The sequence below is a fragment of the Sphingopyxis sp. P1IMeth2 genome, from assembly GCF_900185685.1.
Lineage (GTDB): Bacteria > Pseudomonadota > Alphaproteobacteria > Sphingomonadales > Sphingomonadaceae > Sphingopyxis > Sphingopyxis terrae_A.
In genome coordinates, this window is the sequence record NZ_FYAT01000001.1 from 171,182 (window position 1) to 227,300 (window position 56,119).

General features: G+C 65.9%; 56 protein-coding genes (2 of these 56 cut by a window edge). 24 read left to right on the forward strand and 32 right to left on the reverse strand.

Annotated elements, in window-relative coordinates; translation table 11 throughout:
• The 3 genes in view from P1IM2_RS00760 to P1IM2_RS00770 are tightly spaced (at most 41 nt apart) and all read right to left on the reverse strand, a layout consistent with a single transcriptional unit that may run on beyond the window.
• A protein-coding gene (locus P1IM2_RS00760) for a GNAT family N-acetyltransferase (protein ID WP_186401126.1) crosses the window boundary here: on the reverse strand, positions 1-306 show its 5' portion. Its footprint begins 237 nt before the window's first position; only the first 306 of its 543 coding nucleotides appear in the window; the start codon lies at positions 304-306; its stop codon lies beyond the left edge, outside the window.
• The gene (locus P1IM2_RS00765) at positions 299-913 is read right to left on the reverse strand and encodes a thymidine kinase (RefSeq protein ID WP_186401127.1); all 615 of its coding nucleotides are present in this window, start codon (positions 911-913) and stop codon (positions 299-301) included. Before P1IM2_RS00765 ends, P1IM2_RS00760 begins: the two co-directional genes overlap by 8 nt.
• Positions 914-954: 41 nt before the next feature.
• A complete protein-coding gene (locus P1IM2_RS00770; protein WP_186401128.1) occupies positions 955-1,386 on the reverse strand; it encodes an RrF2 family transcriptional regulator in 432 nt (143 codons plus the stop codon).
• 80 nt (positions 1,387-1,466) lie between these two features.
• On the opposite strand from P1IM2_RS00770, the gene P1IM2_RS00775 reads away from it, so the two are divergent.
• Both P1IM2_RS00775 and P1IM2_RS00780 read left to right on the forward strand, forming a co-directional pair.
• Positions 1,467-1,943 carry a group III truncated hemoglobin gene (locus P1IM2_RS00775; protein WP_186401129.1) on the forward strand — a complete coding sequence of 159 codons (477 nt, stop codon included), beginning with the start codon at positions 1,467-1,469 and terminating at the stop codon, positions 1,941-1,943.
• Positions 1,944-2,047: 104 nt separating this feature from the next.
• The gene (locus tag P1IM2_RS00780; protein ID WP_186401130.1) at positions 2,048-3,475 is read left to right on the forward strand and encodes a WS/DGAT/MGAT family O-acyltransferase; all 1,428 of its coding nucleotides are present in this window, start codon (positions 2,048-2,050) and stop codon (positions 3,473-3,475) included.
• Positions 3,476-3,509: 34 nt separating this feature from the next.
• Here the strand turns inward: P1IM2_RS00780 and rbfA are convergent, their stop codons facing one another.
• Genes rbfA through rimP form a run of 5 tightly spaced genes read right to left on the reverse strand, consistent with a single transcriptional unit; the run spans position 3,510 to position 9,462 of the window.
• On the reverse strand, positions 3,510-3,920 hold the full coding sequence (gene rbfA / locus P1IM2_RS00785; protein WP_186401131.1) for a 30S ribosome-binding factor RbfA: 411 nt from the start codon (positions 3,918-3,920) through the stop codon (positions 3,510-3,512).
• 53 nt (positions 3,921-3,973) lie between these two features.
• A complete protein-coding gene (gene infB / locus P1IM2_RS00790) occupies positions 3,974-6,514 on the reverse strand; it encodes a translation initiation factor IF-2 (RefSeq protein ID WP_062900991.1) in 2,541 nt (846 codons plus the stop codon).
• 17 nt (positions 6,515-6,531) lie between these two features.
• Positions 6,532-7,302 (reverse strand): DUF448 domain-containing protein, encoded by a 771-nt coding sequence (locus tag P1IM2_RS00795; RefSeq protein ID WP_186401132.1) that lies wholly within the window; start codon positions 7,300-7,302, stop codon positions 6,532-6,534.
• On the reverse strand, positions 7,283-8,917 hold the full coding sequence (gene nusA / locus P1IM2_RS00800; protein WP_003042722.1) for a transcription termination factor NusA: 1,635 nt from the start codon (positions 8,915-8,917) through the stop codon (positions 7,283-7,285). Before nusA ends, P1IM2_RS00795 begins: the two co-directional genes overlap by 20 nt.
• Positions 8,917-9,462: a ribosome maturation protein RimP gene (rimP, locus tag P1IM2_RS00805; protein WP_062900993.1), complete on the reverse strand. Its 546-nt coding sequence runs from the start codon at positions 9,460-9,462 to the stop codon at positions 8,917-8,919. Before rimP ends, nusA begins: the two co-directional genes overlap by 1 nt.
• A 444-nt stretch (positions 9,463-9,906) precedes the next feature.
• Between rimP and P1IM2_RS00810 the strand changes: the two genes are divergently transcribed.
• The 4 genes from P1IM2_RS00810 to P1IM2_RS00825 all read left to right on the forward strand — a co-directional run bounded on the left by P1IM2_RS00810 (position 9,907) and on the right by P1IM2_RS00825 (position 12,908).
• Positions 9,907-10,275 (forward strand): hypothetical protein, encoded by a 369-nt coding sequence (locus P1IM2_RS00810; protein WP_062900994.1) that lies wholly within the window; start codon positions 9,907-9,909, stop codon positions 10,273-10,275.
• Between the two features lie 104 nt (positions 10,276-10,379).
• The gene (locus tag P1IM2_RS00815; RefSeq protein ID WP_062900995.1) at positions 10,380-11,174 is read left to right on the forward strand and encodes an ABC transporter ATP-binding protein; all 795 of its coding nucleotides are present in this window, start codon (positions 10,380-10,382) and stop codon (positions 11,172-11,174) included.
• A gap of 144 nt (positions 11,175-11,318) precedes the next feature.
• On the forward strand, positions 11,319-12,470 hold the full coding sequence (locus tag P1IM2_RS00820; RefSeq protein ID WP_062900996.1) for a cell wall hydrolase: 1,152 nt from the start codon (positions 11,319-11,321) through the stop codon (positions 12,468-12,470).
• Positions 12,471-12,518: 48 nt separating this feature from the next.
• Positions 12,519-12,908: a VOC family protein gene (locus P1IM2_RS00825; RefSeq protein WP_062900997.1), complete on the forward strand. Its 390-nt coding sequence runs from the start codon at positions 12,519-12,521 to the stop codon at positions 12,906-12,908.
• A 36-nt stretch (positions 12,909-12,944) separates the two neighbouring features.
• On the opposite strand, the gene P1IM2_RS00830 is transcribed toward P1IM2_RS00825, so the two are convergent.
• The 3 genes from P1IM2_RS00830 to P1IM2_RS00840 all read right to left on the reverse strand — a co-directional run bounded on the left by P1IM2_RS00830 (position 12,945) and on the right by P1IM2_RS00840 (position 16,404).
• On the reverse strand, positions 12,945-14,657 hold the full coding sequence (locus P1IM2_RS00830; RefSeq protein WP_186401633.1) for an ATP-binding protein: 1,713 nt from the start codon (positions 14,655-14,657) through the stop codon (positions 12,945-12,947).
• A 71-nt stretch (positions 14,658-14,728) separates the two neighbouring features.
• The gene (locus P1IM2_RS00835; protein WP_003042747.1) at positions 14,729-15,499 is read right to left on the reverse strand and encodes a TIGR02186 family protein; all 771 of its coding nucleotides are present in this window, start codon (positions 15,497-15,499) and stop codon (positions 14,729-14,731) included.
• Complete coding sequence (locus tag P1IM2_RS00840; protein ID WP_003042748.1) at positions 15,496-16,404, reverse strand: sulfite exporter TauE/SafE family protein; 909 nt, start codon at positions 16,402-16,404, stop codon at positions 15,496-15,498. The genes P1IM2_RS00835 and P1IM2_RS00840 overlap by 4 nt, the downstream gene beginning before the upstream one ends.
• A gap of 421 nt (positions 16,405-16,825) precedes the next feature.
• On the opposite strand from P1IM2_RS00840, the gene nhaA reads away from it, so the two are divergent.
• From nhaA to P1IM2_RS00860, 4 genes are all read left to right on the forward strand, one after another.
• Positions 16,826-18,112 carry a Na+/H+ antiporter NhaA gene (gene nhaA / locus P1IM2_RS00845; RefSeq protein ID WP_186401133.1) on the forward strand — a complete coding sequence of 429 codons (1,287 nt, stop codon included), beginning with the start codon at positions 16,826-16,828 and terminating at the stop codon, positions 18,110-18,112.
• On the forward strand, positions 18,112-19,599 hold the full coding sequence (locus P1IM2_RS00850) for a hypothetical protein (RefSeq protein WP_186401134.1): 1,488 nt from the start codon (positions 18,112-18,114) through the stop codon (positions 19,597-19,599). Before nhaA ends, P1IM2_RS00850 begins: the two co-directional genes overlap by 1 nt.
• Before the next feature lie 139 nt (positions 19,600-19,738).
• Entirely contained in the window at positions 19,739-20,509 is a 771-nt protein-coding gene (locus P1IM2_RS00855; protein ID WP_186401135.1) for a tryptophan 2,3-dioxygenase family protein, read from the forward strand.
• Positions 20,506-21,633, forward strand: a complete 1,128-nt coding sequence (locus tag P1IM2_RS00860; RefSeq protein WP_186401136.1) for an aminotransferase class V-fold PLP-dependent enzyme — start codon at positions 20,506-20,508, stop codon at positions 21,631-21,633. Before P1IM2_RS00855 ends, P1IM2_RS00860 begins: the two co-directional genes overlap by 4 nt.
• 9 nt (positions 21,634-21,642) lie before the next feature.
• On the opposite strand, the gene P1IM2_RS18805 is transcribed toward P1IM2_RS00860, so the two are convergent.
• From P1IM2_RS18805 to P1IM2_RS00875, 4 genes are read right to left on the reverse strand one after another with little or no spacing between them, the layout of a single operon-like run.
• Positions 21,643-21,972 (reverse strand): amidase family protein, encoded by a 330-nt coding sequence (locus P1IM2_RS18805; protein WP_260833881.1) that lies wholly within the window; start codon positions 21,970-21,972, stop codon positions 21,643-21,645.
• 24 nt (positions 21,973-21,996) lie between these two features.
• Complete coding sequence (locus P1IM2_RS00865) at positions 21,997-23,067, reverse strand: amidase (protein WP_260833882.1); 1,071 nt, start codon at positions 23,065-23,067, stop codon at positions 21,997-21,999.
• Positions 23,068-23,086: 19 nt separating this feature from the next.
• A complete protein-coding gene (locus P1IM2_RS00870) occupies positions 23,087-24,094 on the reverse strand; it encodes a zinc-dependent alcohol dehydrogenase family protein (protein ID WP_062903012.1) in 1,008 nt (335 codons plus the stop codon).
• The gene (locus tag P1IM2_RS00875; RefSeq protein WP_186401137.1) at positions 24,094-25,842 is read right to left on the reverse strand and encodes an amidohydrolase family protein; all 1,749 of its coding nucleotides are present in this window, start codon (positions 25,840-25,842) and stop codon (positions 24,094-24,096) included. The genes P1IM2_RS00870 and P1IM2_RS00875 overlap by 1 nt, the downstream gene beginning before the upstream one ends.
• A 123-nt stretch (positions 25,843-25,965) precedes the next feature.
• Between P1IM2_RS00875 and P1IM2_RS00880 the strand changes: the two genes are divergently transcribed.
• The gene (locus tag P1IM2_RS00880) at positions 25,966-26,730 is read left to right on the forward strand and encodes a class I SAM-dependent methyltransferase (RefSeq protein ID WP_186401138.1); all 765 of its coding nucleotides are present in this window, start codon (positions 25,966-25,968) and stop codon (positions 26,728-26,730) included.
• Between the two features lie 17 nt (positions 26,731-26,747).
• Entirely contained in the window at positions 26,748-27,059 is a 312-nt protein-coding gene (locus P1IM2_RS00885) for an alkylphosphonate utilization protein (RefSeq protein WP_186401139.1), read from the forward strand.
• A 28-nt stretch (positions 27,060-27,087) separates the two neighbouring features.
• On the opposite strand, the gene P1IM2_RS00890 is transcribed toward P1IM2_RS00885, so the two are convergent.
• From P1IM2_RS00890 to P1IM2_RS00960, 15 genes are all read right to left on the reverse strand, one after another.
• On the reverse strand, positions 27,088-28,383 hold the full coding sequence (locus tag P1IM2_RS00890; RefSeq protein WP_186401140.1) for an acyl-CoA dehydrogenase family protein: 1,296 nt from the start codon (positions 28,381-28,383) through the stop codon (positions 27,088-27,090).
• A gap of 19 nt (positions 28,384-28,402) precedes the next feature.
• A complete protein-coding gene (locus P1IM2_RS00895) occupies positions 28,403-29,734 on the reverse strand; it encodes a phosphotransferase family protein (protein WP_186401141.1) in 1,332 nt (443 codons plus the stop codon).
• A 69-nt stretch (positions 29,735-29,803) separates the two neighbouring features.
• Complete coding sequence (locus P1IM2_RS00900) at positions 29,804-30,583, reverse strand: enoyl-CoA hydratase (RefSeq protein WP_186401142.1); 780 nt, start codon at positions 30,581-30,583, stop codon at positions 29,804-29,806.
• Between the two features lie 12 nt (positions 30,584-30,595).
• A complete protein-coding gene (locus P1IM2_RS00905) occupies positions 30,596-31,525 on the reverse strand; it encodes an energy transducer TonB (protein ID WP_186401143.1) in 930 nt (309 codons plus the stop codon).
• Positions 31,526-31,565: 40 nt separating this feature from the next.
• Entirely contained in the window at positions 31,566-32,558 is a 993-nt protein-coding gene (locus P1IM2_RS00910) for a cupin-like domain-containing protein (protein ID WP_186401144.1), read from the reverse strand.
• Between the two features lie 67 nt (positions 32,559-32,625).
• Complete coding sequence (locus tag P1IM2_RS00915) at positions 32,626-34,014, reverse strand: DUF389 domain-containing protein (RefSeq protein WP_186401145.1); 1,389 nt, start codon at positions 34,012-34,014, stop codon at positions 32,626-32,628.
• 13 nt (positions 34,015-34,027) lie between these two features.
• On the reverse strand, positions 34,028-34,957 hold the full coding sequence (locus P1IM2_RS00920) for an electron transfer flavoprotein subunit alpha/FixB family protein (RefSeq protein WP_186401146.1): 930 nt from the start codon (positions 34,955-34,957) through the stop codon (positions 34,028-34,030).
• Positions 34,954-35,703: an electron transfer flavoprotein subunit beta/FixA family protein gene (locus tag P1IM2_RS00925; protein ID WP_186401147.1), complete on the reverse strand. Its 750-nt coding sequence runs from the start codon at positions 35,701-35,703 to the stop codon at positions 34,954-34,956. The genes P1IM2_RS00920 and P1IM2_RS00925 overlap by 4 nt, the downstream gene beginning before the upstream one ends.
• Positions 35,704-35,813: 110 nt before the next feature.
• Positions 35,814-37,022, reverse strand: a complete 1,209-nt coding sequence (sucC, locus tag P1IM2_RS00930; protein ID WP_003042798.1) for an ADP-forming succinate--CoA ligase subunit beta — start codon at positions 37,020-37,022, stop codon at positions 35,814-35,816.
• Positions 37,023-37,149: 127 nt separating this feature from the next.
• Complete coding sequence (locus tag P1IM2_RS00935; RefSeq protein ID WP_062901011.1) at positions 37,150-37,461, reverse strand: hypothetical protein; 312 nt, start codon at positions 37,459-37,461, stop codon at positions 37,150-37,152.
• Positions 37,462-37,467: 6 nt separating this feature from the next.
• Positions 37,468-38,583: a class A beta-lactamase gene (bla, locus tag P1IM2_RS00940; protein ID WP_260833883.1), complete on the reverse strand. Its 1,116-nt coding sequence runs from the start codon at positions 38,581-38,583 to the stop codon at positions 37,468-37,470.
• A 192-nt stretch (positions 38,584-38,775) separates the two neighbouring features.
• Positions 38,776-39,441, reverse strand: a complete 666-nt coding sequence (gene msrA / locus P1IM2_RS00945) for a peptide-methionine (S)-S-oxide reductase MsrA (protein ID WP_186401148.1) — start codon at positions 39,439-39,441, stop codon at positions 38,776-38,778.
• A 292-nt stretch (positions 39,442-39,733) separates the two neighbouring features.
• Positions 39,734-40,945 carry a pyridoxal phosphate-dependent aminotransferase gene (locus tag P1IM2_RS00950; protein WP_003042809.1) on the reverse strand — a complete coding sequence of 404 codons (1,212 nt, stop codon included), beginning with the start codon at positions 40,943-40,945 and terminating at the stop codon, positions 39,734-39,736.
• A 128-nt stretch (positions 40,946-41,073) separates the two neighbouring features.
• The gene (gene pabB, locus P1IM2_RS00955) at positions 41,074-42,900 is read right to left on the reverse strand and encodes an aminodeoxychorismate synthase component I (RefSeq protein ID WP_186401149.1); all 1,827 of its coding nucleotides are present in this window, start codon (positions 42,898-42,900) and stop codon (positions 41,074-41,076) included.
• 27 nt (positions 42,901-42,927) lie between these two features.
• A complete protein-coding gene (locus P1IM2_RS00960) occupies positions 42,928-43,467 on the reverse strand; it encodes a hypothetical protein (protein WP_186401150.1) in 540 nt (179 codons plus the stop codon).
• A gap of 140 nt (positions 43,468-43,607) precedes the next feature.
• Between P1IM2_RS00960 and P1IM2_RS00965 the strand changes: the two genes are divergently transcribed.
• The 8 genes from P1IM2_RS00965 to P1IM2_RS01000 all read left to right on the forward strand — a co-directional run bounded on the left by P1IM2_RS00965 (position 43,608) and on the right by P1IM2_RS01000 (position 51,337).
• A complete protein-coding gene (locus tag P1IM2_RS00965; protein ID WP_186401151.1) occupies positions 43,608-45,275 on the forward strand; it encodes a long-chain fatty acid--CoA ligase in 1,668 nt (555 codons plus the stop codon).
• 134 nt (positions 45,276-45,409) lie between these two features.
• Complete coding sequence (locus P1IM2_RS00970; protein ID WP_082819829.1) at positions 45,410-45,841, forward strand: MerC domain-containing protein; 432 nt, start codon at positions 45,410-45,412, stop codon at positions 45,839-45,841.
• A gap of 52 nt (positions 45,842-45,893) precedes the next feature.
• Positions 45,894-46,358 carry a Fur family transcriptional regulator gene (locus P1IM2_RS00975; protein WP_003042824.1) on the forward strand — a complete coding sequence of 155 codons (465 nt, stop codon included), beginning with the start codon at positions 45,894-45,896 and terminating at the stop codon, positions 46,356-46,358.
• Between the two features lie 33 nt (positions 46,359-46,391).
• Complete coding sequence (locus tag P1IM2_RS00980) at positions 46,392-47,180, forward strand: hypothetical protein (RefSeq protein WP_260833884.1); 789 nt, start codon at positions 46,392-46,394, stop codon at positions 47,178-47,180.
• Between the two features lie 68 nt (positions 47,181-47,248).
• Complete coding sequence (locus tag P1IM2_RS00985; RefSeq protein WP_086457315.1) at positions 47,249-48,772, forward strand: fumarate hydratase; 1,524 nt, start codon at positions 47,249-47,251, stop codon at positions 48,770-48,772.
• A 1-nt stretch (position 48,773) separates the two neighbouring features.
• On the forward strand, positions 48,774-49,265 hold the full coding sequence (locus P1IM2_RS00990; protein WP_003042831.1) for a hypothetical protein: 492 nt from the start codon (positions 48,774-48,776) through the stop codon (positions 49,263-49,265).
• Positions 49,266-49,346: 81 nt separating this feature from the next.
• Entirely contained in the window at positions 49,347-50,882 is a 1,536-nt protein-coding gene (locus P1IM2_RS00995) for a M20/M25/M40 family metallo-hydrolase (RefSeq protein ID WP_186401152.1), read from the forward strand.
• Positions 50,879-51,337 carry a VOC family protein gene (locus P1IM2_RS01000; protein ID WP_186401153.1) on the forward strand — a complete coding sequence of 153 codons (459 nt, stop codon included), beginning with the start codon at positions 50,879-50,881 and terminating at the stop codon, positions 51,335-51,337. The genes P1IM2_RS00995 and P1IM2_RS01000 overlap by 4 nt, the downstream gene beginning before the upstream one ends.
• Here P1IM2_RS01000 and P1IM2_RS01005 read toward each other — a convergent pair.
• Complete coding sequence (locus P1IM2_RS01005) at positions 51,334-52,491, reverse strand: YdiY family protein (protein ID WP_186401154.1); 1,158 nt, start codon at positions 52,489-52,491, stop codon at positions 51,334-51,336. The two genes, P1IM2_RS01000 and P1IM2_RS01005, sit on opposite strands and share 4 nt — an antisense overlap.
• A 131-nt stretch (positions 52,492-52,622) precedes the next feature.
• Here P1IM2_RS01005 and P1IM2_RS01010 point away from each other — a divergent pair, with 131 nt between their 5' ends.
• From P1IM2_RS01010 to P1IM2_RS01025, 4 genes are all read left to right on the forward strand, one after another.
• Positions 52,623-52,904 (forward strand): hypothetical protein, encoded by a 282-nt coding sequence (locus P1IM2_RS01010; RefSeq protein WP_003042843.1) that lies wholly within the window; start codon positions 52,623-52,625, stop codon positions 52,902-52,904.
• A gap of 90 nt (positions 52,905-52,994) precedes the next feature.
• On the forward strand, positions 52,995-53,579 hold the full coding sequence (locus P1IM2_RS01015) for a DUF1285 domain-containing protein (protein WP_062901020.1): 585 nt from the start codon (positions 52,995-52,997) through the stop codon (positions 53,577-53,579).
• A complete protein-coding gene (locus P1IM2_RS01020) occupies positions 53,579-54,169 on the forward strand; it encodes a CoA pyrophosphatase (RefSeq protein ID WP_186401155.1) in 591 nt (196 codons plus the stop codon). The genes P1IM2_RS01015 and P1IM2_RS01020 overlap by 1 nt, the downstream gene beginning before the upstream one ends.
• 1 nt (position 54,170) lies before the next feature.
• Positions 54,171-55,376, forward strand: coding sequence for a CCA tRNA nucleotidyltransferase (locus tag P1IM2_RS01025; RefSeq protein ID WP_260833885.1), 1,206 nt, complete (start codon positions 54,171-54,173; stop codon positions 55,374-55,376).
• Here P1IM2_RS01025 and P1IM2_RS01030 read toward each other — a convergent pair.
• Positions 55,349-56,119 carry the 3' end of a putative bifunctional diguanylate cyclase/phosphodiesterase gene (locus P1IM2_RS01030; RefSeq protein WP_062901023.1) on the reverse strand. 870 nt of this gene lie beyond the right edge of the window, so 771 of the gene's 1,641 nt are visible here — the last part of the coding sequence; its start codon lies beyond the right edge, outside the window — the gene reads right to left on this strand; its stop codon occupies positions 55,349-55,351. The two genes, P1IM2_RS01025 and P1IM2_RS01030, sit on opposite strands and share 28 nt — an antisense overlap.

The window sequence follows — 56,119 nt, forward strand, 5'->3', positions numbered from 1 at the left end:
GCGCGCGGCGGGCTCGATATAGCTGTTGCCGATCTCCACCGTCTGCGCCGACACATCGGGACGCAGATAAGCGGTCATGCCGACCAGCCGATCGCCGTCGACGATCGCATAGGGCATCCGGCTCTCATGCCCGATCAGCGCGTTGAAGCTCGTGTCGAAATGATCGGAATCGAAGCTCGACGAATAGATCGGCCAGATATCGGTATCGGCGGCGCAGGCGGCGCGCAGCGCCTCGCGGTGCGGCTCGGCCAGCTTGACGAGCCGGAGGTCGCCGTCGGTCAGTTCGACATAAAGCCGGTCAAGCATCGGCGCCCGCCTCTCGCAAAGCCTCTGCCGCAGCCCGGCGCTTGGCCATGAAATGGCGGCGGCACATGGCGACATAGCGGTCGTTGCCGCCAATCTCGGTCTGCGCCCCCGCGACCACCGCACGGCCGGCGGCATCGACGCGCAGGTTCATCGTCGCCTTGCGCCCGCATTCGCACACCGCCTTGAGTTCGACCAGCGCGTCGGCGATACCGAGCAGCGCCGCCGAACCGGGAAAGAGATCGGCCGCGAAATCGGTGCGCAGCCCGTAACAGAGCACCGGAATATCCGCCTCGTCGGCGAGCCGTGCCAGCGCGAACACCTGATCTTTCGTAAGGAACTGCGCCTCGTCGACGAGCACGCAGGCCAGCGGGCGCTGACGATGCTCGTCGCTCACCGCCGCCCACAAATCGCTTTCGGGATCGAATTTATGCGCCTCGGCAAGCAGGCCGATGCGGCTGGTGATCTGCCCGGCGCCGTAACGGTCGTCGAGCGCGGCGGTCCACAGCATCGTTTCCATCCCGCGCTCGCGATAGTTGAAATCCGCCTGCAGCAGCGTCGTCGACTTGCCCGCGTTCATGCTGGCATAATAGAAATAGAGCTTGGCCATGGCTTGAGCGATACCGCCTCGGCGGCGCCGCGCAAGCCCAATCAGGCGGCGCCGAGCAGCGCGCGAAAACGCGCCGGCTGCGGCAACAGATCGGCGAGGGTATAGCCGTCGAGATGCGCGGCGAAGGCTGCCAGTGCCCCGGCGAGCGCGCCCTGCAATCCGCAGCCGCCGCGCACCGGGCAGGCTGAAGTCGCGGGGTTCATACACTCGACAAAGCCGTCCAGCCTTTCGAGCTCGCGCATCACCGCGCCGACGATCACCGTCTCGGGCGCCCTGGCGAGCGTCAGCCCGCCACCGCGTCCGCGCTGCGCCGCGACATAGCCGAGCGCCTGCAGCCGCTGCGCCACCTTGGCGAGATGGTTGCGCGACACGCCATATTGGCCGGCGATCTCGTCGACCGACATCTGGCGCCCAGTCGCCGCCAGCGCCATCAGGATGCGCAGCGCATAGTCGCTGTGAAGGCTCAATCGCATAAAATAGGTATATGAAATATTGCTTTTATGCGCAAGGTCGATAAAGCGGCAAATGAAATGCCGTTTATCGAGTCGAGGCGATGAAGAAGACCGTCCCCGCCCACCCCCATGCCATCGCTGCGCGCGAGGACCGGCGCGCCGCCGCCATCGCGATGGGGGTCGATGAAGCCTTTATCGCAACGCTCGTCGATCGCTTCTACGCCGCGATCCGGCGCGACGCCCTGCTTGGCCCGATCTTCGACGACCGCATCCACGACTGGCCCGGGCATCTCGCGCAGATGAACCGCTTCTGGCAGTCGATCCTGCTCGGCGCCGGCAATTTCACCGGCAATCCGATGGCCCGGCATCTTGCGATCCCGACCATCGGCGAGAGCCATTTCCAGCATTGGCTCGGGCTCTTCTATGCCACGCTGCGCGATGTGGCGCCGAGCGAAGGGGCGGTCGCGCTGGTCGGCGCGCGGGCGCGGATGATCGCCGAAAGTCTGCTTACCGGCATCGCGGTCCACCGCGACCGCGACCCCGACATCACGCGCAGGATGGTGCTGCCCCACGTCTGACACCCGCCGCGCGCCGGCAGCCGCCGACACCGCAGCTTGACTCGCCCGCCCCCGCTGTCATGCTGCGCACAAAAGATGCAGCATTAACAGTGGGGAGAGCTGCAATGCGATTGATGCCGGTGACCGATGCGATGTTCCTGTGGGGGGAAAGTCGCGAAATGCCGATGCACATCGGCGGCATCAACCTCTACACGCTGCCCGACGATGTCGACGAAACCGACTGGCTGAACGAACAGCTCGCACTGTTGCGCCAGTCGGAAGGGCTGCGGCGGCCGTTCAGCGAGGTGCTGAAACTCACCCCGCTCGGCCAGTACGGCCCGATCCGGCTCGAACCCGACCGCGACATCGACATGCACTATCATGTGCGCTCGGCCGCGCTGCCCAAGCCTGGGCGCTACCGCGAGATGTTCGAACTCGCCTCGCGCCTCCATTCCAGCCTGCTCGACCGCACCCGCCCCTTATGGGAGATCACGCTGATCTCAGGGCTGCCCAATCGGCAGATCGCGACGTTCAAGAAGGTGCATCATGCGCTGATGGATGGCGCGGCGAGCATCCATTTCTACAATTCGATGTTCTCGCCCGACCCCAAGGAACGGCGGACCTGCTCGCCGCTGTCGGTCGAGGCCTATGAAGCCTATAAGCGCAAATTCCCGTCGCCCAAAAAGCCGCCGCGCCCCAGCCTGACCGACATCGCCGCGATCGGCGAGTTTCTGAAGGAGCAATGGGGCAACAGCCTCGGCGTGACCAAGGCGCTCAACCAATATGTCGCGGCGATGTTCGGGATCGGCGGCGAAGGGCTGGTCACCCCCTTTGCCGGCGTGCCGCGCACCAGCTTCAACCGCAACATCACCGGCGCCCGCCGCTTCGTTGCGCAAAGCTGGTCGCTCGAACGCGTCCGCGCGGTCGGCAAGGCTTATGACGGGACGATCAACGACGCGGTGCTGGGCATGTGCGCGGGCGCGATGCGCAAATATCTGCAATCGCTCAACGAGCTGCCCGACAAGCCTTTGAAAGCCATGGCGCCGGTCTCGATCCGCCCCAAGGACGATATCGATTCGGGTAATTCGGTGGCGTCGGTGACGGCCAATCTCGCCACCCATATCGACGATCCCGCCGAACGCATGGCGGCGATCCAGTCGTCGATGAACGCCGCCAAGGCGCAGCTGCGCGCGATGACCGCGCAGCAGATCCAGCTCTATACCGCGATCACCAATTTCCCGCAGATGCTCACCGCGCTGACGCGCACCGCCGACAGATTCCCCGCCTATTCGGCGACCATCTCCAACGTCCCCGGCCCGCGCGAGCAGATGTACTGGAACGGCGCGCGGCTCGACGGCATGTATCCCGCGAGCATCCCCGTCGACGGCATGGCGATGAACATCACGCAGGTGTCGAATTTCAGGAACATCGACTTCGGCATCACCGCCTGCCGCCGCAGCGTGCCGCACGCGCAGCGGATGATCGACTATCTGGAGGAAGCGCTGGTCGAGCTGGAGGCCGCAGCAGGGATCAAGACGCCGAAGGGAAATTAGCCCCTATCCGGTCCCACCAACCCGTCATCGGGGCTCAATCTTGAATTTCGCCCTCGCCGCCGCCCAAGTCGCGCGCCACCTTGGGGTCGCGCAGCAATTGGTCGATGTGGCTCGCCTCGTCGAAGCTTTCGTCAGCGAGAAATTTGAGCTTCGCCGCATATTTCATGCGGATGCGGTGCGCAACTTCGCGCTGGAGATAGGCGGTGTTGGTGCGCAGCGCCTTCAGCACCGCCTCCTCGTCGCGGCCGAGCAGCGGCTTCACGAATATCGTGGCATGGCGTAGGTCGGGCGACATGCGCACTTCGGTCACGCTCACCGGATGCGTCGCGAGGACATCGTCATGCACGTCGCCGCGCTGAAGTATCTCGCTCAGCACATGGCGCACCTGTTCGCCCACGCGCAGGACGCGGACCGAGGGGCCTTCGGGTTTTTCGTTATGCCGCATCGCTCAATATCCTGCCGCACCCCCGCGCATGCAGGGGTGCGGCGATGGTTCGATCACAACGTCCGCGCGCGTTCCTCGACCTCGAAGACTTCGAGGTGATCGCCCGGCTTGATGTCGTTGGTATCCGCCAGCACGACGCCGCATTCCAGGCCCGCGCGCACTTCGGCGACATCGTCCTTGAAACGGCGGAGCGACGCGATGGTCGTTGCCGAGACGATGACGTCCTCGCGCGTGAGACGCGCGTGGAGCCCCTTGCGGATGATGCCTTCGAGCACCAGCAGGCCAGCGGCCTTGTCGCGTTTGCCGGCCGGGAAGACTTCCTTGACCTCGGCGCGGCCGACGACGGTTTCGACGCGTTCCGGACCCAGCTCGCCTGCCATCTCCTTCGCGACTTCCTCGGTCAGGTGATAGATGACGTCATAATACATGAAGCGCACTTTTTCGCGGTTCGCGATCTCGCGCGCCTTGGCGTTGGGGCGGACGTTGAAGCCGATGATCGGCGCATTCGTCGCCGCCGCCAGCGTCACGTCGCTTTCGGTGATCGCGCCGGCGCCCGAATGGAGCACGCGGACGCGGATTTCGTCGGTCGACAGCTTGTTGAGCGCGTTGACGATCGCTTCGACGCTGCCCTGCACGTCGGCCTTGATGACCACTGGATATTCGATGACATTGGCCTTGTCGGCGAGCGCCGAGAACATGCCTTCGAGGCTGACCGGCGCCTGCGCCGTCCGCTTCTTGAGCGCCTGTTCCTGACGATAGGCGGCGACTTCGCGCGCGCGCGCCTCATTCTCGACGACGGTCAGCGTGTCGCCCGCCATCGGGACCCCGCCGAGGCCAAGAACCTCGACCGGCATCGACGGACCGGCTTCCTTGATCTGCTGGCCCTGATCGTTGACGAGCGCGCGGACGCGGCCGCTTTCGGCGCCGCAGACGAAGATGTCGCCGACCTTCAAGGTCCCGCGGCGGACGAGGATCGTCGCAACGGGGCCGCGGCCCTTGTCGAGCTTCGCCTCGACCACCGTCCCTTCGGCCGAACGGTCGGGGTTGGCCTTGAGCTCCATGATCTCGGCCTGAAGCGCTATCGCGTCGAGCAGCTTGTCGAGCCCGGTCTTCTTGAGCGCCGAAACTTCGACATTCTGGACGTCGCCGCCCATTTCCTCGACGACGATCTCGTGCTCGAGCAGGCGCTCGCGCACGCGCTGCGGGTTCGCGCCTTCCTTGTCGACCTTGTTGATCGCCACGATGATCGGCACCCCGGCTGCCTTCGCATGGTTGATCGATTCGATCGTCTGCGGCTTCAGCCCGTCGTCGGCCGCCACCACCAGTACGGCGATATCGGTGACATTGGCACCGCGCGCGCGCATTTCGGTGAAGGCTTCGTGGCCCGGCGTATCGAGGAAGGTGACTTGGCTCCCGTCGGGGGTCTTCACCTGATAGGCGCCGATATGCTGGGTGATGCCACCGGCTTCGCCCGACTGGACGCTGGTGCCGCGCAGCGCGTCGAGCAGGCTGGTCTTGCCGTGATCGACGTGGCCCATGATGGTGACCACCGGCGCGCGGGGCTTCATCTGTTCGGGCGCATCGACGTCCTGATCGTTGCGGATATCGACATCGGCTTCGCTGACGCGTTTGATCTCGTGCCCGAATTCGGTGACGAGCAGTTCGGCGGTGTCCTGGTCGATCGTCTGGTTGACGGTGACCATCATGCCCATCTTGAACAGCGCCTTGACGAGATCGGCGCCCTTTTCGGCCATGCGGTTCGCCAGTTCCTGCACGGTGATCGTGTCGGGAACGACGACTTCGCGAACCTGCTTTTCGCGCGGCCCGCTCGGCGTCAGATGCGAGCGCTTTTCCTTTTCGCGCGCGCGCTTCAGCGCGGCGAGGCTGCGCGCACGCGCGCCTTCATCCTCGTTGAGCGCACGCGTGACGGTCAACTTGCCCGACTGGCGCCGGTGATCGCCGCGATGTTCCTTTTTCTGTTCGGCGCGCTTCGGTTCGGGACGCTTCGGCGCCTCGACCGGCGTGAAGCGACGCGGCGCGGGCGCAGCACTGCTCGTCGTGGCGGCGCGCGGCGCGGCTTCGGCCGGCTTGGCTTCGGCAGCGGGCGCGGCCGGCGCTTCGGCGGCGGGCTCGGCCGCAGCCGGAGCGGGCGCTTCCTCGGAAGCCTTGGATTTTTCTTCCCGCGCTTCGGCGGCACGCGCGCGCTCTTCTTCCAGAGCACGGGCACGTTCAGCCTCTTCGCGGCGGCGCGCTTCTTCAAGCGCGGCGAGACGCGCCTCTTCGGCTTCGCGCAGCAACTGCGTCTGGCGCTCCTGACGCGACATCAGGCTGTCGGCCTTGGGCGCGGCAGGCTTGGGCGCCGGTGCGGGTGCAGCCGGCTTCGGCGCGGGTGCGGGCGCGGCCTCGACCGCTTCAGCCTCGGGCGCGGGCGCCGCTTCGCCGGGACGGCCAAGCACGCGGCGGCGCTTCACCTCGACCACCACCGTATTGCGGCGGCCGTGGCTGAATTGCTGCTGCACCTGTCCGGCCTCTACCGTACGCTTCAGCCCCAGGGGCTTGCGGGTCAGAGTCGGCTTGTCCTGTTCGTCACTCATCGAAACGTCTTATTCCTTCAATACGCGTCCGAAACCGGAGAGTCCGTGTCGGGCTCCCTGGACGCCATCCCATTCCCCGCCGTGCGGGAATCCTGATCGGAAACGCGGTTGGCCGCGTCCCTAAACCATCCGGTGAAAAACTGCCAGCGGCTCAAATGCGCCAGCACCCGGTCAGCGGCACGGGCGTCGGTCACGCCCAGATGCACCGCATTTTCACGCCCCAATGCCATAGATAGGGTGTATCGGTCCACCGGCAAGACCGTCCCCTCACGGCCGGACCCTTCGTGATCCTCGCCGCCCCGCCACGCCTGTGCCAGTTTCTTTCGCCCGTCTTCGCCGGCATCCTGCGCATGCAGGAGCAGGCGGACCTGTCCGCGGCGTGCCGCGTCCTCGATCCGCTCGCTGCCGAGGATCAGCATTCCGCCGCGCGCCTCAAGCCCCAGCCGGTCGAGCGTCGCACGCGCGAGTTGCGCCTCGATCCGCGCGCCCAGATCGTCGGGAATCGTGAAGGCGCCTTCGTGCAGCGCCCGCGCCAGCCCACCCTTGAGCTTGCCCTTTGCCTGCGCCGCTTCGAGCGCTTCGCGGTCGACGCCGATCCACGCGCCGCGCCCCGGCGCCTTGCCGAGCACGTCGGGCGCGATCATGCCGTCGGGCCCGAGCGCGAGGCGCACGAGCCGTCCGGCCGGCGCCACGTAGCCGGTTACCACACAGCGCCTTTCGGGCGCGTGCTGTCCGCGCTTACCCGCGCGGTCGGTTTGGCTTAGCTGATCATTGCGCGGGGTCCGCATCGGCGGCCTCCCCGGTCTGGGCTTCGGCTTCGGCAGCCGGTTCGTCGTCGAACCAGTGCGCGCGCGCCGCCATGATGATCTCGTTGCCCTGTTCTTCCGACAGGCCATATTCACCGAGCACGCCGCCCTTGTCCTCGGCGCGTTCCGAACGCTCGCGCGCCGGGCCGCGGCGATTCTCGCTGCGCTTCTTCGCGATCAGTTCGTCGGTTGCGAGATCGGCAAGATCGTCGAGCGTCTTGATCCCGGCCTTGCCGAGCGTGACGAGCATCGCTTCGGTCAGGTGCGGCAGTTCGGCCAGATCATCCTCGACGCCAAGTCCGCGGCGTTCCTGACGCGCGGCTTCTTCGCGGCGTTCGAGCGCTTCGGTCGCACGGCTCTGCAGCTCTTCGGCCAGTTCGTCGTCGAAGCCTTCGATGCTCGCCAGTTCGTCGAGCGGCACATAAGCGACTTCTTCGAGTTCGCCGAAGCCTTCGGCGACGAGCAGCTGCGCGAGCGTTTCGTCGACGTCGAGTTCTTCCTGGAACATCGTCGAGCGTTCGACGAATTCGCGCTGACGCTTTTCGCTCGCGTCGGCCTCGGTCATGATGTCGATCTGCTTGCCGGTCAGCTGGCTGGCGAGACGGACGTTCTGGCCTCGGCGCCCGATGGCGAGGCTGAGCTGATCGTCGGGAACGACGACTTCGATACGGCCGTCATCTTCGTCGATGACGACGCGCTGCACCGTCGCGGGCTGAAGCGCGTTGACGACGAAGGTCGCGGTGTCTTCCGACCAGGGAATGATGTCGATCTTTTCGCCCTGCATTTCCTGGACGACCGCCTGAACGCGGCTGCCCTTCATGCCGACGCATGCGCCGACGGGGTCGATCGAGCCGTCATAGCTGATGACGCCGATCTTGGCACGGCTGCCCGGATCGCGCGCCGCGGCCTTGATCTCGATGATGCCGTCGTAGATTTCGGGGACTTCCTGCGCGAACAGCTTCTTCATGAAGTCGGGGTGCGCGCGGCTGAGGAAAATCTGCGGTCCGCGATTTTCGCGGCGCACCGACAGGATCAGCGCGCGGACGCGGTCGCCGACGCGCATCAGTTCGCGCGGGATCTGCTGATCGCGGCGGATCACGCCTTCGGCGCGGCCCAGGTTGACGACGATGTGGCCGAATTCGACCGACTTGACGACGCCGGTGATGATCTCGCCCGCGCGGTCCTTATATTCCTCGAACTGGCGCTCGCGGTCGGCTTCGCGGACCTTCTGGAAAATCACCTGCTTCGCCGACTGGGCGTCGATGCGGCCGAGGTCAACCGCGGGCAGCGGATCGACGATGAAGTCGCCGACCTTCGCATCCTTCTGCAGCTTCTGGCCGGCGGCAAGGTCGACCTGCTTGAAATAATCGTCGACCTGTTCGACCACCTCGACGACGCGCCACAGGCGCAGGTCGCCGGTCTGCGCGTCGAGCTTGGCGCGGATGTCGTTCTCGGCGCCGTAGCGGGCGCGCGCCGCGCGCTGGATCGCTTCCTCGATGGCCTCGATGACGATGCCCTTGTCGATCATCTTCTCGCTGGCGACGCTGTTGGCGATCGCGAGCAGTTCGGCCTTGTTGGCGGAAATGGCAGTGGCCATCAGTCCTGTCCTTCTTCTTCCATGTCGTCGGCACCCTCGATCGAGAGCGGGACGGTTGCGGCAATCAGTTTGTCGGTGAGGACGAGCTTGGCCGTGTCGATCGCGTCGAACGGCAGCTTGTGCTCGACCCCTTCCTTGTCGAAAATCGTGACGATGCCGGCGTCGATGCCGGCGAGTTCGCCGTTGAAGCGCAGGCGCCCGTCGCGCTTTTCCTTCAGCGCGACTTTCGCCTCATGCCCCGCCCAGTCGGTAAAGTCGGCGGGACGCGTCAACGGGCGGTCGATCCCGGGCGACGACACTTCGAGGCGATAGGCGCCTTCGATCGGGTCCTCGCCCGCTTCCTCCAGCGCGTCGAGCCGGTCCGAAATACGGCGCGACAGATCGGCGCAATCGTCGATCGTCAGCTGGCGCGTATCGGGCCGTTCGGCCATCACCTGCAGCGTAGGGTCTTCCTCGCCGCCGAAAAAGGCGACGCGCACGAGCGCGAGGCCCATCGCCTCGGCTTCGGGCGCGATGATCGCATTGAGGACGTCGAAATCGACCAAGCTACATTCCCAAATATCGCGACAGGAAAAGCCATGCGTTTACGGCCGCCGCGGCCCGCGGCCCCGACGTCCTATCTGGCTAGCCATGTCTAGGAGTGAGCGTGCATATAGGCGCGTTGCGGGGAGTCGGCAAGCGGAGATTGGGGTGGGCGGCTTTCCGGTCGGTTGGGGTCGTCTGGCCGGATCGGCATGGATGGCAGTTAAGGACCGATGCTGTTGAAAAAGTCGGCCGCGGCGATGCGCCTGTAGAATTTCAGTCAGAAGGATTCACGAAGCCTCGACTGCGCGAACGAGCGATGCGCATAGGCCCCTTGTTTGATTCCGATATTGCCCGCCAAAACCCCCTTCGGGCCTTTTTCAACAGCATCGACCGATTGCGGACTTAGGGACTCCTTAGGGCTTGGTCGTCATACAGGTAGCCAATTAACCAGAGGCCTCGATGCGATGGAACTGTTACTCGACTGGATCGAACTGGTAGTAGCATTGGCGCTAGTGCTGGCAGTCGGGGTTGCCTGGCTTGCTAGACCACTATTTGACCATATTGCGGGCCAAAGAATGCAGCAAAGCAACTTCGTCGTGTTTGAGGCATACGAAGTCCATTGGCAGTACCTAAAAAGCGACATGGAAAGAGCGGGTTGGCGGTCCACCGATATTGAACCTGCGCACGGTGAAGCGAACCTGTATCGCTTTCAACAATGCAGTCCTTTCGCAGAGAAGCTCGGCGATCTCGTAAACAAGGGAATGCCCGAAACAGCGAACCGCAAAGAAGGTGCCGACCTGCTAATCAAGGTCGCCGAACACGGAATTGCATGAGATCGAACTGAAAATAGCGTTGGCGGGGACTCCCCGCCCTCAAAGCGGCCTCTCCCTCTCCTTTCCCCTTCCCTCGCTCGCACGGTCATGCTCAACGCGCCGGCATGGTTGACGATTCTCCCCTGCTTGCGCTGTCGAACGTCCGCGTCATGGCCGACGAGGCGTGCATTCTCGATCTGCCTGCGCTGACCATTCCGGCGGGCGAGAGCGCCGCGATCCTTGGCGCCAACGGGTCGGGCAAATCGACCTTGGTCAAGCTGATCGCGCGCCAGCTCTATCCCGCCTGGGGTGCCGACGTCCGCATCTTCGGGCAGGACAGCTGGAACGTCTTCGATCTGCGCAAGCTGCTCGGCATTGTGTCGTCGACGATGCAGCTCGACTTCGACGCCGAGCCGCCGCTGGAGGTGCTTGACTGCGTCGTCTCGGGCTTTTTCGCCTCGCGCGGGCTGTGGGCGCATCAAAGCTATACGCAGGCGATGGTCGATGTGTCAGTGGCGGCGCTCGGCGATGTCGGCGCGCAGCATCTGATCGGGCGCAGCATGGCGAGCCTGTCCACGGGCGAGGCCCGCCGCGTCCTCATCGCCCGCGCGCTTGCGCACCGCCCTCGCGCGCTGCTGCTCGACGAGCCGTGCGCCGGGCTCGACCCCGCGGCGCGGCATCATTTCCTCGACATGCTGCGCGGCGTCGCGCGCAGCGGGGTCGCGTTGCTGCTGATTACCCATCATATCGAGGAGATATTGCCCGAGATCGACCGCATCGTGATGCTGCGCGGCGGCCGCCTCGACCGCGACGGCGCGAAGGCCGATCTGCTGACCGGCGACAGCCTGACGCGCCTGTTCGGGCTGCCGATGACGGTGACAGAGCGGCACGGCTGGTATCAGGCCGATATCCACCCCTGACCGCCGCCGCTTTCCTCTCCTGTCCCGCTGCGGGACAGCGCACAGACGGAGCAATCTTTTATTCGCACCTCGCGGCATAAGCAGGGATCGCAGCCGCCCGGGCGAATCGGCCGATCGGGCGGGGCACCGGATTTTGACGCGCGCATGAAACCCGAACTCAACCTCGACGCCCCTGGCTATGCCGATGCCCGCGCCGCCTGGCGCGGTGCGCCGCGCGCGGCCGCTGCGGCGGCGGGTCCGGGGCGCAACTTCTGGATCGGCCTGCTCGCCGCGGTGCTTGTCGCCAGCGTAGCGCTCGCGCTGTCGAGCGGGCAGTTCCGCCCGCGCGGCTTCGGCCCCTACAGCGTGTCAGTGCCGCTGACCTTCAAACCCTATGACCCGACGCGCTGGGCGGTGATGAATTCGGACAGCTATGCCGACGCACTCAAGATCGACCCGACGCTGCCCGATCCCAGCAGCGTCGGCTATGCGGATGCGACCGCACTGCCGCCCGCCGATCCGGCGCAGCTTCGCGACGAAGCCTTCGTCGGCCCAGCGGCTAAGTCCTATGTCTTTCGCGGCGTCACCGCGCTCGACCGCGAACGCGCGCATTATTGCCTTACCTCCGCCCTCTATTACGAGGCGGCCTCCGAAAGCGATGACGGGATGCGCGGCGTGGCGCAGACGATACTCAATCGCGTGCGCCACCCGAGCTTTCCGGGCACGGTGTGCGGCGTCGTCTTTCAGGGTTCCGAACGCGCCGGCGTGTGCCAGTTCACCTTCTCGTGCGACGGCGCGATGGCGCGCGCGCCGAGCCGCGACAACTGGCTGCGTGCGAGCCGCATTGCATCGGCGGCTCTGAACGGCGCCGTGTTTCCCGGCGTCGGGCTCGCCACCCATTATCACACCACCGCAATCTGGCCGCGCTGGGGCAAGAGCCTGGTGATGACCAACATCGTCGGCGCCCATATCTTCCACCGCTGGCGCGGCCGCTGGGGCATGCCCGACGCGTTCCGCGCGCCCTATCTGGGCCGCGAGCCGGTGCCTGGCCCCTATCTTCCGGTCGCGCAGCAGCTTGCGATCCTGAAGAAGGGGCCGATCCCGGGCGCCCCCCTGTTGCCCGCCGCCGCGGTCGATCCCTTGCCCGCGGGCGGCCCCGCACCGCTGCCCGGCACGCTGAGCGCGCCCGCACAGACCGCGGCACCGTCCCCTTCGGCGCCCGCGGCGCCCACGCCGCCGGCCTACAGCGATCCGCGGCTCAACCAGTCGGGTCAGATCCGCGAGGAATATCAGAAGAGCGGCGAGTGGATTCGCTAGGCGTGGCGCGCTAGCTTCTTCTGCTCACAAGGCGAAGGAGGCGTTTCCATGGGGCATGTCAAAGGCATCGGCGGCCTGTTCTTCCGCGCGCGCGATCCTGCCGCGCTCAGCGACTGGTATCGCGACCGTCTCGGCGTCGGCGGCGGATGCAGCGCCGACGACAGCGCGCCGGCCAATCAATGGGTGTGGACGGTGACCGGCGGACCGCTGGTCTTTTCGCCTTTCAAGGCCGACACCGACTATTTCCCGGCCGACCGCCAGTTCATGATCAACCTGCGCGTCGACGATCTCGACGCGGTGCTCGCGCCGTTCCGCGCCGCCGGCGAGGAGGTGATCACCAAGAAGGAGTGGGACGATCCGTCAGTCGGCCGCTTCGCGCGCGTCCACGACCCCGAAGGCAATCCGATCGAATTGTGGGAGCCGGCGCAAGCGGGCTAGATCGCCGTCCCGGCGAAAGCCGGGACGACGGAAGCCTTACCTGCCCTGGCTGCGCCAGCGTTTGACGACGCGCTCCAATATTTCGGGCTCGCCGCCGGTTTCGCGCCAAAGCTGCGAGAAGAGCGGATCGCTCGACGCGGGGCGCTTGTCTTCCTCAAGCGTGTCGAGGTGGACGCGAATCGGGATCGACACGCCCTCACCGCAGATGATGCATTCGCGGTTGCGCAGCGCCGGGATCGAATCGATGAAGCCGCGCGCACCCTCTGGCATCGCCGCCTTGACGAAATGCTGGTCGCGTTCGTTGTTGAGGCGCATCGAGATGATCGTGCCGCACTGTGACAGCACGCCTTCGGCAAGGTCGGACGGGCGCTGGGTGATGAGGCCCAGCGACACGCCGTATTTACGGCCTTCCTTGGCGATGCGTTCGAGGATCTTGCGCACCGCCTGCCCCTGCCCGCTATCCTTCGACGGGATGTAGCGGTGGGCTTCTTCGCAGACGAGCAGGATCGGGCGCTGCGGCTCGCCGCGCGACCAGATCGCATAGTCGAAGGTCAGGCGCGACAGCACCGCGACGACGACACCCGTGATGTCCGACGGCACCCCCGACACGTCGATGATCGAGATCGGCCGGCCGTCCGACGGCAGGCGGAAGATCTTGCCGAGGAAGTTTGCCATCGTGTCGGCGACGAGCATGCCGGAGAACATGAAATTATAGCGCGGGTCGGCGCGCATTTCCTCGATCTTGCCCTTGATGCGCATGAAGGGCGCCGACGAAGTGGCCTTGTCGAGCTTGCCCATCTCGTTCTGCAGGATGTTGAGCAGATCCGACAGCAGATAGGGGATCGGCGAATCGACCGTGATCTTGGTCATGCCCTCGGCCAGACGGTTCTTGAGCCGCGCCTGGAGCAGACATTTGGCGAGCACGTCGCAATCGCCCTGGCGGTCGCGCCCTTCGCTGGTGACGAAAACCTCGCAATGTTCCTCGAAATTCATCAGCCAATAGGGCATAGCGAGATTGTCGACGTCGAACAGCGCCCCGGTGCCCTTGAACGCCGCCGAATATTCGCCGTGCGGGTCGATCATCACGATATGGCCTTGCGGCGCCAGCTCGCAGATCTTGTGCAGGATCAGCGCGGCGCTCGTCGACTTACCCGTACCCGTCGATCCAAGCAGCGCGAAATGCTTGCCGAGCATCGCGTCGACATACAGCGAACCACGAATGTCGCGCGTCGGATAGACGGTCCCGATCTCGACATGCGCCCGCTCGTCGGCGGCGTAGATCTGCTTGAGGTCGGCGCTGGTCGCGGCATAGACTTGGCTACCCGGAATCGGATAGCGCGTCACGCCGCGGCGGAAATTGTGGATGCGGCCGGTCAGCTTTTCTTCTTCGCCTTCGCCAAGGAAATCGATCGCCGCAACGATCAGCCCCTCGCCGCGCTCGTAGAGCTGCTGGTCGCGCACGCTGGCGAGCAGCCAGACATTGCCGACGCGGACCTTGACCTGCGCGCCCACCTGGCCCGCCATCGCGACCGAAGGGTCGTTGGATGTCGACAAGCCCTGCAACGCCGAAGCATCGAGCAGGATGCGCGAGGCCGAGCCGGCAATGTCGATCACTTCGCCGATCAGAAGGTCGTCGCGGTGGTGCGCCTGCACCGCCGCAATCGGCGCCGCGGTTCCGCCGCCCGCCAGCCTGACATGCTGCGCAGCCGTCGCGTCGCCGGTACCAAAACCGCCCCCATGCATATCCATATTCAGCCCCGCCATATGTTTGTCCCGCGTCGACTATCGCAGGCGAGGGTAAACAAAGCGCTTATGATAGATCAGCGGCGGCGGAAAAGCGCCGATGCGGCATAGCCGAGCAGCAGCGACAGCGCGACCGCGGCAAGGCCGTACAGGAATCCGTGCCGCTGCGCCGCGAGCGCGACGAAGCGTTCGAAGCCCGCCTTGCGGATCTGGACGTCGCGCGAGGCGACCGCCAGCACGCGTCCCTTGCTGATCAGATAGGTTTCGGCGCGGTAGGTGCCCACGGGAACGCGCGCCGGCACGGGGATTCGCGCCCGATACAACACGCCTTCGGTAATCTCGACCGCCGAAGGGTTTTCGTAGAAGAGCCCCATGCGGCGATAAAGATCGACCAGCCCCGCCTCGAACCGCTCGAGTTTCTTCGCCTCCGAAAAGCCTGTCGGCGACATCGACAGATTTTTAAGGCCAAGCTCGAAGATCGCCGCGGTGCGTTCGTCGACCAGCTTGTCGACCGGGCGCGACGACCCGATCGCGTAGAAACCGGGTGAGGTGCGCAGCCGGATGCTGCTGGCGTTGACCCACATGCCCGCGATGCGCTGCTTTTCGCGCAGCACCACCGGCCGCACCGGGCCCTTCAGAACGACGACGATATCGGCGCGGTCGTCGGGCAGGCGCTGACCGGGATAGAGAATGGCGCCGAACAGCAGCAATTCCTCGCCGGTGAAGCTGTACTGGATTTCGATCGAGCGGCTCGACACGTCGGGCACCAGGCGCGGATCGACCGCCTGCGCCGCGGCGGGCAGCAGCAACAGCAGCAGCGCTGCGATCGAGGCGCCGATCCGCGTCACTGGACGGTGTAGATTTCGTCGGGACGGATGAAGAGGCCGACCGCCATGCGCAGTGCGACGAGCAGCACGATGATCGCCAGCGCCATGCGCAGATATTCGGGGCGGACCTTTTGCGCGAAACGCGCACCGATCTGTGCGCCCGTCACGCTGCCGAGCAGCAGCAGGCCGGCAAGGACGATATCGACCGCGCCCGTCGTCATCGCATGGACCATCGTCGTCGCGATGGTGACAAACAGGATCTGGAACAGCGAGGTGCCGACGACCACCTGCGCTCCCATGCCGAGCAGGAAGATCATTGCCGGGACCATGATGAAACCGCCGCCGACGCCGAGCAACATCGTCAATATGCCGACGAGCGCCCCGAGGATTAGCGGCGCGAGTGGCGAAATATAGAGGCCCGAGCGATAGAAGCGCCAGCGCATCGGCAGGTTCGCGACCATCGGATGGTGGCGGCGCTTGCGCGCCGGCGCCGGAAGCCCGGCCTGCAGCGCGCGCAGCGCGCCCCATGCTTCGCGCGCCATCAACCCGCCGACCGATCCCAGCAGCACAACATAGAGGATGTTGATCGTCGTATCGATCTGCCCCCATGCGGTGAGCAGTTCGAACAATCCGGCGCCGATCAGCGATCCGAGCAGCCCCCCGGCGATCAGCACCGCGCCCATCCGCAAATCGACTCCGCCGCGCTCGAAATGGGCGAGTGCGCCCGAGACGCTGGCCCCCGTCACCTGCGTCGCGGCCGAAGCCGCAGCGACCGTGGGCGGGATCCCATAGAAGATCAGCAGCGGCGTCGTCAGAAAGCCGCCGCCGACGCCGAACATGCCCGACAGAAAGCCGACCCCGCCGCCCAACAGCACGATGACCAGCGCGTTGACCGACAGATTGGCGACAGGAAGGTAAAGATCCATGGGCCCCGTATGCACGTCAGCGGCGCAAAACCAGCACCGATTCCGGCGACCCTAGAGGCTTTTCAGCGCAGGTGGAACCACCTGACTAGCGGGAGAAGCGCGCAAGGGGCGAATCCCCTATGCGGCCTGTGCTGGCGGCAGACGCCGGTCCCCGGACGCCCTGTTCCAAGGCCTGAAATGGGCAACGCCGCCGCGCCCCGGGCGGCGGTGAAGGTAGCAAAATCGTGGCCGGCGCCCTGTACCAGACAGCCCAGCCATGCGGTCACCGCTTCCACCCGCCTGCCCCGCCCCTGTTCGTGACGTCTTGGCGTCCCATATGGTAATGGCTGATCGGCACAATCGGTTTGTAAAGCGTGACGCGGCCGTTCGAGCGCGCTACGACGTCCACCAAATGGCCCCCAGACAAAAGAGGTGTAATTTCGTGACCCGCAGTTCGTCGCCACGCTCGGCTCTCCGCGACTTTCTTGAAAGCGAGAGCGCCGGCGGGATGTTGCTGATTTTCGCGGCCGCTTTGGCAATGATTATCGCCAATTCAGCGCTGGGCGCCGATTATCACCACGCAATCCATGCGGTGACGGGGCCGACGCTGACCGACAAGCTGGGTCCGATGACCGTTCACCTGTGGGTGAACGATGGGCTGATGGCGATCTTCTTCCTGCTCGTCGGGCTCGAGATCAAGCGCGAGTTCGTTGACGGACGCCTTGCGAGCTGGGACCGGCGGCGGCTGCCGATGATCGCCGCTGCAGCGGGCATGGCGGTTCCTGCGGTCATCTACATACTGCTTGCGGGGGGCACGGCGGGCCTTGCGCAAGGCTGGGCGATTCCCGCTGCGACCGACATCGCCTTTGCGATCGGCGTGCTCGCGCTGCTCGGCAAGCGCGCGCCGACGTCGCTCAAGCTGTTTCTGGTGACCGTCGCGATCGTCGATGACATGGGTGCGGTCGCGATCATCGCGCTTTTCTATACGGCCGAAATCAACATGCTGGCGCTCGGCGCTGCGGCGCTGCTGCTCGGCGTGATGTTCGCGGTCAACCGCGCCGGAGTGAAGCATCTCGCTGTCTATCTGCTGCTCTTTGCGCTGCTCTGGTACGCAATGCTGCTCTCGGGCGTTCATGCGACGATCGCCGGCGTCCTCGCGGCGATGGCGATCCCCTTCGAACGCACGCCGGGTGCGCCCGACAGCGAAACCTCGCCGCTTCACCGCCTCGAACATGGTCTGCACCCGTGGGTCGCCTTTGCGATCGTGCCGCTGTTCGGCTTCGCCAATGCCGGTGTCGACGTGCGCGGACTGGGGGTCGACCAGATTTTCGCCCCGCTGCCGCTCGGCATCGCAGCCGGGCTGTTCTTCGGCAAGCAGGTCGGCATTTTCGGCAGCGTCTGGCTGGCCGTAAAGCTGGGGATCGCGGGCAAGCTGCGCGGTGCGACCTGGCTGCAGATCTATGGCGTGTCGGTGCTGTGCGGGATCGGCTTCACGATGAGCCTGTTCATCGGCGGCCTTGCTTTCCCGGGCAACGCGCTGCTGATCGAGGAGGCCAAGATCGGTATCCTGATGGGATCGCTCGTCGCCGCGCTGACCGGTTTTGCCGTGCTGCGCTTCGCCCCGCTCCATCCCGACCATTCGGGGATCGAGACGAGTTCGGACGCGGAAATCGCCCGCGACGGCGATGTCAGCGACACCTCCGAAGTGCGGCCCGCGACGGCTGGCTGATGCCCCGCCGCAGCGCGCTTCTGACCCTTGCGGTCCTTGCAGGCATGACCCTGTCGGGATGCTATGCGCTCGACCCCGAGATGCGACGGGTGGTGGCGCAGCGCAAGGCGGCCGAACGCGCTGCAAAGGACGCGCCAACCGAACAGGCGCCCGCGGAGCCGGCAATGGCCGTCACCATCCTGCCGCAGACGGTGCTGCCGCCGCCGATGCCGGCGCCCGCCGGAGCAGACGCCGCGCTCGATCCCGCCGTGGCCGCGGTCGCTCGCCACACGCTCGACAGCGTCGCGCATGATTATGTCGGGCTGGTTCTCGAACTGGGTACGCATAACAAGAGCGATATCGACGCCTATTACGGACCGAAGGCGCTGATGGCGGCGGCCGTGACCGATCCGCGCAGCCTTGCGATGTTGGGCGAAGCCGCGCGCCAGCTCTCGGCATCGCTCGACGACGTTACGCCGCACCTGACCGCCGCCGCCGATCAACGGCGCTTGCGCGCGCTGAAGGCGATGCTGCTCGCTGCCGAGACGCGCAGCGAAATGTTGCAGGGCAAGCGGCTGGCCTTTGCCGACGAGGCCGAGCGGCTTTTCGGCGTGCGCCCGAAGCTCGAACCGCTGTCCGCTTATGACGCCGCGCTGGCCGCGATCGCGCAGCTCGTCCCCGGCGACGGCGAATTGGCCGATCGCGTCGATGCCTATTTCAACCGCTTCACCATTCCCGCCGCCCGGCTGAAGCCGACCTTCGACGCAGCGATCGCCCAGTGCCGCGCGCGCACCGCCGCGCAGGTGGCGATGCCCGAGGGCGAGAATTTCGACCTGCAGTTCGTCACTGGAAAGAGCTGGAGCGGCTATAATTTCTACATGGGCGGCTATCGCAGCATCATCCAGGTCAACACCGGCCTGCCGATCCGCCTGTCGCGCGCGCTCGATCTCGGCTGCCACGAAGGCTATCCGGGCCACCATCTGTTCAATCTGCAAATCGAAGCGAAGCTGGTCCGCGACCGCAACTGGATCGAATATAGCGTCTATCCGCTCTACAGCCCGCAAAGCTTCCTTGCCGAAGGGAGTGCCAATTACGGCATCGATCTTGCCTTTCCGGGGGACGAACGCATCGCCGTCGAGCGCGGCACGATCATGCCGCTGGCGGGCATGGAACCGCCCGCCGACGAACGCTATTGGCAGCTTCTCGATGCGATGAAAGCGCTGTCGGGCGCCCGGCTGACGATTGCCCAGCAATATCTTGACGGTGCGATCGACCGGCCGACGGCGGTGGCGCTGACCCAGAAATATGGGCTCGTGTCGCGACCGCGCGCCGAGCAGATGACCGATTTCACCGAAAAATATCGCAGTTACGTCATCAACTACGGGCTCGGCGAAGCGATGGTGCGCGACTATGTCGAACGCGGCGGGCCGTCCCGCGACATGATGTGGCGCCGCTTCCTCGGCCTTCTCGGCGAACCCACCCTACCCGCGGATCTTGCCGCGCAATGAGCCTCGCGGTCGCCCTCCTCTGGCTCGGCCAGGCGGGATCGCCGCGGCGTCCGCCCGCGGGAGTGGCTCCGCGCGATTGATCCGTCGGTGCGCCAAACCCGGCGCGCCCTTTCGGTTCCATCAATCGCAAGGATTTCCCATGCACCTCGACAAACAGGATATTCACCAGCGCATCGAAGCGCCGGTCATGAAAGATTATGGCGTCTATCTGGCGGTCGACCGTCTGCTCGATTGCCAGAAGCCGCTCGCCGAGCTTTGCACCCCCGACGAATTGCAGTTCCAGATCGTCCATCAGGTCGAGGAATTGTGGATGAAGCTGATGGCCTTCACCCTCGCCGAAATCGACGGTCATATGGCGGCGGGCGAGACGATGCGCGTCCTGTCGCTCTTCGACCGCGTCAACCGGATCATGCGGCTGATGACCGATCAGCTGGCGCTCTTGGAGACGATGAGTCCGTTCGACTATCAGGCGATCCGGCTTAAGCTCGGCAACGGGTCGGGGCAGGAAAGCCCCGGCTTCCAGCTGCTGCTCACCCTGCCGCAGCCGCTGTGGGCGCGCTACAAATCGGCCTATCTCGATCCTGCCGGGCGCAGCGTCGCCGACGTCTATGACACCGGCTACCGGCACGACGAGGCCTATATGGTTGCCGAGGCGCTAATCGAATTCGACGAGCTGTTCCAGATCTTTCGCGCCCATCACATCTATCTCATCCACCGGTCGATCGGCATGGGATCGAAGTCGCTCAAAGGGCGTCCGGTCGAACTGCTCAATGCCGGCGCACGGCATCGCTTCTTCCCCGAACTGTGGGACATTCGCGCCGCGATGACCGACCGCTGGGGCGCCGAATATGGCGTCAAGCGCGACAGCATCAGCGGCAATGCGCCGGCCGGGCACGGCAGCGGCCTGTGAGCGGCGCACTGCTGCCGGCCGCGGTGGCCGGGCGCTTTTTCCTGCCGCCCGGCGCGGTCTATCTCAAAAGCCACAGCGTCGGTTGCCAGCCGCGCAGCGCCGAGGCGCTGCTGCGCGACCGGATGCTGACGCCGTGGCGCGAGACGGGCGAAGCCTGGCCGCACTGGCTGGAGGCGATCGACGGCTGGCGCGCCGCGCTGGTGAAGCTGATCGGCGTCGAAGCGCGCGATCTGTGCCCCGCCACCAATGTCAGCGCAGCGCTGTCTCGCTACCTTTCGGCGCTGGGCACCGCGACGACGCGGCGCACCATCCTGCTCGCGCCGAGCGCCTTTCCGACGATCGGCTATGTCGCAAGCGGGCTCGCCGCCGCGGGGTGGACGACGCGCTATCTGCCTGCCGCCGCCGATGTGCGCGATCCGGCGCAGTGGGCGTCGGCGCTGGACGACGATGTCGCGCTGGTCGTTGCCATGCACGTCAGCTCGAACAGCGGCGCGCTGACCGACATCGCCGCCGTCGCCGCGGCCGCGCACGCCGTGGGCGCACGCTGCATCGCCGATTGCGCGCAATCGGTCGGCGTTGTTCCCGTCGCGCCCGCCCTATGGGGCGTCGATGCGGTGATCGGCACGAGCGTCAAATGGCTGTGCGGCGGACCGGGCGCCGCGTGGCTGTGGGTCGCGCCGCACGACCGCACCGCGCTCGATCCGATGGAGCGCGGCTGGTGGAGCCACGACAATCCGTTCGAGATGGATATCGAAAGCTTCCGCTATGCCCCCGACGCGCGCCGCTGGTGGGGAGGCACCCCCGATGTCGCCCCCTTCGTCCTGTCGACCGCGGGCATCGAAGCCATCGCCGCGATCGGCGTCGAGCGGGTCCGCGCGCATAATCGCGCGCTCCAGACGATCCTCCGCGCCGCGCTTGAACCCTCGACCCCGCAGTGGTGCTGGCCCAAAGGCGACATCGGCGGGACGCTGTGCATCGACACCGGCACCGACCAGCCGCGCGTCGCCGCGGCGCTCACCGCGAATGCAATCAGCGCCGACTTCCGCGGCACCACCGTCCGGCTGTCGTTTCACGCTTATAATGGTGCCGACGACGCCGAAGCGGCCGTTCGCGCGCTCGTCTGAGGATCGCCCCTAGAGCGCCGGTCGCCGGCCGAACCAGGGCTGTGCTTCTTCGAGCTGCGCCGCGAGCTGGAGCAGCAGCGCCTCTTCGCCGAAACGACCGACGAACTGCGTTCCCATCGGCAGTCCCTCGGGCGTCCACCACAGGGGGACGTTGATCGCGGGCTGCCCCGTCGCATTCTGGATCGCGGTGAAGGGAACATAGTCGGTCATCGCGCCAAAACCGGCGGCTACGTCTTCGCTGTCGAGCGGAAAACTGCCGTTGCGCGGCGGCGGGGCCCCGAGCGTCGGGGTCAGCCAGACGTCATGGTCGGCGTGCCACGCCGCGACCGCGCGCGCCATCTGCTGCAGCTGGAAGATCGCGCCTCACAGCTGCGGCGCGCTGATCGCCTTGCCCATCGCGTAAAGGCCGCGCGTCAGCCCCTCCAGATTGTCGGGACCGGGGGTCTGCCCGGTCATCATCGCGATGCCGTCGATCTGCATCGCCGCGCCGCTCGACCAGATCGCCATGAAGGCCGGGACCATCGCATCATTGTCGACCGGGGGCGATGCTTCCTCGACATGATGACCCAGGCTCTCGCACAATTTTGCCGCATGTTCGGCCGCGGCGACCGCCTGAGGATCGAGCGCCCGACCACCCGGAGCAGCGCGCGCAAACGCAATGCGCAGTTTGGGGCATGGCGCCTCGGCGGCCCGGCGCCAGCTCGGCGGAGCGGGCGGCGCCGCATAGGGATCGCCGGGCTCGGCGCCCGCGGTAACATCGAGCATCGCCGCGGTGTCGCGCACGCTGCGGCTGACGATATGTTCGGCGGCGAGGCCGCCCATGACGTCGCCGAGCAGCGACCCCAAGGGGTTGCGCCCGCGCGTCGGCTTCAGCCCGACCAGGCCGTTGCAGCTTGCAGGGATGCGGATCGATCCGCCGCCGTCGTTGGCGTGCGCGACGGGCACCATGCCGCTCGCCACCGCCGCGCCCGATCCGCCCGACGAGCCGCCGGTTGAATGCGCCGGGTTCCAGGGGTTGCAGGCGGGCCCGTACAGCTTGCTCTCGGTCGTCGCGACGACGCCGAATTCGGGCACATTGGTCTTGCCGATCGGGATCAGTCCGCCCGCCAGGAAGCGCTGCACCAACGTCGCGGTAAAGGGCATCGGAACGGGCGGGGAGATGCGCGATCCGTTACGCGTCGGCCACCCGGCGAGATCGCCCAATATGTCCTTGAGCAGGAAGGGAACACCCCGGAACGGCCCGTCGGGAAGCGGCGCCTTCGCGCGCGTCCGGGCGCCGTCATAATCGGTGAAGATCACCGCGTTCAGGCGGGGGTTGAGCGCCTCGATCCGTTCGATCGCGCTATCGACCAGCTCGAGCGGCGATACCGCGCCCTTTGCGACGAGGTCGGCAAGGCCGAGCGCGTCATAGCTTTCATATTCGGCAAATCCCACAGGCCGGTCCTTTTTCGTATCAGATGTCGACGACGATCTTGCCGAAATGCTTGTTCGCCGCCTGATGGCGGAACGCATCGGCAAGGCCTTCGAGGGGGAAATGATCGCTGATCACCGGCCGGATCGCATTCGCCTCGATCCCGGCGATCATGTCGAGCTGCTGCTGGCGGCTCCCCACGGTCAATCCCTGAACGCGCAGATTTTTCGCCATCAGCAGCGCGGTCTGCACCGGCCCGGCAAAGCCAGCGAGCACGCCGATCAGCGCGACATGGCCGCCGACGCGCGTCGCGATCATCGACTGGTCGAGCGTACCGGCACCCCCGATCTCGACGACGCAATCGACCCCGCGCCCGCCGGTCAGTTCCATCGCTTTTGCGCCCCAGGCGGGAACCGCCTTGTAATTGATCAGCTCGTCGGCACCGAGATCCTTGAGCCTTGCGAGCTTGTCGTCGGACGAGCTGGTCGCGATCACCCGCGCGCCTGCGGCCTTGGCGAACTGCAGCGCAAAGATCGACACCCCGCCCGATCCCTGCACCAGCACGGTCGAACCCGGCCGGATCGCGTCATCAACGAACAGTGCGCGCCAGGCGGTCAGCCCGGCGCAGGTCAGCGTAGCGGCCTCCGCTGCCGAATAGCCCGCCGGGACGCGCGTGAACCAATGATCGGGCGTCACGACGACCTCGCGCGCATAGCCGTCGATGCCGTCGCCCGGCACCCGCGTGAAAGCACTGGTCGGCGGCGCGCCGTCGATCCAGTCGGGAAAGAAGATCGAGACGACCGGATCGCCCACCGCGAACTGCGTCACCCCCTCGCCCACCGCTTCCACCACGCCGGCACCGTCGGACATCGGGATACGCCCGTCGGCAGCGGGGATCATGCCCGCCACCACCGCATAGTCGTGGAAGTTGAGCGACGACGCCGCCAGCCGCACCCGGATCTCCCCCGGCCCCGGTTGCCCGGGATCGGCGAGATCGGTGAGCGTCAGATTGTCGAGCGAAGCGGGAGCGCGAAGCCGGACGGCCCGCATCATTCCGCCGCCATCGCGAGCTCGACGCGCTGCGGACCGCGGATCACGCCGCCCGGATAAACGCCCTGCGCTTCGCCTCCCCTGAAGGTGATGACGCCCGACTTGACCGTCGCGACATAGCCGTCGGCCTTTTGCAGCAGACGCTTGCCGCCCGCGGGCAGATCGAAAGCGAGCCAAGGCTTGCCGAGCTTGATCGCTTCCATATCGATGACATTGAGATCGGCGAGATAGCCCGGCGCCACCAGTCCGCGGTCTTCGAGCCCATAGAGCAGCGCCGTGTCGCGGCACTGGCGCTTGATCGCGCGTTCCAGCGGCACGCGCCCGCCGCGCTTGCGATCGCGCACCCAATGCTGAAGCATGAAGGTGGGCGATGCGGCGTCGCAGATCGTACCGCAATGCGCGCCGCCGTCCGACAGGCTGTTCACCGTATCATCGCTGTCCTGCAGCGCCTCGAGGAAGTCGAGATTGCCGTCGGCATAGTTGAGGATCGGCAGATAGGCGAAACCGGTCGCACCGTCGCGGCACAGCAGATCATAGGCATATTCGTCCGGATCGACACCCGCCGCCGCGGCGCGCGCCGCGATGCTGGCATCGGCGCCGGGTTCATAGTCGAAATCATCGTCCATCTCGAACTGCATCGTCCAGCCGCCGGCAACGACCATCAACAGCCCCATGATGTCCTGCGGCGCTTCGCTGAAGTCATTGTCTTCGGAAAGGAGCTGCGCCTTGAACGCGGGGTCGAGCAGCTTCGCCTTTTGCTCCTCCCACGACAGGCCTTCGATGGCGCGCCATGACGGGCGGAAGCGGAAGGGATGGACGGTGCCGCGCCACGCCATGATGATGCCGTTGCCGCGCAGCGCGATCTGCGCGACGATATTGGCGCCCTTCGCATTTTCGGCGCGCATCGTTTCGATCTGTTCGTCGAGCGGCAATTCCTTGGCGATCGACTGGAGCGCCGCAAAGGTCACAGGCAGGCCGGTTTCGCGGCTCAGCTTGCCCATCCAGTCGAACTCGTTCCATTCGCGGTTGAGGTCGCTCGCCATTTCGAACACGCCGTAACCGACGCGGCCCATCGCACGGCCGATCTCGATCAGTTCCTCGGCGGTCGCGGTCGTGCCGGGGACGACTTCACCGTCGACCGATTTGTGGATGACGGTGCGGCTCGTCGAAAAGCCGAGCGCACCGGCGCGCACCCCCTCTTCGACGATGCGCGACATTTCGGCGATGTCCTCGGCCGTCGGCACCGCGCCCGGCTGTTCGCGGTCGCCCAGCACATAGGCGCGCACCGCGCCGTGCGGGACATGACAGGCGACATCGATGGTGCGCGGCAGCTTTTCGAGCGCATCCATATATTCGGGGAAGGTTTCCCACTCCCAGCTCATCCCTTCTGCGAGCGCGGTACCGGGAATATCCTCGACACCTTCCATCAGGCCGATCAGCCAGTCGTGGCGGTCGGGCCGGGCGGGCGCAAAGCCGACGCCGCAATTGCCCATGACGACGGTGGTGACGCCGTGCCAGCTCGACGGCGCCATTTCCTGGTCCCACGTCGCCTGACCGTCATAATGAGTGTGAACATCGACGAAGCCGGGTGTGACGATCTTGCCGCGCGCGTCAATTTCCTCGCGCCCTGCGCCGAGGTCGGTGCCGACCGCAACGATGCGGTCGCCATCGACCGCCACATCGGCCACCATCGACGGACCGCCCGTGCCATCGACGACGGTGCCGCCGCGAATCACCAGATCGTACATCTCGCTCTCCCGTTATTTGGTTTCAGTGCGAAACCTATCATCAATTCAGGACAGTGCAAATAAGCGCGCACGGTGTGCGGCGAACGGCTATAGCCGTGCGACAAACCAACGGGAGTCGATGCCATGATCCGTCCCTTTACCCTTGTCGCCACCGCCGCGGCGCTTGCTCTTGCCGCAGCTGCCGTTCCCGCCATCGCCGCCGACGCGCCCGCCGCCGATTATGCTGCAGCGCTTGCCGATCCGGCACGCCCGGCCGCCGACCGCGACCGCGACGCCGCCCGCAAGCCCGCCGAATTGCTCGCCTTCGCCGGCATCGAACCGGGCCAGAGCGTCGGGGATTATGTGATGGGCGGCGGCTATCTGACGCGCATCCTGTCCGGAGCCGTCGGCGCCGCGGGGCATGTCTATGCTTTTCAGCCCGCCGAGTTCATCGCCTTTCGCAAGCAATATGGCGACGACCAGAGTGCGGTCGCGGCGGCCTATGCCAATGTCGATGCGGTCGGGGGCGCCTTCGCCGCTCCGGCTTTTCCGGTGCCGCTCGACGCGATCGTGACGGTGCAGAATTTTCACGATCTCTATTTGAAGCCCTTCCCCGAAGGGACGGGCGACAAGGCCAGCGCCGCACTCTTCGCCGCGCTCAAGCCCGGCGGCACGCTGGTGGTGGTCGATCACAGCGCGGCGGACGGCAGCGGCACGACGCTGTCGGACAGCCTGCACCGCATCGACAAGGCCGCGGTCGTCGCGGCGCTGACCAAGGCGGGCTTTATGCTTGAGGCCGAGAGCGACCTTTACAAGCGCCCCGAAGACCCGCGCACCGCCAATGTCTTCGACCCTGCCATTCGCGGCAAGACCGATCAGTTCACGCTGCGCTTTCGCAAGCCGGAATAGATGGATAGAGCGCCCCGATGAGCAGCAACGACGACGACTATGTATATGACGAGGCGAGCGGCGAATGGCTGCCCGCCAGCGAAGCGCGCGAGGGGGCGGCGGCGGCCAATGCGCTTCCGCAAGCGAAGGACGCGGTCGGCAATGTGCTGAGCGACGGCGACTCGGTCGTCCTCATCAAGGATCTGCCGGTGAAGGGCGCGGGCCAGACGCTGAAGGTCGGCACCGTCATCAAGTCGATCCGGCTGACCGCCGATCCCGACGAGATCGACTGCCGCTACGAAGGGATCAGGGGCCTGGTGCTGCGAACGGAGTTCGTGCGGAAGCGGTGAAGCCCGCTCAGCCTCCCGATTGGCGACCTCAAATCTTCCCCAGCGTCTCCCTGCGCGGGCCGAGATAGCCAAACAGATAGGCCGCGACCTTGCGCATCTGAATCTCCTCGGCCCCTTCGGTGATCCGGTAGCGGCGGTGGTGGCGATAGATATGCTCGAACGGCTTGTGGCGCGAATAGCCGATGCCGCCATGCACCTGCATCGCGCGATCGGCCGCCTGACAGACGAGGCGGTTCGCCCAGTAATTGCACATGCTCACCTTGTCGGAGAGGCTGCGCTCGACCTCCTTGTGCGGCATATTGTCCATTTCCCATGCCGTCTTGCGGATGAGGAGGCGCAGCATTTCGGCCTGCGTCGCCAGCTCGACGAGCGGAAACTGGATCGCCTGATTCTTCGCCAGCGCCTCGCCAAAAGGCTTGCGCTCGCGCGCATAGCGCACGCTTTCCTCGATGCAGTAAACCGCCGCGCCGAGCGATGAGGCCGCCTGACGGATGCGGTTCTGGTGGACGAAACTCTGCGCGATCGACAGGCCGCCGTCGACCGGGCCGAGCCGCGCGCTGTCCGGCACCCATACGTCGGTAAAGCTGACACGCGGGTGATCGGTGGGCATGTTGAAGGTCCAAAGATATTCCTCGATCACGAGGCCCGGCGACGGGTTGGGGACGAGCAGGCAGGTGATCCCCCTGGCATCGCCGTCATTGCCGCTGGTGCGGCAGAAGGTCGCGCAGTGGGTCGCGACATGCATCCCCGTCGTCCACATCTTCTCGCCGTTGATCAGCCAGCCTTCAACCCCGTCGCGGGTTTCGCGCACCGCGCGCGTTTCCATATGCGTCGCGTCGCTGCCGTGATCGGGTTCGGTGAGGCCAAAGGCGGTGCGCCGCTTGCCTTCGAAGCCGCCGAGGATGAATTCCTGCTTCTGCTCGTCGCTGGTGCCAAATTGTTCGAACATCTCGACGAAGGGGAAATTGCCGACGATGCTGTGTTCGTTCTGCAGATCATTGTGGAGACCGAGACCCTTGGCGGCAAAATGCTCGCGGATCACCGCCATCCACAGGTTCGATCCGTCCTTGCCGCCATATTTCTTCGGCGCCGAAAAGCGCCAGTGGCCCGCGGCATCGGCTTTGCGGGTCGCCTGCTTCAGCAGCTGTTCCCACTCGTGGCGCGGCAATCCCTGATTGTCCCAGTCGGTGCGCGCATGTTCGCGGCGATGGTCGAAGAAGCGGATATTGTCGTCCGCATCCTCAAGCGGCTTGATCTCCGCCGCGATGAAGGCGTCGAGTTCGTCGAGATAGGCCTGCAAATCGGCCGGAACCGCAAAATCCATCGTTTCTCTCCCCTTGTCTCTATCCGTTCCAGGCGGCCCGCGCCGCGGCGAGCGCCGCATATTTAGGACTGTCGACCGCGCATTTGTCGAGCACGGCGCGGCGCAGGCGCGCGAGCAGGCCGGGTTCGGCAAGCGTCACCCGCCCGGCCAGTATGTCCCCGGCCAGCGCCTTGTCCTCGGCACGGATGCCCGCGCCAAGATCGCGCATCACGATGCCAAGCGCGTTCATCGCGACCGCGACCTGAAATTTGCCGTGCCCCTCGGCCTGGGGCTTGATCGCCTCCCCCAGCCAATCGCGCACCGCCTGCACCATTTCCTGCGTCGTCGGTTCGCCGACCGGCGCCGCCGCGGCGGCGGGCGAAGGCGGCAGCGGCGCCCCGCGCTCGGCCGCAGGCGCCCCATCTTCGAGCAGCCGGATGATGTCGAGTTCCTGTTCGGCAGTGCGCCGCCCCACGACCACGCGCTCGACCGTCGTATCGGCGCCGCTCCGCCACGCCTGCCCCATCTGCAGACAGCCGAGCGCCCACCACAGGGTGCGATAGACGAGCCAATATTTGAAGCGGTCGCGGTCGACCGGGCGCCCACCCGCGGCCTCATAGGCGGCAAAATAATCGTCGAGGCTGCCGACCCCGAACGCCGGCTTGTCGAGCATGCCGAAGCGCCACACGGTCATGCAGCCGAAGGCCAGATCCTCATGCGCGTCGCCGAGATGCGCGAGTTCCCAGTCGAGCACAGCGGCAAGACCATCCGCGTCGACCATGACATTGCCCATGCGATAGTCGCCATGGACGAGCACCGGGTCGGCGGGTTCGGGCAGATGATCCTCGCACCATTTGACCGCGAGCGCGATCGCCGGCCGGTCGCCGCCATAGGAAAGGAAGCGCGCCTTGAGCTCCGCGAGCGCTGCGGCGGTATCCATCACCGGAATTTCGGCCGGAATCGCGGCGCGAGGCAGCGCGTGGATCAACGCCAGTTCGCGCCCCAGGTCGGCGACGAGCGACGGCGGCGGCGCGGCCAATATCTTCGCCGGGCTGACTTCGGCGATGACGCGCCGCATGACATAGCCCGTCCCCATGCCGTCGGCATCGGACAGCACCCCGATCACCTCGGGCGCCTTGACCCCGCCAGCGTGCGCCGCGCGGACCAGCGCAGCCTCGACCGGATGGCCATAAGGCCGCCCTTCCATATATTCGGCCGAGGGCGCACGGCGCAGCACATAGGCGCCGCCGCCCCAGTCGAACGCCCAGCTTTCCATATTGGCGCCGCCCGAAAGGCGGGTCAGGTTCGACAGGTCGCCGGCACCGGCAACGCGCATCATGAAGGGAGGCAGCAAGGTCGACAGATCGGACATTACTTCCCCTTGCTAAGTATTTTCGGGCTCCGCAAGCCCGTAATCGTGACAGGTGGGCGCGGCGGCGCGTCAGATGTTCGCGCGCCCCCGCTGGATCACCGCCATCCGCCGCGCCTCGACCTCTTCGGCGCGAACGGCGCGGTTCGCCGCCGACGACCGCGCATGTTCAAGCGCCATCGCATCACCGAAGGGCAGCGCATAGCCATCGTCGATCAGCCGCTTGTAGCTTCGCACCATCGCCGGATCGGCGCTGGCGATATCGCGCGCGAGCGCCTGCGCCGCGGGGACCAGCTCTTCTGGGGTAACGACGCGATTGACGAGGCCCCAGTCGCGCGCCGCCTCGGCGCCCAGGAAATTGCCGGTCAGCGACAATTCCTTGGCGCGGCCGATACCGATCAGCCGCGACAATTTCTGCGACAGGCCCCAGCCGGGCATGACGCCGACGCGCGCATGTGTGTCGGCGAAGCGCGCTGCCGTCGATGCGATCAATATGTCGCAGGCGAGCGCAAGCTCGAACCCGCCGGTGATCGCGACGCCGTTGATCGCGCCGATCACCGGCTGCGGGCAGAGCTCGATCGCCTTGACCGGATTGTCGTCGGCGTCGGTGGCATTGGCCGCGCCCAGATTGCTGGTGTCGGCCCCCAGTTCCTTGAGGTCGAGCCCGGCGGTGAAGGCGCGCTCGCCCGCCCCCGTCAGCACGATCGCGCGCACGCTTTCGTCGGCGGCAAGCTGCCGCATCACCGCCGCAAGCTCGGCGCGCAGCGCCCGCGAGAGCGCATTCATCGCCTCGGGGCGGTTCAGCGTCACCGTGGCGACGGCATCCTGGCATTCGAGGCGGATCAGCGACATGAGGAAGCCCCTTTACAATCCCACATGGAAATTGACGCTGTTGAGCCAATAGGATGCCATCGGCTTGCCTTCGGCGTCGAGCGCGGGAAGGAATTCGGCACGGCGCATGATCGATTTGCAAACCGCGTCGTCGAATTCTTTGGCGCGCGTCGTTTGCTGGATGTGACATGCGGTGGGGTTTCCGGACGCATCGACATCGAGCCGGAACTGCACCAGCGCGCGCTGCCCCTGCCAAAGCATCTCCTTGGGATATTCATCCGACCGGATCCATTGGCGAGGATCGCTCTTCGGGGTGACCGGACGCGTCATCGTTGCATGCCGCGCGACGTCAACGCCCCAATGGTCGAGCAGTTCGTCGGTGCATTTGCTCAGCGCCGCAAAGGCGTTGCCCATCGAACCCGTCTCCAGGACGAAGTTCCGACCGGCTGGGACGCCCACTTCAATCCATGTGACCGCGGCTTCTTCGGCAGGCGTAACCGTCGACCAGCGGAAGCTGAAATCGCCCGCGTCGTGCGCGGCGTCATGAGCTGCGCTTTCGGCTTCGCTGCGCGGTGCAATTCTCACTTCGCTGCGCAGCACGAGGGCCGGGGTCTTGCCATCGCCCTTGCCCGGGTAGAATCCGATCGCCTGCTCCGCCTGGTTCGGGCCGAAGCGAATTTTCGCATCGCCGTCCATCCGGCTCGTACGCGCCGGTTTGCCGAAAAAGCTCATCCGCATCCCGTCGCCGGGTTCGAAGCGGTCCATGACCAGCATCACCTTGTCGTCGCCCTCGCCGAACTGGCGCGCCAGGCGGCAACTGTCGTCCGCATAATTCAGAAGCCACTTCGAACTGGGCTGAAGATGCATCGGCTCTTTCGGCTTGGCGCCTGCGTTTGGAGCCGTCAGCAGCGAAAGCATCGCGACGGCGACGACGGACGAACTGCGGTAAGTCACTCTCTCCATGGCCGGAATGTCGGCGAAGAAGCTGGCCAAGGCAAGTCTTTCAGAGCGCACCCCACGACTGATAATCGTCGACATGCGCGTTGGCACGGCGGAAGCTGGTGAAGCTTATGCTCGCCGACAGGTCGAGCGCCTCGACCTGATGCCACCAACCGACGGGCAGGAAGATCGCCTCGCCCGGCCCGATCACGCATTCGAGAACCGGCGGCGTTTCGGCGGTGCCATCGCCCGCCGGCAGCGCTTCGTTGCCCCAGTCGGAAAAGCAATGGCGGCTGTTGCGCATCCGCGCAAAGGCCCAGGGCGGCGCCATGCGGACTCGCTTGCGGCCCATGACCTGTACGAGCAGATTGTTCGTCAGATCATGGTGCCAGGGCGTCAGCGTCCCTTTGGGACCGAGCCAGAAAAAGCCGTCGCGGACCTCGCGCGGCTCCAGGAGGTCGATCGGCGCCAGATCGTCCCACAGCGCCGCGAGCGCCGCCGCGTTGGTGCCGCTGTTATAGGCGGTGAGATAAATATCGTTGCTTGCCTCGTGCCCCCGCAGCCAGTCGATCAGCTCGCCGAACCGCAGCATCCGCCGATGGGCGTCCTTGGCGAGTTCATAATCGGGGTCGCCGTCGCGCCCCACCTGCGCCTCGACCGCCGCTCCGCCTGCGACCGCCGCAAAATGATCGAGCGACCAGCGCGACAGGGCGGGCCAATGATCGACGAGGCCGGTCAGTTTCACCGGACGGTTCGCATCATAATAGCCGCGATAGAAGTCTCGAGCGGCGATGCGGTCGGCGGTATCGAGCACGAAGCCGCCTTCGCTCTCGCGCGCAAGCCGCGCCTGATTGGCGAACAGCCATTGCTGCTTGGCGCTGCGCGACGCCTGCCGCCGCAACGCAAGCGCCATCGGGTCTTTGGCCAGCCGCTCGACCTCATATTTCGCCGAAGCCGCCGACACGCCCGCGGCGATCAGCCGCGCATGCAGCGCCGCATCATCGTCGCCCGCGGCCAGCCCGTCGGCGAGGATAAGGCGCTTGTCGGGATGGGGCATCGAACGACTCCAAAGGGGGCAGCGCCCACCCTATGATCGCGAATGCGTCGGTATCAAGACGCCGGGTTTACCGGCGCGCCGCCGCAGGCTCTTCCCCGGTCGCGCCGTCCGCCGGCTCCTTCGGCGGTTCGGCGGGGGTGAAGCTGCCGTTTTCGATCAGCCATTGCGGGTAGCGGCCCTGGATGTCGGCCATGATGCGGTCGATCGCCGCGGCGACCTGTTCGCCTTCGCCCTCGCGGTCGCGCTGGACGACGACGCGGCGCGCCTGCGCATCGACCAGCACCCGCGCGCGCGGGATGAGTTCGCCAATGGTCAGCCCGGCGATGATCCCCATGCTGTCGGCGTCACGCTGTTCGAGCGTGGCGAGCCGCTGGTTCAGCCGCTCCTCGAACTGCACCGCGGCGTTGGTCTGCTGCTTGAGCTGGACGAGGTTGACGCTGACATCGCGGTCGAGATCGCCGCGCACCTTAGTGGCGAGTTGATCGTTGAGCTGCGCCGAATATTGATCGACGAGGACGACGCCGTCGACCGCCACCTCCTCGCCCTCGGTGCGCACATTCAGGCTGTCGATGCGATCGCCGTCACCGAGGAGGCGATTGAGTTCGGACTGGACCGCCGAGCGTGCGCGGATCTCGCGCGCGATATTGTTGAGCGACAGCGCCAGCGGGATCGACAGCACGCCCAGCGTGACGATGATTCCGGTTATCTGCATCGCTGTATGCTGCGGGGTCAGCGAGGGGCCGAATTTGTTGACCCGTGCGACGATCGTCGCAGCAAAGGCGATGGCAAGCGTGTTGGTCAGGAAGAGCAGCGCCGAACCGAGCGCGAAGTCGGGGCGGCCGGTGGCCAGGCCAAAACCGATCGTCGACAGCGGCGGAACCAGCGCCGTCGCGATCGCGACGCCGACCATGACGCCCGACAGCTTGCGCAGGATCGCATAGACGCCGGCAATGCCGCCCACGACCGCTACACCGAGGTCGAGCAGCGTCGGCTGCGTCCGCGCGCGCAGCTCGGGGGTAACGTCCTTGATCGGCGACAGCCAGATGATCAGCATCGCGACGAGCACCGCGACCGCCATCCCCGCCGCCATGGTGACGAGCGAACGCTTGATGAGATTGGATTCGAGCGTCGCGAGGCCAAAGCCGACGCCCATGATCGGGCCGAGCAGCGGCGATACCAGCATCGCGCCGATCACCACCGCCGCAGATCCTTGAAGCAGGCCGAGCGTGGCGATCGCCGCCGACAGCGTGATCAGCAACAGGAATTTCTGGTTGAGCCGCGCGTCGCGCGCGACACTGGCCAAAATCAGCGCGCGGCCGTGAACGGCTTCCTCGTCGTCGCCCGCGCGGTCATCATCGTCGATTTCGCGTCCCGGCCCCGGCCGCGCGGACCGGCGACCGCCGGCGTTGAACGGCGCGTCGCCCAGTCCGGGCACTCCGGGATGATTGCCGGCCATATGGTCGGGCGGGTTAGATCTTGCCGGTCAGTTCGGGCACCGCGCTGAACAGATCAGCGACGAGGCCGAGATCGGCGACCTGGAAGATCGGAGCGTCTTCGTCCTTGTTGATCGCGACGATCGTCTTCGAATCCTTCATCCCCGCAAGGTGTTGGATCGCGCCCGAGATGCCGATCGCGAAATAGACTTCCGGCGCGACGATCTTGCCGGTCTGGCCCACCTGATAGTCGTTGGGGACATAGCCTGCGTCGACCGCAGCACGCGAAGCGCCGAGCGCGGCGCCGAGCTTGTCGGCTAGCGGCACGATGACTTCCTGATATTTCTCGCTCGAACCCAGTGCACGGCCGCCCGACACGATGATCTTCGCCGAGGTGAGTTCGGGACGATCCTGCTTGGCGATTTCGGCGCCGACGAAGCTCGAAATGCCGGCGTCGCCGCCAGCCGAGACGGCTTCGATCGCGCCCGAACCGCCGGTCGCCGCTGCCTTCTCGAACGCAGTGCCGCGCACGGTGATGACGAGCTTCGCGTCCGAGCTTTCGACGGTCGCGATCGCGTTGCCGGCGTAGATCGGACGTGTGAAGGTCTTGGGACCTTCGACCGACAGGATTTCCGAAATCTGCATCACGTCGAGCAGCGCGGCAACGCGCGGCGCGATATTCTTGCCGGTCGTCGTCGCAGGCGCGACGAACGCGTCGTGCGACCCCATGAGGTCGGCGACGAGCGGCGCGATATTTTCGGGCAGATTGTGACCGAAGGCTGCGTTGTCGGCGACATGCACCTTGCCGACGCCCGCGATTTCCGACGCCGCCTTGGCAACGCCATCAACACCTTCGCCGGCGACGAGAAGATGGACTTCGCCGAGCTTCGAAGCCGCGGTTACTGCGGCGAGCGTGGCATCCTTGACGGCGCTACCGTCATGTTCGACCCAAACGAGCGTTTTCATGAGTGCACTCCCATCGCCTTGAGCTTGGCAACCAGTTCATCGACATCGGCGACCTTGATCCCGGCCTGGCGGACGGGCGGCTCCGACACCTTGACCGTCTTGACGCGCGGCGTCGTGTCGACGCCGTAATCGGCGGGCGCCTTGGTATCGAGCGGCTTCGACTTCGCCTTCATGATGTTCGGCAGCGACGCATAGCGCGGCTCATTCAGACGCAGGTCGGTGGTGACGATCGCGGGAAGCTTCAGCTTCACCGTTTCGAGACCGCCGTCGACTTCGCGCGTCACGCTGACATGATCGCCCTCGACATTGACCGCGCTGGCGAAAGTGCCCTGCGCCCAGCCGGTGAGCGCGGCGAGCATCTGGCCGGTCTGGTTGTTGTCGCCGTCGATCGCCTGCTTGCCGAGGATCACGAGACCCGGCGTTTCGGCATCGGCAATCGCCTTCAATATCTTCGCGATCGCGAGCGGTTCGGCTTCATCGTCGGTCTGGACGAGGATCGCGCGGTCGGCACCCATCGCGAGCGCGGTGCGCAGCGTTTCCTGCGCCTTCGCCGGGCCGACGCTGACGGCGACGATCTCGGTCGCGACGCCCTTTTCCTTGAGGCGGATCGCCTCTTCGACCGCGATTTCGTCGAACGGGTTCATCGACATCTTGACGTTGGCAAGGTCAACGCCCGTGCCGTCCGCCTTGACCCGCGGCTTCACGTTGTAATCGAGCACCCGCTTCACGGGGACGAGGATTTTCATGGCTTTTCAGCTCCTCTCGAAAAATTGTGCAGTGCGCCATAATTGGCGTTTACGTAAACGTCAACCTGTTGGCGCCCCCTTCCGCCCCAAGAGCGGAAGGGGAAAACCGGTCAGGCCGCCTTGGCAACCTCGGCGACGATCTTCTTCGCCGCGTCGCCCAGATCGTTCGCGGGAACGATTGCGAGACCCGAGTTTGCCAGGATTTCCTTGCCCTTTTCGACGTTGGTGCCTTCCAGGCGGACGACGAGCGGCACCGACAGATTCACTTCCTTCGCCGCGGCAACGATGCCTTCGGCGATGATGTCGCATTTCATGATGCCGCCGAAGATGTTGACGAGGATGCCCTGAACGGCGGGATCCTTGAGGATGATCTTGAACGCCGCGGTGACCTTTTCCTTGTTCGCGCCGCCGCCGACGTCGAGGAAGTTGGCCGGGAAAGCGCCGTTGAGCTTGATGATGTCCATCGTCGCCATCGCAAGGCCGGCGCCATTGACCATGCAGCCGATATTGCCGTCGAGCTTGATGTAGGCGAGGTCATATTCGCTCGCCTCGACTTCGGCCGGATCTTCTTCGGTCAGATCGCGCAGCTCGGCGAGATCCTTGTGACGGAACATCGCGTTCGAATCGAAGCCGACCTTCGCGTCGAGGACATAGAGCTTGTCGCCCTCGTCGGTCGGACAGATGGCGAGCGGGTTGATTTCGATCTGCGAAGCATCGGTGCCGAGGAACGCGGCATAGAGGCCCTCGAGGATCTTTGCCGCCTGCTTGGCAAGATCGCCCGACAGGTCGAGCGCCTTGGCCACCGCACGGCCGTGGTGCGGCATCAGGCCGGTGGCGGGATCGATGGTGATGGTGTGGATCTTTTCAGGCGCCGAGTGCGCGACTTCCTCGATGTCCATCCCGCCTTCGGTCGACGCAACGACCGCGATGCGGCTGGTGGCGCGATCGACGAGCAGCGCGAGGTAGAATTCCTTGCCGATGTCGACGCCGTCGGTGATGTACAGGCGGTTGACCTGCTTGCCGGCCTCGCCGGTCTGGATCGTCACCAGCGTGTTGCCCAGCATGTCCTTGGCGTGCGCTTCGACTTCCTCGATGCTCTTGGCGAGGCGAACGCCGCCCTTGGCATCGGGGCCGAGTTCCTTGAACTTGCCCTTGCCGCGGCCGCCCGCGTGGATCTGTGCCTTGACGACGTAAAGCGGTCCGGGGAGCTGCTTTGCCGCCGCGACGGCTTCCTCGACACTCATCGCGGGAATGCCCTTGGGCACCGCGACGCCAAATTTCGCGAGCAGTTCCTTGGCCTGATATTCGTGGATGTTCATGAGCTCTGCCGGGCCTTTCGACTCTGTAAGCGGGGAGATATGCGGCGCCGCATAAGCACAAGTTGCGCGGCAAGGCTACCCCTGCCGCGCCCAGAAATTCTTGACACGGACCAAAGCGGCGGCCTGATCAGCGCAGCGCACACACCGCGGCGGAGCTGGTCGTCACCGCCAATATCTCCGGATCCTTGAGCGCGCGGACCTTGCGGAAGAACTGGTCGAGCGTCAGGTCGGTGATTTCACGGTCCTTCAGGCTGCCCAGCGCCGACAGGCGGCGAAGCTGGACGAGCGACAGCCGGTCGACCATGCGCCCCGCCATGCACGTCGCCATCGTCTTCGACAGACCCGCATTCTGGAGTCCGCTGCGCAGCCGCGTCTCGGGCGTCGCGCAGGCGGACAGGACCAGCGGCAGCGCCAGCAGCGGAACCATCACCCGTTTCATCGAAGCCTACTTTCCGTGAAATTCGGCCACCGCGCCGGAGACCGCCTGCATCAGCGCCATGCGCGCGGGGATCGACGCCGATGTGTCGCCCAGCATCACGACGATGGCATAGCGCGTGCCGTCAGGCGCGGTGGCGATGCCGATGTCGTTATAGCCTGCCGTCTCGCCTTTGTAATCCTGGCCGGTGCCGGTCTTGTGCATGAAGCCCCAGCCCGAGGGGAGCCCGGCCTTCAGCCGCTTCGGCCCGCTGCGCGTCCGGCTCATCACGCCCATCAGATATTGCGTCGATTCGGGCGACAGCAGCGCCCCGCGCGCCAGCCGGGTCAATGCGCTCGCGATCGCCGCCGGCGCGGCGCCGTCCATCGGATTGGCAAGATAGGCCTCGCGCGCCGACTTGCGCGTCGAATCGGGAAGCGCGGCGCGCGCCTGCTGGAAGGCGTTGCCACGCGAATAGCTCTGCTGCCACGCAAGGCCGGCGGTCGCGCTCTGCAACAGGCGCTCGCCCGGACCGAATCGGATCGATCCCAGATCCTTCTTCGCAATGAAGCGCCGGACCGCCTCGGGACCACCCACGGTGCGCAGCAGGCTGTCGTTGGCGGTGTTGTCGCTGTGCGTGATCGCGGTTTCGATAAGCTCGCGCACGCTCATCGTCACCTTGCCTTCCGACCGCACGCGCGCCGCGAGCGGCTGATGGAACAGGGTGAGGTCGTTGGGGCCGATGTCCACCCGGCGGTCGAGGCTGAGCTTGCCCTGGTCGACCGCATCGAGCACGGTCATCGCCACCCACAGTTTCGACACGCTCTGCTGCGGGAATAATTCCCCGCCGCGTTCCGAAAAGGACCATTCGCCGTCGATGCGCTGGACGGCGATGCCGGTCTTGCCGGGGAAAGTCCGCCAAAGCTGCGAAATCCGGTCGCTCAGGCCACTCGGCGGGCGCCGGAAGCCCGGATCGACGACGTCCTTGGGGGGCGCATTCACGGCGCGCGCCGGCGTTGCGGTGCTGACCGGCGGCCCGATGGGCACGCTGACCGCTCCGCGCGGCGCCGTTTGCGCCTGCCGCGGCGTCGGCACCAGTGCCGCACCGCTGACACAGCCCGCCAGCGCCATTCCGCCGATCGCCATACCGAGCAGCCGCCTGCTCGAAAATCCCAACGCCATCATAACCCCGCAACCCGCGACCAGTTTATCGCCCGACCTTTTGGCCGGCACCATGCGTCCCGCACTCCGCCTGCGCGGACCAGCGATTTGCGGTGAATGATTCCTATCGCGCGATAAATGGCGGAACGCTGAACGGCTTGCCGCGTGCGGCGCCGTTCAGGGCGCCGGGGTTGCCCGCACCCATTCGGGATAGAGGCGTTTCAGCGCCGCCAGCTTGGGCGCATCCCAGCGGCGGATATAGCCATTGTCGGGATGCAGGCGCATGAAATCCTGATGATAGGCTTCGGCGCGGTAAAAGCCTTTGTAGCTTTCGACCGGGACCACGATCGGCGCCTTGAAATAATGGCCCTTGCCGATCTGCGCGAGATACGCAGTCGCAACCTGCCGCTGCGCGGCATCCATCGGCACGATCGCGGCGCGATATTGGGTGCCGCTGTCGGGCCCCTGCCGGTTTTTCAGCGTCGGATCGGCGACCACGGAAAACAGGATGCGCAGCAAGGTGCCATAGCTGACCACCGACGGGTCATAGACGATGCGAACCGACTCGGCGTGTCCGGTCGTGCCGGACGAGGTCTGCTCATATTCGGCGGTGGCCTTGCTACCGCCATGATAGCCCGATTCGACCGACACGACGCCCTTCACATTGGAAAAGACACCTTCGACGCCCCAGAAGCATCCGCCCGCGAGCACCGCAACGGCGCGCTTCGCCTTCACTGCGGGATCGACGGCCGCCGCGGGGAGCTTGACGACGCCTTCCGCCTGCGCGGGCGCGCACTGCGCCAGCACCGCGGCAGCGATCAGCGCGGCGAAGGGGCGCCGCATCGCGGTCAGATCGGCATGGCGACCGCCGGCTGATTCAGCACGACGATCAAGGCGCCAATGGCGAAGCCGGCGAGCATGGTCGGAAACCAGTCGGAGCGGAACATCGAAAACATAAAAGCCTCTTTTTGTCATATTGTCGTTTTCGCGGGGGAGGCCCCCTCGGTTACAGCGACGATATGGCGCGCCCCGTGCCGCCGTGCAGTGACCGCCATCACCCATAAAGATGGTGGCTTACTATCCGGTGAACCGGATGGCGGGGCAGCGTTCAGGCAGCGCCCGTCCGGCGCCGCGGTCAGCGCAGCGCGGCGCAGGCCTGCTGGATGCGGATGCACGCTTCCTTGAGCACCGCCTCCGACGTCGCATAGGAAACGCGGAAGGCTGGCGACAGACCGAAGGCCGCGCCATGCACCGCCGCGACGCGCGCGGTGTCGAGGAAATAGTCGATCAGCGCTTCGTCGCTGTCGATCGGCTTGCCGTCGGGGGTCGTCTTGCCCATGCAGCCGCTCGCGTCGGGATAGACATAGAAGGCCCCGTCGGGAACCGGGCAGTTCAGCCCCGGCGCGTCATTGAGCATCGCGACGACCATGTCGCGGCGCTTGCGGAACGCGGCGTTGCGCTCCTCGAGAAACTGCTGCGGCCCGCCGAGCGCGGCCACCGCGGCGGCCTGCGCCACCGAACAGGGGTTCGACGTCGACTGCGACTGCAGCTTGCCCATCGCCTTGATCAGCCATGCGGGACCGCCGGCATAGCCGATGCGCCAGCCGGTCATCGCATAGGCCTTGGAACAGCCGTTGACGGTCAGGATACGGTCGATCAGGTCGGGGCAGCGCTGCGCAAGCGTCGAGAAGGCGAAATCGGCGTACCAGACATGTTCGTACATGTCGTCGGTCATCACCATCACATGCGGATGGCGGCGGATGACCTCGCCCAGCGCGTCGAGTTCCTCGGGCGAATAGGCGGCGCCCGACGGGTTCGACGGCGAATTGAAGATGATCCAGCGCGTCTTCGCGGTGATCGCGGCGTCGAGCTGTTCGGGCGTGATCTTGTAATGCTGCGCCGCCGACGCCTCGATCGTCACCGGCGTGCCGCCGGCAAAGGCGACGATGTCGGGATAGCTGACCCAATAGGGCGCCGGGATGATCACCTCGTCGCCGGGATCGACCGTCGCGACGAGCGCGTTGAAGAGCGTATGCTTGCCGCCGACATTGACCGTGATCTGGTCGAGCCCGAAGTCGAGCCCGTTGTCGCGGCGGAACTTGCCACGGATCGCTTCCTTGAGCGCGACCGTGCCGTCGACCAGCGTATATTTTGTCTGGCCGCCGCGGATCGCCTCGATCGCCGCTTCCTTGACGAAATCGGGCGTGTCGAAATCGGGCTCGCCCGCCGACAGGCCGATCACGTCGACGCCGTCCGCTTTCAGCTTGGTGACGCGCGCGGTCATTGCGAGCGTGGCCGAGGGCTGGATGCGATTGAGGGCGGCGGAGGTGTGCGGCTTCAGCGACATGACGATACTTTCCGTGGCTTGCGCGGACAGGCTGCAAAATGACAGGAAATTGCGCGGGGCCGCGCCTAAAGCCTCCGCCCGCAATAGGCAAGCCGGCGGCGCCATAAATTAGCTATGCAAGCCGAAAGTCAGCCTGCGGGCTGCGCCAGCCGTGCCGGAATCAGCCCGCGCAGCGAATTGCCGATGAAAAAGCCTTCCGCAAGATCGGCGAGGCGCAGATGCGACTCGACCGCCCGTCCCTTTTCGACGAGTTCGGCGCGCAGCACGCCGGGCAAGAGGCCGAGCGACAGCGGCGGCGTGAGCAACAGGCCGTCGCGTTCGACGAAGATATTGCTCCAGCTTCCTTCGGTCACGAACCCCGGCTCGTCGACGAACACGACTTCGGCGGTGCCGTGTGCCGCGCGCAATGCATCATAGGCGCCGCGCAGGCTGGTCTTGTGGGTCAGACGGAAATCGCCCGGAGCGAGCGGCGCCGGCGCCACGGCGACCGGTACCGGCAGCTCGGCAAGCCGCGGCAGCGGCGACACCTCGACCGCGAGCGCGCCCGAGGGCGCCAGCCGCATCCGCACGCGCGCGGCGCTGCGCAGGCGAAAAGTCGCCGACTGCAGATTGTTGCGCGCGCCGTGGCGATCGAAATCAAAACCCAGCGCCTCGGCGCTCGCCTTCATGCGCGCCAGATGCCCCTCGAGCCGCTGGACGCCGTCCACGGGATCGAAGTGCATCGTCTCGATCAGATCGAAGCTTTGCCCGGCAGCGACCACAAATTCCCCCTTGGCCAGACATTCGCGCCATTCTTCAGCCGGTTCGCTGTCGGCGACGATTCCGGAACCCAGCCCCAGCGTGGCGCAATGCGCTCCGTCGCGCAAGTCGCGCTGCGACGGAAAGACGAGCGTGCGGATCGCGACATTGAACGCCGCCTCGCCATCGGGCGCGATGAAGCCGATCGAACCAGTGTAAATCCCGCGCGGCTCGCCCTCCAGTTCGTCGATGATCTCCATCGCCCGCACCTTGGGTGCGCCGGTGATCGACCCGCATGGAAAAGCGGCGCGCAGCACGTCAGCGCCGCCCTTGTCCGCAGGGAGCGCTGCGGTGACGTCGGAGACAAGCTGATGAATCGTGGGATAGGTCTCGACGCGAAACAGTTCGGGCACCGCGACCGATCCGGCCTCGGCAACGCGCGACAGATCGTTGCGGAGCAGATCGACGATCATCAGATTTTCGGCACGCTGCTTGGGATCCAGCGCGAGCGCCCGCGCCGCGCGCGCGTCGCTTTCGGGATGGGCGCGGCGCGCGGCTGTGCCCTTCATCGGCCGCGCCATCACCGCGCCGCCGCGCAGCGTAAAGAAAAGCTCGGGCGACAGCGACGCGATCGCCTGCTCGCCGGTCCAGATGAAACCGCCATATCCCGCGCGCGCCGTCTGCCGCAGCCGCGCATAGACGGCGAGTGGATCGCCCGCGAAGGGCACGTCGGCACGAAAGGTCAGATTGGCCTGATAAATGTCGCCGGCACGAATATAATCGAGAACCCGCGCGACAGCGGCTTCGTAATCCGCACGCGCCACGCGCGGACGTGGTGCGCCGATCCAGGCGGCACCGGGGTCGGGTAGAAGCGACGCAACTGCGTCGGCATCGATTCGCTCAACACGCTCGAACAGGCCAAACCAGCCGAGCGGCGCATCGAAGTTCGTCGGCGCGGCAGAGCGGTGCCGCGAGGCGGGCGCCAGCGCCTTGCCTCCATCATAAGCGAGGTAGCCAGCGGCGTGCAGCCCGCGCGCTCGCGCGGCCGCCAGCCCATCGAGCAGAGCCGCCACGTCCCGCACCGCGCGGGCGCAGAGGATTTCTATCGGATCGCGGAACAGCCGCGCGCACGCTGCATTCTCTGCCCGCGCGTCGTCGAGCAGTACAAAGGGCGAAGCACCAGCCGTCGGCCGGCTCAATCGCGCGGTCGTTGTCATGGCACGGCAGTCAAAGGCGCCAGGTGGTCAGCGGTCGCGCTTCATGCGGATCGACCGCCCACCCTCTACGCTGGCAAAATAGCTGCCCATCGTCGCGGTCTTGATATGGATCTTCTGGCCGGGCTTAGGTTGCCGCGGCAATACCGTCGTATCGATCTGCGACCAGACGGCGCCGTCTTCCATCGTCATCGTATATTTCCCGGACTGGTCCATGCTCACCGATTTGATGACCGTATCGATCTCGCGCACCTCATCCTCGTCGCCGCCGAAAATGCCGCCGAGCTTGGGAAAGCTGAACCCGAACAGGCCACGGCGCGTCTTCTTGGCCGTTTCGCGGTCGGTAAAGACAATTTCGCGGGCCTCGTCCGCACTGGCAAGCGACCCAACCTCGCGGTCGAAACAGGCAAGACGCTGCGTCGGATCGGCGATGTCGCGGCAAGCATAGAGCTGTTCGATCTGCGCCGGGCGGGGCGCCGCCTTGTCTTTGTCCTTTGCAGACGCCGGGGTCACGACCAGACAGCCCATGACGGCAACGGCCGCGACGATCCGAGATGAAAGCTGCGACATGACAATCCCCCTGCAAAGACGATGGCCCTGCCTAGCCGCCGCGGCGTCGGCCCGCAAGCGCGCTGCCGATTGCGATATCGGCTTACTGACCCTAGTGTAAGGAAATTCCGCCTCATTTTGCGAAAGGACGCCATCCCCCGATGGGCACGCTCTACGACTGGTCGACCGATTATCGCCATCCCGCCCCATGGAACCAGTCGTTCGCGCCCCTCTCGCTGCCTGCCATGCTCGCCGACAGCGTCGCGCGGCGCGGCGAAGCGCCGATGCTCGACTTCATGGGGCGCCGTTTCAGCTATGCCGAAGTCGCGGACGGGGTCGCCCGCGTCGCGCGCGGCCTGCAGAAGCGCGGTATCGGCAAGGGCAGCCGGGTCGGCCTGTTCCTGCCCAACGTCCCGCATTATGTCGCCGCCTATTATGGCGCGCTTGCCGCCGGTGCGACCGTGGTCAATTTCTCGCCGCTCTACACGGTCGCCGAACTCGAGGCGCAGGTGGAGGATTCGGGAACCGACACGCTGTTCACGATCAGCGCCTCGGCGCTGTTGCCGACCGCGCTCGCGGTGCTCGAGGGGTCGAGCCTGAAGCGGCTGGTCGTCGGCTCGATCGCCGGCGGGCTGCCCGCGGCCAAGTCGATCCTCTACCGCCTGTTCCGGCGCAAGGAGACGGCGGCGGTGCCCGACGATCCGCGCATCATCCGTTTTTCGGCGCTGACCGACAATGATGCTCGCCCCGATCCGGTCGCCATCGACCCGGAAGGCGATGTCGCGCTGATCCAGTATACCGGTGGCACCACGGGCACGCCGAAGGGCGCGATGCTGACGCACCAGAATCTGACCGCCAACGCGCGGCAGGTCAATGCGATCGACCCCGACCGCGACGCCGACGACCGCATCCTCGGCGTGCTGCCTTTCTTCCACGTCTTCGCCAATACCTGCGTCCTCAACCGGACGGTGCTGAACGGCGGCATGATCGCGATGCTCCCCCGCTTCGACGCGAAACAGGCGCTGCAGACGATCACCCGGACGAAGGCGACGGCGCTGCCCGGCGTACCGACCATGTATCAGGCACTGCTCGACCATCCCGACCTTGCCAAGACCGATTTCTCCAGCTTGCGGGTCTGCATTTCGGGGGGCGCGCCGATGCCCGCCGAGCTGCGTGAGAAATTCGTTGCAGCAACCGGCGCGTCGCTCGTCGAAGGCTATGGCCTCACCGAAAGCGCCGGGGTCGTCGCGACCAACCCCTATGAGGGACCGGTCAAGGCCGGGACGATCGGCCAGCCGATCCCCGCGACCCATATCCGCCTGCTCGACAAGGAAGATCCGGTCACGGACGCGCCGATGGGCGAGCCCGGCGAGCTCGCGGTCAAAGGGCCGCAGATCATGCGCGGCTACTGGAACCGCCCCGATGCCGACCAGGACAGCTTCACCGCCGACGGCTGGCTGCGCACCGGCGACGTAGCAACGATCGACGCCGACGGCTATATCCGCATTGTCGACCGGCTGAAGGACATGATCGCGGTCGGCGGCTTCAAGGTCTATCCGAGCGAGATCGAGCACAAACTCTACCAGCATCCGGCGGTGAAGGAGGCGATCGTCCTCGGCGTCCCCGATCCCTATCGCGGCGAACACCCCAAGGCCTTCGTCACGCTGGAAGAGGGCTATGACGTCTCGGGCGACGCGCTCGCCGCCTGGCTCAACCCGCAACTCGGCAAGCATGAACGCGTGAGCGCCATCGAGGTGCGCGATCATCTGCCCAAGACGATGATCGGCAAACTGGACCGCAAGGCCTTGCGGGCCGAAACGGGGGGATGACAACCGCCCCTCCTCGCCCCTGCCTTCGCGGGGGTGACCGGAAGCGGCAGGATAGAAATGTCATAATGTGATATTGTAACCTTTGTCATGTTATGCCATATCAAGGCCCGCAATTGCTTTCCTTGGAGAATCGGGTGACGCACGTCGCCAGCCATGCCCCTGTTCTGACGCGCCTTGGCGCGCTGGTTCGGGCTGCGCGCGATTCGCGGCCGCTGACCGCTTTGACGGGCGATCAGCTCGCCATCGGCCTGTCGGGCCTGTGCCTCGTCCACTGCCTTGCCAGCACGATCTTCTTTGCCTCGATCGCCTCGGTCGGCGGCGCTTTGCTGCATCCCGCCTTTCACGAGATCGGGCTGGTCGTCGCGATCGGTTTTGCGCTGGTGACGCTCGTCGCAGGGGTGCTCAGCCACGGCTATATGATGCCTTTCGCGGTCGGCAGCTTCGGGCTGGGCATGATGGCGGGCGCTCTGTCGAGGCCGCATGACGGCAGCGAAGTGCTCGCGACGATGATCGGGGTCGCGGTCGTCGCGCTCGGGCACGATCTCAATCGCCGCGCGGCGCACTGATACGCATTGCCCGCAGCTTGCGGGCGCCCCCCAAAGCGCCTACATTATCCCCATGGGCAAGCACGAACATGCGCATATCGAGGCCAGCGGCGCCTCGCTCGCCAATGCGGCGCAGGACGCGCTCGAAAAGGCCGGCGAAGCGTGGACCGACATGCGCGCGCAGATTTTCGATGCGGTCGCCGAAATTGGCAAGCCAGCGAGCGCCTATGAAATCGCCGACATCGTCTCGCAAAAACGCGGCAAGCGGGTCGCGCCCAACAGCGTCTATCGTATCCTCGACCTGTTCGTTGCCAACAATCTCGTCCGCCGGGTCGAAAGCGCCAATGCCTTTGTAGCCAACAGCCATCCCGGCTGCCTGCACGACTGCATCTTCCTGATCTGCGACAGCTGCGGCAATGCCGTCCATGTCGATAATGACAAGCTGTCTGACGGCGTGCGCGCTGCCGCCGCCGCGACCGGATTTGCCGCCGAGCGCCCGGTGATCGAGGTGCGCGGCAAATGCGCCGAGTGCCAATAGATTGAATGCGCGCGCGCCGCCAGCGGTACGCTGGTGGCTCGCGGCGCTTTTCCTCGGTTCGGCACCATAACGGTCGGCCTTTGGCTGAGCCAAAGCTTCCCGCAAGACAGCTTCGCCGCCGAGCCGGGCTTCGGCGCACCGGTGCTTGCCTTCGAGTTCGCGGGTGGGCAGGACGATCTTCTCGCGATCTTCGGACCCGATGGCGACCCGCGGCAGGTCGGGCGCCTCGCCGCAATGCGAACCGGCAACGAGCGCGACTATCTCTACATGCTGCTTTACGCCGGATTCCTGGCCAGCGGCCTGATCGCGCTGGGACGCGAGACGGGGCTACGCCTGTTCGCCGTCGCCGCCGCTCTGCCGATCCTGGCCGCGCTTTGCGACGGGTATGAAAACTGGCTGCTGTTCGACATCCAGGCCGCCTTCACTGCAGGCGATTATTCGCCCGCGATGGCAAGCCTGCCCTATCCGGTCGCCGCCAAATTCGTATTGCTGGCGCTGACCAATGTCGCGATCGGGCTTGCGCTCGCACAGCTCGGCGGGCGCTGGTGGACCCTGGCGGGAACACTCGTCATCGTCGCCTGCGTCCCCACGCTGATGGCGATCGCCCTGCCCGCCCATTATGGCTGGACGCTGCTCGCAGCCGCGGGTGGCGGCTGGATCGTGCTGCTCGGCACCACGGCCATCGCCTGCTGGCGCGGCATGATGCGGGGCCGTCCGCTCGTCGTCGCACTCACCGCGCCACCCCTTCGCCCCGTCGTCCGCCCGTCCGCGCGCCACCCGGCGAGCCCGCCCGCGACCGGTTTCGGGCGCCGCAGGCGCTGACCCCTTTCCGTTGCCGCGATGCGGGTCTAGGGAAACCGCGACTCACGAAACCGGGCAAAGGGCTGCACATGAACACCGTCATCATCCGCGAGGACGACCTCATCGAAACCGTCGCCGACGCGCTCCAGTACATCAGCTATTTTCACCCGATGGACTATATCCGCGCCCTGGGCGCTGCCTATGAGCGCGAAGTTTCGCCCGCTGCGAAAGACGCGATGGCGCAGATCCTCTCGAACAGCCGCATGTGCGCCGAGGGGCACCGCCCTATCTGCCAGGACACGGGCATCGTCACCGTGTTCGTCAAATGGGGCATGGACTGCCGCCTCGACAGCCCCCGCAGCCTGCAGCAGGTCGTCGACGAAGGGGTCCGCCGTGCCTATCTCCACCCCGACAACAAGCTGCGCGCCTCGATCCTCGCCGACCCGGCGTTCAGCCGCGTCAATACCAAGGACAACACGCCGTCGGTGCTGAATGTCGAAATGGTCCCCGGCGACAAGGTGCATATCGACGTCGCGGCGAAGGGCGGCGGCAGCGAGAACAAGTCGAAGTTCAAGATGATGAACCCGTCGGATTCGATCGTCGACTGGGTGCTCGAAATGGTGCCCCAGATGGGCGCCGGCTGGTGCCCCCCCGGCATGCTCGGCATCGGCATCGGCGGCACTGCCGAAAAGGCGATGCTGCTGGCCAAACAGTCGCTGATGGACCCGATCGACATGACCGAATTGCTCGCGCGCGGGCCGAGCAATCCGACCGAGGAACTGCGCATCGAGCTGTATGAAAAGGTCAATGCGCTCGGCATCGGCGCGCAGGGGCTGGGCGGCCTCGCGACCGTGCTCGACATCAAGATCAAGGATTGGCCGACCCACGCCGCGTCTAAGCCGGTCGCCATGATCCCCAATTGCGCCGCGACGCGCCACGCGCATGTCACGCTCGACGGCAGCGGCCCCGCCTATCTCGAAAAGCCGGTGCTCGCCGACTATCCGCAGATCGACTGGGCACCCGACAGCGCGGCGAAACGCGTCGACCTCGACACGCTGACCCCCGAAGTCGTCGCCAGCTGGAAACAGGGCGACCGCATCCTCCTCAATGGCAAGATGCTCACCGGTCGTGATGCCGCGCACAAGCGCATCGCCGACATGCTCGCGAAGGGCGAAGAGCTGCCCGTCGAGTTCAAGGGCCGCGTCATCTATTATGTCGGCCCGGTCGATCCGGTGGGCGAGGAAATCGTCGGCCCCGCCGGCCCCACCACCGCGACGCGCATGGACAAGTTCATGGACATGATGCTCGAACAGGGCCTGCTCGCCTGCGTCGGCAAGGCCGAACGCGGCCCCGCCGCAACGCAGGCGATCGCCAAGCACAAGAGCGCCTATCTGATGGCGGTCGGCGGCGCCGCCTATCTCGTCGCGCGCGCGATCAAGGGCTCGAAGGTCGTCGGCTTCGCCGACCTCGGCATGGAGGCGATCTACGAATTCGAGGTCAAGGACTTCCCCGTCACCGTCGCGGTCGATAGCGAAGGCCAGAACGTCCACGTCAACGCGCCGAAAATCTGGCAAAAGCGGATCAAGGACGAAGGGCTGCTTGAGAAGGCGTGAGATGGCCTTCCTCCCCCTCGGATTTGCCTTCGAACTGAAGACGCCTCTTGGCATCGCCGAGAGCAAAAGCCGAATTCGGGAATGCAAGCAGCCTTGGTATGACCCACACGATGGCCCGCGTGGCTTTGTCCTTGGCCGTTTCATTTGTTTGTGGAACAGCATGGTTGATCGCCAAGGCCCCATGCTCGTCGGTTGGATTCATGACGATGGGACGGGTTGCCGCATCGCTGGCCGGTCGGGTTCCGACATCAATGGCATGTTCTATCTGTGTCTGGTGGGAGCGCTGTTTCCGGTGATCGCGGTGGGATTGTACCGTGAAGACAAAATGGGCCTCTCCGGCGCCATCATCCTCGCCCTAAGTGCCGCCGCACTGATTTTACTGCTGTGGAGCGCAAGCAGGGAACGACGCGCTGGATTGGTGTTAGCAGATTTTCTTGAACTAACGCTCGGCAGCAATGCGCGGCATGAGTTCCGCCGTTCCCCAAGCCCGTAACGGTAAGCCACCGACACAGCCTTGCGTTTCACGGCCGATGCGGCACATTGCTTCCCATACGGGGCAGCTAGGGGATGCAGAATGGATTTCGGTAACGTCGACAAGCTGAACCGCCGCGCATTGCTGCGCGGCACCGCGATGCTGGGCGCAGGTGCGATGATGATGCGGCCGCTGCCGACGCTGGCTGCAAGCGGCCCGATGGCGGCGATCCGCAAGGCGGCCGAGGCGGGCAAGGAGGCGTCGGTCAAGCGGCTGCGCGACTGGATCGCCCTGCCCTCGATCGCGGCGGAAAATCGCAACATGGCCGAAGGCGCGGCCTATATGGCCGAACTTGCGAGGGACGCGGGCTTTTCGAATGTCGAGATCGTTCCGACCGACGGCCAGCCCGGGGTGTTCGGCACCATCGATGTCGGGGCGCCGCGCACACTCGGCATCTATTTCATGTACGATGTGAAGCAGTTTGACCCCGCCGAATGGTCGTCGCCGCCGCTCGAAGGCAAGATGGTCGACAAGCCGGGCTTTGGCCTGTCGATCGTCGGGCGCGGCGCGGTGAACCAGAAGGGCCCCGAGGCGACCTTCCTCGCTGCGCTTCACGCGATCCGCGCTGCCAAGGCGAAATTGCCCGTCAACATCGTCCTGATCTGCGAGGGCGAGGAGGAGATCGGCTCGCCGCATTTCCGCCAGGTCGCGACCAAACCGAACGTGCTCGCCGCGCTCAAGAAATGCGACGGCATTTTCATCCCCTTCGCCTCGCAGGACAAGACCGGCGCGGTCGATGTCAATCTGGGATCGAAGGGCATCATCGAACTTGAACTGATCGCCAGCGGTGAAAAATGGGGCCGGGGCCCCAAGGGCGACGTTCATTCCAGCCTGAAGGCGATGCTCGATTCGCCGGCGTGGCGGTTGGTGCAGGCGCTCCAGACGCTCGTCACGCCCGACGGTAACACGCCGGCGATCGAGGGCTGGTTCGAAAATGTCCGTCCGCTTACCGAGCGCGAAAAGATGCTGATCCGCGAAGCCGCAAAGGGCGCTGACGAGGCGGCCGAAAAGCAGGCGCTCGGCGTCAATGTCTGGATCGACAACCTCAAATATGACGATGCGCTGATCCGGCTCGCGCAGGAACCGACGGTCAATATCGAAGGGTTGGTCGCGGGCTACACCGGTCCCGGCGGCAAGACGATCCTGCCCGGCCGCGCGGTGGCGAAGCTCGACCTGCGCCTCGTCCCTAACCAGACGCGCGCCGAGGCCGAAAAGAAGCTGCGCGCCCACCTCGACAAGCATGGCTTCACCGATGTCGAGATGAACGTGTCGGGCGGTTACGATCCGACCGAAGTCGCCGAGGACAGCCGCCTCGTCCGTACCGAGCTTGCCACCTACAAGGCGCTGGGCGTCAAGGCGAACATCAACGCGCGTCTGGCGGGAAGCTGGCCGGGCGCGACCTTCACCGCGCCGCCCGTGTCGATCCCCGCCGCCCATTTCGGCATTGGCCACGGGTCGGGCGCGCACGCGCCGAACGAATATTATCTGATCGATTCGACCAATCCCAAGGTCGCGGGCATGGTCGATGCGACGATGGGCTTCGCCGAATTTCTCTATACTCTCGCCGCGATCAAATGACCGGCGATCTCAACGGGGTCGCCCATGTCATCCTGACCGCCGGCGATTTCGCGCGTTCGACGGCTTTCTGGCGCGACCTCATCGGCTATCTCGAGCTCAAGGTCGTGCTCGACAGCGACGCGATGCTTTACGGCGTCGGCGGCCGCACCGCGATCGGCATCCGGACCGGCAGCCCGGAAAATGCCGGAAAACGCTTCGATCAGGGCGCGCCGGGGCTGCATCATGCCTGTTTCCGGATGCGCGATCGGGACGCGGTCGACCGCCTCTATGCCTTTTTGAAGGACCGCAGCGACATCGTCTTCGTCCACGGCCCGCAGGAGGAGCCGTGGGCGCCGGGCTATTATTCGATCCTCTTTGAAGACCCCGACGGCATCCGCATCGAATTCAACCATGTCCCCGGCATCGGCTTGCTCGAAGCCGGCCGCGAGATCGGCGGCGCCGAAATCTTCGATTAAAAGCCGTAAACGAGCGTGAAGCGGGTCAGCGTATCGACGGTCTTGACCCCCGCCGGCGGATGGGTGTCGATGTCAGCCGAATAGGAAACCCGCGCCGAAAGCGCGCCCGAAAGCTTGGCATTGAGCGCGGTCAGCGAACTGGTCGTGGTCGTGCGATCGCCGACGATCGTCGAGGCGACCTGCGTCAGCCGCAGATTCGGCGACATCTGCCATCCAAAATCGAGCCCCGCGAGCCCGGTCAACTCACTTTCGTGGCCACCGGTCACCAATTCGGTCTGCCGCCATGCCGGGCCGGCCTTCAGATTGAGCGTCATCTTCTTGCCGTCGATCAGCTTGTAGCCAAGCCCCCCCGACGCGCTCCAACGCGCATCAAACCCCTGCATCCGGTCGCGCTCCCACCGGCCCAGGCCAAAGCCAAAGGCACGGTCGCTCATGCGGATTTGCGGTTCATATTCGGCAAGATATTTCTCGATCGTCGTCTTGCCATTGGTGCGCTGATAGTCGGCCTGAACGCGGAAGCGCTGATCCCAGTCCAGCCCCTTGCGCGCCAGCGCGATGCCGGCGCTGAGCCCGGTCGATTTCGAATTGCCCGAGCTGTGCGAGGCACCGATCTGCCCCTCGCCCTTCCAATGCTGCCAGAATTTCGCGCTCGCCAGCCGCGCCCGCGCCGCATCGGCCGCCGCCTGCTTCTCGGCCGCGCGCTTGGCGCGATAGTCGACCAGCAGCGCATCGATGTCGGCGACCTGCGCGGGGCTGGTCTTCTTGGCAAGCGCGCCCACCGCTTCTACATCGTCGTCCTTCTTGCTCGCCATGGCGGCGGCCAGCATCTGGAGGACCGGATCACGCTCGGGCTCCCGCTTGGTTCGCGCACGCCAGGCCGAGAGGATCGCGTCGATTTCATCGAGCGATCGCGGATTGGTCGCCTTGGCGAGCGCCACCACGGTTTCCACATCCTTGCGCTCGCCGCTGTCGATCGCGGCGCCAATCATCGCGCGCACCGGATCGGGCAAGGGCAAGGGCCGCACCTCCATCGCCGCCGTGACCGCCGGCACCGTTGCGGCGGGCAGCGCCGGACCGGTAACGGCGGCATGCGCCGGCGGCGCGCCGACAGCGGTCAGGAGAATGGCAACCGGCAGCGGCGCGAACTGTCTCATCGAACGGGATCCTTCTTGTGGGGATGCCCCGGGTGATTGTCCCCGGGACCGGTTTTCCGATCGGGCGTAGAGCCGTGCCGCCGCTCTTAACCGCAAAGCCGCTGGCATTTCCACCCATTAGGCCCCATTTGATGCGCATGTGGATCGCGATCATCGCCATTTTCTGCGCCGGGGTGGGCAATTTCGCAATGCACCGCGCCTTCATGGAAAGCGACGATCCGCTGGTGCAGCAGATGGTCCGGCCGCTCGCCGACAAGGTGGGTCCGCACATCACCTACGTGTTCGAATTCCTGCTCCTCGTCGGCGCCATGGCGATCGCGACGCGCAACTGGTTCACCGCGATGCTGCTTTATGGCCTCTACACCATCTTCAACGCGATGGCGTTCAGCTGGGTGATGAATCGTCCGCGGTAAGCGGCTGAGGAATGCCATTATCTTGGCAGCGCAGCACCCCGCACGCGACTGCTCCCTTTACTTGCCCATCCACCTTCCTATGTCGGTTTGATGGTCAGCCCCGCGCCCTCGCTTCCCAAATCCTTTGCGCAGCTTTCGCCGGCCGAGGCCGCCGAATTGCTCGCGGCGCGCAAACTGCCGCCGGTCGAAAGCTGGCATCCGACGCGTACGGGCGACAGCGCGATGGAAATCCGCGCCGATGGCAGCTGGTATCATGAAGGCGGCCGGATCAACCGCCCGGCGATGGTGAAGCTTTTTTCGACCATCCTGCGCCGCGAACCCGATGGCGGCCATGTCCTCGTCACCCCGGCCGAAAAACTGGCGATTGCCGTCGAGGATACCGCCTTCCGCGCCGTCGAGATGAAAAGCGAGGGCGACGGCGCGGCGCGCACGCTGCTGTTCCGTCTCGACACCGACGATCTGGTCATGGCGGGCGCCGATCATCCGCTGTCCTTCGGACACGACCCCGACCGGCCCGACCCGCGGCTCCATGTGCGCGGCGCGATCGGCAACGGGCTGGAGGCGCGCATCGACCGCGCGCTCTATTACGAGATTGTCGAGATGGCGCTGGCCGAAGGCGGCGATCCGCCCGCCATCTGGTCGAACGGCGCCTGCTTTCCGCTGGTGGGACGCTGATGCTCTCGGCAAAGCTGCGCGATGCGCTCGACAATCTGCTTCCCGATCATGGCGAAGATGAGGGCTATCTGCTCCATCGCGGCGATTCGCTGCGCGACGCAGCAGTGCTGATCGCCTTCACCGACCGGCCCGACCCCGGCGTCATCCTGACCCAGCGGCCGCAATGGCTGCGCAGCCATGCGGGACAGGTCGCCTTTCCGGGCGGCAAGATCGATCCCGGCGATACTGATGCGGTCGATGCGGCGCTGCGCGAAGCCGAAGAGGAAATCGGCCTGCACCGCCGCGATGTCGCGGTCGCCGGGACGACCGACGCCTATCGTTCGGGCAGCGGCTATCACATCACCCCGGTCCTCGGCGTCATCCCGCCCGACCTGCCGCTCGATCCCAATCCCGACGAGGTCGAGGACTGGTTCGAAGTGCCGCTCGACATCCTGTTCGATCCCGCCAATTACGAACGCCAGCAGGCGCATTGGCAAGGGCAGGTGCGCCGCTATTATGACATGCATTGGCAGGGACGGCGGATCTGGGGCGTGACGGCGGATATCATCATCAATCTGGCGCGGCGGCTGCCGCCCGGCTGGCATCGCTGAGATGGGGGTAACGATGCTGCCCGATGCCGCGTGGCGCGGCCGCGCCGGGTTGCGCCGGATCGTCGCCGCGCTCGGCGCCGATGCGGTGAAGATCGTCGGCGGGGCGGTGCGCGATACGCTGCTTGGCCTGCCCGTGACCGACATCGACCTTGCGACCCCGCTGTTGCCGCAAGAGGTGACGCGGCGGCTCGAGGCGGTCGATATCAAGGTCATTCCGACCGGCATCGCGCACGGCACGGTGACCGCGATCGCGAGCGGCGATCATCACGAGATCACGACGCTGCGCCGCGATGTCGAAACCGACGGCCGCCGCGCCACGATCGCTTTCGCCGACGACTGGCGCGAGGATGCGGCGCGGCGCGACTTCACGATCAACGCGCTCTACGCCGATCCGCTGACCGGCGCGGTCGATGACTGGTTCGGCGGGCTTGCCGATCTGCAGGCCGGCTGCGTCCGCTTCATCGGCGATGCAGCAACCCGGATCGCCGAGGATCATCTGCGCATCCTGCGCTTCTATCGCTTTGCGGCGCGTTTCGGGGACGGCGACCTCGAACCCGTCAGCCACGCCGCGGTGACCGCCGCGCGCCAGTCGCTCAAGAGTCTGTCGCGCGAGCGCATCGCCGACGAGTTGACCAAGATATTGTCGCTTCCCGATCCGCGCGCAATCGTCGGCCAGATGGCAGCCGACGGCATCTTCACGGTGATCCTGCTCGAACTCGATCCGGGGTTTGCGACCGCGCTCGACCGCTTGCTCGCCAATGAAAGCGCGGCGGCGGCTGCACCCGCGTCGCTGCGGCGGCTCGCCGCGCTGTTGCCCGCCGACGCCGGCATCGCCGATCAGGTCGCGAGCCGGCTGCGCCTGTCGACGCGGCAACGCAAGCATCTGTCGGCGATCAGCGCGTATCGCCACGACGCGCGGCCGGTTCGTCAGCTTGCCCATGCCATCGGGATCGAGGCGGCGCGCGACGCGCGGCTGCTCGGTGGGAATGAGGGTGATGCAGCGGCTGCGGTCGCGGCGCTCGACGGCTGGACCGTGCCGCAGCTTCCGGTGCGCGGCGGCGACATCGTTGCACGCGGCATCGCGGCGGGGCCGGAGGTTGCGCGCATCCTGCAAGGCGTCGAGGCGCAATGGGTGGCGGAGGATTATCCGGACGCCGCGCGCGTCGCGGAGCTGGTCGATCAGATGATCGGGCGGAGCAGCGACTGACGCCAATAGGCGATCGCCGCGCGGGCATCCATCGGCCGCGCGAACAAAAAGCCCTGACCGAAATCGCAGCCGAGCGCCGAAAGCAGGCGCGCCTGGTCGGCGGTTTCCACCCCCTCGGCCGTGGTACGCATGCCGAGCACTTCGGCAAGGCTCTGGATCGTGCGGACGATGGCCGCCTTGTCGCGGTCCTCGACCATATGGTCTACGAAGCTGCGATCGATCTTGAGGACGTCAAGCGGCAGGCGCTGGAGATAGGCGAGGTTCGAATAGCCGGTGCCGAAATCGTCCATCGCGACCCGGGCCTCGACCGCCTTGAGTTCGCTCAGCACCGACAGCGCCAGGTCGGGATCGCCGATGATCGCGCTTTCGGTGAGTTCGATCATCAGCCGGTCGCCGCCAATGCCGTGCCGCGCCAGCGCTTCGCGGACCACCGCCGCGACATCATCACGAACGAGCTGGATCGCCGAGACATTGACCGAGATATAGCAATTGACCGGGGCATCATTCTCGCGGTCCCACGCGGCGAGCGTTTCGGCAGCCTTGGCGATTGCCCATTGGCCGAGCGGGACGATCAGCCCCGAATCCTCTGCCACCGGGATGAATTCGGAGGGCGACACCGCGCGGCCGGCGCTGTTGTTCCAGCGCGCCAGCGCCTCGAAGCCCGCCACCTTGCCGGTCGACAGTTCGACGAGCGGCTGGAAGTCGAGGTGCAGCCGGTCTTCCTCGATCGCGTTGCGCAATTC

Bases quoted from the DNA above. Each gene is read 5' to 3' on its own strand.
- P1IM2_RS00765 (WP_186401127.1), bottom strand. From the start codon at position 913: ATGGCCAAGCTCTATTTCTATTATGCCAGCATGAACGCGGGCAAGTCG.
- P1IM2_RS00770 (WP_186401128.1), bottom strand. From the start codon at position 1,386: ATGCGATTGAGCCTTCACAGCGACTATGCGCTGCGCATCCTGATGGCG.
- P1IM2_RS00775 (WP_186401129.1), top strand. From the start codon at position 1,467: ATGAAGAAGACCGTCCCCGCCCACCCCCATGCCATCGCTGCGCGCGAG.
- P1IM2_RS00780 (WP_186401130.1), top strand. From the start codon at position 2,048: ATGCGATTGATGCCGGTGACCGATGCGATGTTCCTGTGGGGGGAAAGT.
- rbfA (WP_186401131.1), bottom strand. From the start codon at position 3,920: ATGCGGCATAACGAAAAACCCGAAGGCCCCTCGGTCCGCGTCCTGCGC.
- infB (WP_062900991.1), bottom strand. From the start codon at position 6,514: ATGAGTGACGAACAGGACAAGCCGACTCTGACCCGCAAGCCCCTGGGG.
- P1IM2_RS00795 (WP_186401132.1), bottom strand. From the start codon at position 7,302: ATGCGGACCCCGCGCAATGATCAGCTAAGCCAAACCGACCGCGCGGGT.
- nusA (WP_003042722.1), bottom strand. From the start codon at position 8,917: ATGGCCACTGCCATTTCCGCCAACAAGGCCGAACTGCTCGCGATCGCC.
- P1IM2_RS00810 (WP_062900994.1), top strand. From the start codon at position 9,907: ATGGAACTGTTACTCGACTGGATCGAACTGGTAGTAGCATTGGCGCTA.
- P1IM2_RS00815 (WP_062900995.1), top strand. From the start codon at position 10,380: ATGGTTGACGATTCTCCCCTGCTTGCGCTGTCGAACGTCCGCGTCATG.
- P1IM2_RS00820 (WP_062900996.1), top strand. From the start codon at position 11,319: ATGAAACCCGAACTCAACCTCGACGCCCCTGGCTATGCCGATGCCCGC.
- P1IM2_RS00825 (WP_062900997.1), top strand. From the start codon at position 12,519: ATGGGGCATGTCAAAGGCATCGGCGGCCTGTTCTTCCGCGCGCGCGAT.
- P1IM2_RS00830 (WP_186401633.1), bottom strand. From the start codon at position 14,657: ATGGATATGCATGGGGGCGGTTTTGGTACCGGCGACGCGACGGCTGCG.
- P1IM2_RS00840 (WP_003042748.1), bottom strand. From the start codon at position 16,404: ATGGATCTTTACCTTCCTGTCGCCAATCTGTCGGTCAACGCGCTGGTC.
- P1IM2_RS00850 (WP_186401134.1), top strand. From the start codon at position 18,112: ATGCCCCGCCGCAGCGCGCTTCTGACCCTTGCGGTCCTTGCAGGCATG.
- P1IM2_RS00855 (WP_186401135.1), top strand. From the start codon at position 19,739: ATGCACCTCGACAAACAGGATATTCACCAGCGCATCGAAGCGCCGGTC.
- P1IM2_RS18805 (WP_260833881.1), bottom strand. From the start codon at position 21,972: ATGGCGCGCGCGGTCGCGGCGTGGCACGCCGACCATGACGTCTGGCTG.
- P1IM2_RS00870 (WP_062903012.1), bottom strand. From the start codon at position 24,094: ATGCGGGCCGTCCGGCTTCGCGCTCCCGCTTCGCTCGACAATCTGACG.
- P1IM2_RS00875 (WP_186401137.1), bottom strand. From the start codon at position 25,842: ATGTACGATCTGGTGATTCGCGGCGGCACCGTCGTCGATGGCACGGGC.
- P1IM2_RS00880 (WP_186401138.1), top strand. From the start codon at position 25,966: ATGATCCGTCCCTTTACCCTTGTCGCCACCGCCGCGGCGCTTGCTCTT.
- P1IM2_RS00885 (WP_186401139.1), top strand. From the start codon at position 26,748: ATGAGCAGCAACGACGACGACTATGTATATGACGAGGCGAGCGGCGAA.
- P1IM2_RS00890 (WP_186401140.1), bottom strand. From the start codon at position 28,383: ATGGATTTTGCGGTTCCGGCCGATTTGCAGGCCTATCTCGACGAACTC.
- P1IM2_RS00895 (WP_186401141.1), bottom strand. From the start codon at position 29,734: ATGTCCGATCTGTCGACCTTGCTGCCTCCCTTCATGATGCGCGTTGCC.
- P1IM2_RS00900 (WP_186401142.1), bottom strand. From the start codon at position 30,583: ATGTCGCTGATCCGCCTCGAATGCCAGGATGCCGTCGCCACGGTGACG.
- P1IM2_RS00905 (WP_186401143.1), bottom strand. From the start codon at position 31,525: ATGGAGAGAGTGACTTACCGCAGTTCGTCCGTCGTCGCCGTCGCGATG.
- P1IM2_RS00910 (WP_186401144.1), bottom strand. From the start codon at position 32,558: ATGCCCCATCCCGACAAGCGCCTTATCCTCGCCGACGGGCTGGCCGCG.
- P1IM2_RS00915 (WP_186401145.1), bottom strand. From the start codon at position 34,014: ATGGCCGGCAATCATCCCGGAGTGCCCGGACTGGGCGACGCGCCGTTC.
- P1IM2_RS00920 (WP_186401146.1), bottom strand. From the start codon at position 34,957: ATGAAAACGCTCGTTTGGGTCGAACATGACGGTAGCGCCGTCAAGGAT.
- P1IM2_RS00925 (WP_186401147.1), bottom strand. From the start codon at position 35,703: ATGAAAATCCTCGTCCCCGTGAAGCGGGTGCTCGATTACAACGTGAAG.
- sucC (WP_003042798.1), bottom strand. From the start codon at position 37,022: ATGAACATCCACGAATATCAGGCCAAGGAACTGCTCGCGAAATTTGGC.
- P1IM2_RS00935 (WP_062901011.1), bottom strand. From the start codon at position 37,461: ATGAAACGGGTGATGGTTCCGCTGCTGGCGCTGCCGCTGGTCCTGTCC.
- bla (WP_260833883.1), bottom strand. From the start codon at position 38,583: ATGGCGATCGGCGGAATGGCGCTGGCGGGCTGTGTCAGCGGTGCGGCA.
- msrA (WP_186401148.1), bottom strand. From the start codon at position 39,441: ATGCGGCGCCCCTTCGCCGCGCTGATCGCTGCCGCGGTGCTGGCGCAG.
- P1IM2_RS00950 (WP_003042809.1), bottom strand. From the start codon at position 40,945: ATGTCGCTGAAGCCGCACACCTCCGCCGCCCTCAATCGCATCCAGCCC.
- pabB (WP_186401149.1), bottom strand. From the start codon at position 42,900: ATGACAACGACCGCGCGATTGAGCCGGCCGACGGCTGGTGCTTCGCCC.
- P1IM2_RS00960 (WP_186401150.1), bottom strand. From the start codon at position 43,467: ATGTCGCAGCTTTCATCTCGGATCGTCGCGGCCGTTGCCGTCATGGGC.
- P1IM2_RS00965 (WP_186401151.1), top strand. From the start codon at position 43,608: ATGGGCACGCTCTACGACTGGTCGACCGATTATCGCCATCCCGCCCCA.
- P1IM2_RS00975 (WP_003042824.1), top strand. From the start codon at position 45,894: ATGGGCAAGCACGAACATGCGCATATCGAGGCCAGCGGCGCCTCGCTC.
- P1IM2_RS00985 (WP_086457315.1), top strand. From the start codon at position 47,249: ATGAACACCGTCATCATCCGCGAGGACGACCTCATCGAAACCGTCGCC.
- P1IM2_RS00990 (WP_003042831.1), top strand. From the start codon at position 48,774: ATGGCCTTCCTCCCCCTCGGATTTGCCTTCGAACTGAAGACGCCTCTT.
- P1IM2_RS00995 (WP_186401152.1), top strand. From the start codon at position 49,347: ATGGATTTCGGTAACGTCGACAAGCTGAACCGCCGCGCATTGCTGCGC.
- P1IM2_RS01000 (WP_186401153.1), top strand. From the start codon at position 50,879: ATGACCGGCGATCTCAACGGGGTCGCCCATGTCATCCTGACCGCCGGC.
- P1IM2_RS01005 (WP_186401154.1), bottom strand. From the start codon at position 52,491: ATGAGACAGTTCGCGCCGCTGCCGGTTGCCATTCTCCTGACCGCTGTC.
- P1IM2_RS01010 (WP_003042843.1), top strand. From the start codon at position 52,623: ATGCGCATGTGGATCGCGATCATCGCCATTTTCTGCGCCGGGGTGGGC.
- P1IM2_RS01015 (WP_062901020.1), top strand. From the start codon at position 52,995: ATGGTCAGCCCCGCGCCCTCGCTTCCCAAATCCTTTGCGCAGCTTTCG.
- P1IM2_RS01020 (WP_186401155.1), top strand. From the start codon at position 53,579: ATGCTCTCGGCAAAGCTGCGCGATGCGCTCGACAATCTGCTTCCCGAT.
- P1IM2_RS01025 (WP_260833885.1), top strand. From the start codon at position 54,171: ATGGGGGTAACGATGCTGCCCGATGCCGCGTGGCGCGGCCGCGCCGGG.